Source organism: Gillisia marina, from assembly GCF_000258765.1.
In the GTDB taxonomy this organism is placed as follows: Bacteria; Bacteroidota; Bacteroidia; order Flavobacteriales; family Flavobacteriaceae; genus Gillisia; species Gillisia marina.
This window is the reverse complement of sequence record NZ_AJLT01000002.1, coordinates 57,672-102,725: the sequence shown is the minus strand read 5'-3', so window position 1 is coordinate 102,725 and position 45,054 is coordinate 57,672. Positions and strand designations below refer to the sequence as shown.

Here is a 45,054-nt window from a genome sequence, read left to right as displayed (position 1 = left end):
CTTTATTCAGGACGAGTCAGACTTAGTAATTACGGGAATCCGCAATCAAATAATGCAGATATCATTTAAATTTGTAGCGATTTAGAGAAGAAACACATTGGTAAAGCGCCAAAATTTGAAGGAACTTATACTTGTAGGGAAGTATAAGTTCGGAAAAACGATGGCGCTTTTTATATCTAAATTGCAGGGAGGGATTGTTTGATAGTATAAACCTAAATAAAGGCTTTATAATTGTAAATTTATTTAAAAGAATTTCTCAATTTAAACGCATACACCGAATTTCAAGTATTTCAACTTGTAATTACACATTTAAATGAATAGTGAATTTTAACCTGTAACCTTTAGCATAATAAAAAACACTACGGCTAGACTGCTAATTAGGAAAAAAAAATTCGGCAATACGTATTAAACTATCATCTCTCATAGTATGAATTTTAGTAAATAGGTTAGAGTGAAAATGTATGTGAGGGTAGGATTGTCTTAACAAGAATAAAGTTGAATCGAATTAATTAAATATAATATGGGGATTTACCCCATATTTGACATCAACTAAAAAGTTCTTCTTTTATAGATTAAAAAGATCGATTTTATGTTGTGGATGATTATTTTTTTTATAATTTTGCCGTCCACTAGCTCGAGTGGCGGAATTGGTAGACGCGCTGGATTCAAAATCCAGTTCTTTCGGGAGTGCGGGTTCGATTCCCGCCTCGAGTACTTTTAACATATCAAATTAAACTAAAACCCTATAAACTTCACTGTTTATAGGGTTTTTCATTTTCTATATATTCATTTGATATCAAATAAGTGTCTCCGAATGGTGTCTAATTAGGTGACCTATTTCAGTTTTAAAAAGAGGTCACCGAATGCACTCAAACCTCTTGATTCATAATGTGTTACGTGATTTTTGTTTAAATTATTTTATTACTTTTATGATGATAAAATTTAGATATTATGCAAGATTTACTATCAATTTTGTTTTTCATTAAAAGGAATAAGGTGGATAAAAAGGGATTAGTTCCTATTTATATGAGAATAACTTATAGTGGAAAGCGAGTGGAAATAAGCACTATGAGAAAAATAGAACCTTCTAGATGGTCTACAGATGGCAACCAAGTAAGAGGTAGTTCCGCTGAAGCGAAAATGATTAATCGAAACCTAGATATAATGAAAAATAAAATTTATGATATTTTTCAAAGAATATTAGATTCTGGAGATGATATAACATCTGAAATCCTCAAAAACGTCTATTTAGGGAATGATGAACTTAAAAAAGATATTATAGAAATGTTCGACGAACATAATTCTAGAATGAAAAAATTAGTTGGTAAGGATTATTCATTTAGAACCCTACAGCGATATAATACCACTAAAAAGCATATTTCATCTTTTATCCTATTCAATTTTAAAAGGAAGGATTATCCAGTTATGGACATTGATACTAAATTCATACATAGTTTTATCTATTATTTAAAAACAGAACTAGATCTTTCACACAACTCTTCATTAAAGTATCTCTCTTACCTTAAAAAGATTGTACGAGTCGCATATGCAAATGGTTGGATAGAAAAAGATCCTTTTTATAATTTCAAACTTAAACTTCAGGTTATAGAACGCGAATTTTTAACCAAAGAGGAGATCATTACACTAATGGAAAAACAATTCACAATTCCGCGAATTGAACACGTGAGGGATGTTTTTCTTTTTTCATGTTATACAGGGCTTGCTTATAGCGATGTATTTAAACTTACCTCAGATGATATTGTAAAAGGAATTGATGGTAGCCAATGGATTAAAATAAAAAGAACCAAGACTAAAACCTTGAGCAGTATTCCTATACTTCCAGTGGCTGAAAAAATTATAGAAAAATATGAACACCTTGATAGTCCAACAGGAAAACTCCTTCCAGTTTACTCAAACCAAAGAGTGAATAGTTATTTAAAGGAAATAGCCGATCGCTGCGAATTAAAAAAGAATTTGACTTTTCATATGGCTAGGCATACGTTTGCTACCACTGTTACTCTTTCCAATGGTGTGCCCATAGAATCAGTAAGTAAAATGCTTGGACATCGATCCCTGAAAATAACACAACATTATGCTAAGATCTTGGATGCGAAATTGAGTGAGGATATGAATTTACTAAAGAAAAGGATTGCCATAGAAGATGGTAAAAGAATGAAAACCTTTCAAGGCTAGAAAAAATTATTTTCTAGATGCGCTATAAAGTAGAAGAGTAATTTGCGCAAAGATGTTTCAGAATTCTGGGTTCGATACTAAAGAGCTCTCCTATTAACTATTCCTTTAATGAGTATACTTTTTCTCCGACCGCATAAGATAACCTGTGGTAACTAAGACAGCTCCAGCTAAAACCCCAAGGACTGGTTTACTAGTAATGTATTGTTTGAATTTTGATGGTTTGTTAATCTGCTCAATATATTTTCTAAAGCCCAGTACTTGAGCCTTATTGAAATTAAGATCGGGCAGGTATTTTTCATCACCTTTTTTAATAATATTATATTGAAGTAATTCCTTATACGCCGCTTCAAATTCAGACGGATATTCAATAATATCCTCAATCTCACCTTCATATTTCATGATGAGTAAAATCACTTCGGCAGTTTGATAAATATCCTTTTTTTCTTCTTCCATTTTATGAAAAATTATTGATACAAAGATAATTCATTAGGTCTTCAATAGAAATGGGAAAATATAAAGTTGTATTAAATTTACACTGTTTGATTAGAGCAATATATCTGCTTATTTGGTATTATTTCAGTTGGGTTTTAATTCGGTTTAGCCCCAAAAAAAAAGTTTTTGGTAATTCACCAAACTTTAAAAAGAGATTATCATACCTAAATAGTTTTGCAAATAATTATAACTACAAGTTATTAAAGAGAGAGGGACCTCAAATGTTTTTCAAACCGCTAGAACTAATAAAAATTTAGGCTGTAGTTTTAGAGAATTTAGTCCAGACTTTAGTTAAAAGTTTAATTATCAATAAGACGACAATACCAATAACCAATCCCACCATAAATTCAATTATTATACCAGGGATGTTTTCGGCAAAGCGTGAAAATAAGGTGTGTTATGCACAAAAATTCCCCCAGAAACGAGTAGAAGTGCTATAGTACCAATTACAGAAAGACTCTTAATAACCAATGGTAACGCATTTACCAGAAACCTTCCTATAATATCCGAAAGGCTATCATTCCTTTCATTTAATGATATAAGTTTTGCCCCAAAATTATCCATTCTTATAATTAATGCAACAATACCATAAACTCCTACCGTAGCTACTAAGGCAATCATAGAAACAACAAGGATTTGAAGGGACAACGATTCTGCGGCAACGGTACCCAGAGCGATAATAACTATTTCGACAGAAAGTATAAAATCTGTTATTACTGCAGATTTTATTTTTTCTTTCTCCAAACTTAAAGCTTCTTCTTCAGTGATTTCTCTGAGTTCTGGTTTTACTGTTTTATGATGGTGAGGAAATACCCATTCATAAATTTTTTCAACACCTTCATACGCCAGGTACAAACCTCCTAGTACTAAAATTATTATAATAGCTGATGGTAATAACCAACTTAATAAGAAAGCCAGTGGTAGGATAATTAGTTTATTCAGGAGAGAGCCTTTTGTAATAGCCCATAATACTGGTATTTCCCGAGAAGATATGAACCCCGAAGCTTTTTCCGCATTAACGGCCAGATCATCTCCCAATATGCCGGCGGTTTTTTTACCAGCTAACTTACCCATTACTGCAACATCGTCCATAAGCGCTGCAACATCATCTAGAAGTGCAAAAAAGCCTGAAGCCATAAGTTGTGTTTAAATTTCGAACAAGATACATGGAAGTTGATAATTTTTTTTATTTGCTTAACATACTTTTTCATAGAAATAGTCAATCTAAATAATTATGAGCGTTTTTTGATGATTGAACTTAATGCCTCTTATGGGGTCTCTTTAAATAAAACGGGTGATATTGTCTTTAGATAAAATTGAATTCTCCAGGAAATTAATCGAACATTAGATTTTTTATAATGTTTCTCTGAATCTCTTCAAAAACATCAAAAGTTCAAAATCTTACATTTAAACACATCTTCTATGGGTAAATGTAGAAAGTTAGATTTTGAGGTTATAAATTGCATTATTCGCAATCAAATATTATTATTGATAACATTTTTTTAATTAAAATCAATTTTTACTATCTTTAAGTGATGATTTGTCAGTACAAATTCACTTCTAATTAAAGACTAGATTTAATTTGAAGGAACCGTATAAAGCTGATGACATCCTAGATTTATATGAAAGTTAAAAATTTATATATACGGGTAGGGGTCAGTTATTACAAAATAGTTGAAGCCCCAACTATTGGTGGGCAGATAAATGAGATACTGGTATCTTGGAACATTGAAACCATTAGACAAGACCACGGTAAAACATTTCTAGCTAGTATTCCAAAATTCGATGGCTTTACCTGTATTCCAGACCACCTAAACTTCAAATCCACCTACAACAACTTTTACAACACCTATTCCCCACTGAGTCATAGTGTCTCAAAAGGAACTTGTAGCAAATCTTTAGAATTTGTAAAACATATTTTTGGGGATCACTTCGAACTAGGCCTTGATTATCTTCACCTTTTATATACCAAACCCATTCAGATACTTCCTATTCTTTGCTTGGTATCCCGGGAACGCTCCACGGGTAAAAGCACCTTTTTGAAATGGCTAAAGCAGATTTTTGAAAGCAATCTTACTTATCTCACCAACGATAGCTTTAGCAGTCAATTCAATGCAGATTGGGCGAATAAATTGCTAATCTGTATTGATGAAGTGCTGTTCAATAAAGAAGAGCTCACCGAGCGGATCAAATATTTAAGCACGACCAATTTTAATAAACTCGAAGCCAAAGGAAAGGACAAGCGTGAAGTAGAATTCTTTGGAAAGTTTATTCTCTGTAGTAACAACGAAGAGAATTTTATTAAAATAGATCACCATGAAACCCGTTTCTGGGTGTTGAAAGTTCCTTCGGTCAAAAAGGAACATACTGGATTCTTAGAAACCTTAGAAAAGGAGATTCCTGCATTTCTCTATTTCCTTCAGAATCGATCACTACATAGCCCCCATCAAACCCGGATGTGGTTTACCCCCAAACAAATTGAAACACCTGCTCTCACAAAACTGGTTCAGAACAATAGAAACCGTGTAGAGAAAGAGTTGGCTAGCATTCTCCTTATGGTAATGGAAAATCACGATCTCGAAGAAATCAAGTTTTGTCCATTGGATGTTTTAAATGCCTTAAGCAAGACAAGACTGAGAACGGATTTGACCCAGATCCGTAAAATTCTAAAGAAAGATTGGAAGCTTGAAAATATAACGAATTCGAACCGTTACCAAAAATTCACACTGTGGGGAGATGGTAGTACGAACCTTTCAGATGCCAAAGGACGCTATTTTACTATAAATAAAAGTTACCTCTTGGAGAATTTTGAAGATCAGAAATCGAACTGAATTTATAGGGATATAGACGAAAACGATGAATCGATGACAAAGTGATGACACGGAAACCTTTGGTTTTAGAGGGGGTTTGGTGGGTTGTCATCGTTTCATCAAAATGAACCCAGTTTTTCAGGAAAAACCCCTCTTAATTCTTCATTTTTTTGGTGAATGATGACAGAATCTTGTTAGACCAGTAATAGTAGGAGGTAAGGCCGTCATCGTTTTGTCATCAAACTGTCATCAAAAATAAAAGTGATGACAAAAAGTTGAGAACATGGAAACTATCAAAGAGGCATAATTGCAATTAAATAAAATGCTGATGAAAGAAAAAAGATTAACCTGTGAAAGAGCCCGTAGTATTTGCATCGTTGAAACACTCGCAAAACTAGCGCACTTTCCAAACAGGACAACGGAGAAAGAAGCTTGGTTTCTGAGTCCCCTGCGGTCAGAAACCCAAGCCTCTTTCAAAGTTTCTTTAAAACTGAATCGATGGTATGATTTCGGAATGGGCAAAGGTGGAAATGTGATTGATCTGTTATGCCTGATATCCAATTGTTCGGTGAGTGAGGCGCTTCGATATCTATCTAATGAGAAACCTGTTTTTTCATTTCAACAGCCGTCTAATATCATAGAGAATAATATCGACAAAAACATTGTTCTCGAGGTCAGAACGATCACTCAAGGCCTTTTAAGGAAGTATCTGCACACAAGGGGCATATCGCTACAAGTAGCACAGAAATATTGCAAGGAGGTATGGTATACTTGTAAAGGAAGGAAATATTATGCCCTTGGAGTTCAAAATAATGAAGGCGGTTGGGAACTTAGGAACTCTTATTCCAAAACTTCCACTTCACCGAAAACCTATACCTATTTAAAAATTCATTCAGATAGTCTCATTCTAGTAGAAGGAATTTTCGACCTATTGTCCCTCGCTGAATTATTCCCTAGCAAATTAAAGAACTCAGATATAGTTGTACTGAACTCGCTTTCCTTTTTAGAACAAGTAAGCCTGCTTTTTAAGAAATATAAAAGGGTTGAGCTGTATCTGGATAATGATCAATCGGGAAATAACTATTCGAAGGAGCTAATGCAAAAGGATAAGAACATCATAGATAAAAGTCACCTTTTTGAATATTATAAAGATCTTAATGAGAAACTGATTTCAATTAAAAAAGAAAAGAAGTTCATTGATGAAGTATAATATGGCCGAGTAAATTCCACTGGGGAGAATTTCATATTGAGTAGCAAAGCAAGATGTGTCATTGTCATGACAATCTTGCTTTGCTCCCGGAGGTTGCAAAGATTTAAAAGAAAAAATGAAACGGGAATACATCCAAATACGCTGCTCGATCTACGAGAAAAAGCTACTCAAAAAAAGAGCGGCAAGGGCAGGTATTTCCCTTTCAGAATATTTGCGTTCTACGGCTTTTGAAAGAAATATTGTAGAGCGGATTACTCCGGAACAGTTGGAATGTTACCAGCTTCTGATTCAATATAAAAACAACTTTAGTCGAATCGGTAATATGTTTAAAAAAAAGCAATCCCCAGTTGACTAGGGAAGTAATGCAATTGGCAGAAGAGATTAGAGGGCATTTAAAAAATTTCAGAAAATGATCGGGAAAGGACATTCCATAGCAAGGACGGGAGCATCTATTGATTATGGGTGGAACCAAGAAAAAGATGCTGAAGTGGTTTTCAAAGAGCACCTAGCTGGTGACTCCCCAAAGGAGATCACCGAAGAGTTTAAGATCATTCAGTCGCAAAATGAGCGATGTGTCAATAATACCCTCAGTTTTATTCTAAGTCCTACCGTAGAAGACGGACATCAGATGAGCAAATCACAACTTCAAGAGATCACCAGGCTATTCCTGAAGGAAATGGAACTAAAAAATAGACAAGCCATTGCTTTTGTACATCGGGATAAGGCGCATACCCATGTACATGTATATGTCAATAGGATTGGTTTTGATGGAAAAGCCTATAACGATAGTTTTAATGGTAAACGAAGTCAGCTAGCCGCAGATAATGTTGCAAAACAACTCGGACTCACAAGAGTCCGGGAAGTGCAGCAGGAAAAGCTACTTGAATTAAAAGGGCAGCGAATGGCCATCAAACATATCAATGACCGAGTTCTAGAAACCAGACCAAAATCTATAGATGAATATATCAGCAAGATGAAAGTGCATCAGGTAAAGGTGATTCCCAGTATCAATAAGTCAAATCAATTACAAGGCTTTCGGTTTGAATACAAAGGAGTGAATTTGAAGGGAAGTGATGTTCACCGATCTATGACGGGAGGTAAACTCATTGGGGAGATCACTCAAAATTCAGGAATATCAAGAATGAAAGAAGTTCCTAGCAGTTTAAAGCTCCTGGATAAAACAGTGCAAATAAGTACTAATATGGCAACAAGCATAGCCAAAGGTTTAGTGAAACAAGTAATTAAGAAAAGTTTAGATGTGGGAATAGGGTTTTAAAGAATTAAAACAATGAAAAAGCTAGACGAAATTATGGAGCTCATGACTGATGAGATGGCGGATTTTAAAGCTTCTATTATAAAACTTGAGGAGCTTTCAAAACAACTATCCACTTTAAGTATTCCCATTAGCACCGAGGCATTCGAAAAGAATTTAAATATTTTCTTAGGGCAACAGCAAAAGGAAAATAATTTAAAGGATCAAGTGCTTAAAGAGATAGATAAGAAATTAAAATATGCACGGATAATTCCTAATTACCTACTTATCCTTGTTTGTTCACTGGGTATTGTTTTATTAAGTCTCTTGGGTTATTTTGGATATTCCTTGCAAGAAAGACAGAACGAAAAGTTTGAACTTTATAAGATCCTCATGGAAACTAACAAGGAAAGATATCAAGAATATTTCTCAGAAAAACCAGAAGTTCAAGATGATTTTAAGCAGTGGTTAGAGGAGAAAAAATAAGAGCTGTCATAACAAATCGCTTTGCCGCAAATCGTCCTAATTTCACAGTTAATGGTTTTTTTCTACTATTGCAGAATAACATAAAAATTTGCAATAGCGATTATAATATTGCAAGTAAGTCAGATTATTTGCAAAATGAACAGAACTTATTGCAATTTATCACCCCTAACTATGCTCTTTTTTCCTGTTCTAAAAAGCTTTACACAACATAACTATTCCATATTCGAATTTAGAATATGAAGGCAAAGTAAACTACTTTACCTTCATTGGGCATTCCTTATTTATGTAAAATTACCAAGCAATGGAAACTGAAAGGTCAAAGTTTTATTCCCCTCTAACTTGATGTTGTAATTGCAGCACAAAATTATGCTGAGTTATATAATATGATTTTCATAATAGATGGTATACAGTGTTTTAATGTATATGTCTTGGAAATATTAATGAAATGGTAATTTTTACTGTAAAATTAATCACAAGTATGATGCGCCCTCTGCTGTTTTTACTTTATGCTTAACTTCCCGTACGCTATAAAAACAGCACAGGAACCACGCGCAGATTAGTTATGGTAGATTTGGGGCATTTGTTTTTATGATTTTTTCTAAGATTTTATCTTAACTGTTGTATGCTAAAAAAAATATTAACTTAATACACCTAAATTAAATCTTGTTCTATTTCGAACCAATAATAAAAGGGATTTAATGAAAAAAATCCCAGAAATCCCGGAATTTTACTTGCAGATTCATTCCAGATTATGCTGTTCTTATCAGCCGAAAACCGTTCCCATCATCTGCTAGGTGTTAGCCGTTACTTAACCGCAATCTTCAACTAAACATTAAAAATATTAAATTCTCGTTTAAATTAGAGATCGAAATTTATCCAATGTATAATTAGTTTAAAACGAAGCTTATCATGCCTGTCAGAATAGAATTAACCAGAGAAGAATTATATCAATTAGTTTGGGAGAAACCTATTACCTATTTCACCGAAAATTACATGGTTTCTTATAGTAGTTTTAAGGATATATGCACTATAAATAAAATTCCTTTGCCGCCTAACGGTTACTGGATGAAAAGAAAATTTGGTAAAAAGATTAACAAACCACTATTACCACAAACAAAATCCAAGAGTGAAATTGAATTGTTAATTCGCACCGGAGAAAACTCAGTGAATTCTAATTCTTCAGGAAAAAACCTTACTATAAATGATGTTCATATGGTTTCTGATTGGGAGGTTCCTAAACGACTTCCTAAAAATCCTGATCCAATTATCATGGAAATGCTGTCGGATAATCCTAAAAATCATCCGATTGTAAATAATTGCAGGGATTATACTAAAAGATATAATTATGGGAGAATTTCAGTCAGTGCTTCTGGAAAGCCCTATAAGAGAGCCTTATGTTTTCTGAACACTTTTATAAAGGTGATGAAGGCTAGAGGGCATTATTTTCTATTTTGTTATGAACGATCTTACGTTGTTATAGAAGGAACAGAAATAGGTATCCGGATGAGGGAAAGGTCAAAAAGGGTTTATGAGACGGAAAAACCAGGATATAGAAGAAGTGAATTAATTTCTATCGGACTTTTGAGTTTTCTTGCTGGAGAATTTACTGAAAAGGAATGGCAGGAAACTTCTACTAAAACTCTCGCAGAAAAACTACTAACCATCATCACCTTTTTAGAGCAAATGGCAAAGGAGAAACGCAAATGGAAAGTTGAAAATGAAAAGCGTTTAAAGAAACAGGCCATTGAAATGAAGAAGCAGGATGAAAGAGAAAAATCACAAAAGGAGGAAATCGAAAAGCTACGTTTCATCAAACAAAAGTCTGATCTCTGGCATGAGGCCAATAAGCTAAGAGTTTTTCTGAACGCATGTGATGAGAATAAAGATCTAACTGAGGAAATGAAAGAGCTTGTATTATTTGGTTATCAAAAAGTTAACTGGTTGGATCCACTCACTGCTAGCAACGATGAGCTTTTTATTAATATAGATCCTTATAAATTGCTTGAAGAGATTAAATGAAGTATCCTATTTAATTTAAAAAGGGAGGGGTTTTGATGGCTTTTGTCTTCGCATCCCCATTTTTTAATAAATCTATTTATACAAACCAAAAGAGACTTAGAGTTTTGTTTTTATATGCAATACAGTATTCATTAACATTTAGATTAAGATCCTCATCAGCTATGTAATTAAAGAGATCAACTGCCCAAATTTTTTCTGTTTTATAGGTTTCATTATGTTTTCCGTTAAAGTACTCTCCCATTACTGTATTTTCAGGCACTCTCTTTTCATAAAGTAAAAATTTATATTTAAAATCTTTACTGCTGTATTTCCATATTACAGTATTATTTTCAGAATAAACAATCATAATTGGATGGTTTCCTATATCGGCAAAGCGAAAGGCACATGCCGTTCTACTTACATTGAACTTAATGCATAAATGGTCCAATAAATCCGGACTAAACTTTTTTCTATAGAAAGCTTCTTGAAACCTGGACTCTGGCATAAGCAGATTAGATGCGAAATAGTCGGCTTCTCTTTCAATACGCGAGAAATGCTTATAATTCAGAGTTGACGGATGAGGAGCCAAAATGCCTTCTTTTAAACCTATACGATGAGAGTCTATATAATAATGTCCTAACTCATGAGCTAAAGTGAACCTTCCTCTAGGTGTTTTTGGCTTATTTCCTTGGGTGGTATTAATATGAATAAAGAATTTATTTTTATCATACATAGTCATTCCGTCAAAAGTATTCAGTCCATATCTATCATAAAATACTTGTAATCCCTCTTCTGATACAATTCGTTCTAAATTGGTCTCAGATTCAGGATATTCCATTGCTATTTCTTCCGCAAAACTTTTTATTTGATCATTTTCAATTATCATTCTGTTCCTTATGCTTATTAAGCATTTTATCAATGATATGCTGTGGGATCTTTTCTGCTCCTTTTCTGGCCACCATTCTTAATGATTCAGCTTCTTTTTTTAATTGGATGATTTTGGGTTCAGAATTTTCAAATTTTTCTAAAAACTTATTTCCAATGATAGCCAAAGGATCAATTTTTTCTGACTTTAATTTATAATCAAAATCCTCATATAACTTGTTAAATCTTGCCAATTCAAATTCATTTTGAGGATAAATAAAACCTGCTGAACCGAGCCAGCTATCAAGCTCAGTAAATTTAATTTTCTGTATATTTTTTGGCTTACCCATTATTTAAAAAATTAAGATAAGTTTGAATATGCTTTTCAGCTTGATTCTTATAAGTGTTGATTGATTTTTGAGTTAAGTCTAATGAATTTCTAAGTTTTTCTAAAAGTGTTCTTGGTAATTTTTTATTATCACGCTCATAAGCTCTATAAGTCAAATATATTATTTGATGTTTGGTACTTAACCCTTCTAGAGTTCTTTCAACTGTATCTAATTTAGTTTTCAATTCTCTTTTACTTTCTAAATCGGTAATACCATGCGCTTTAATTAATTGATCTACGGTTTCTATTATTTCAAGGTCTTCTTCCTCCTCCTCCTCGCATTTATTCTCCGCTCCAAATTTAATTACCTGTCTAAATATGATGGGATACATCCATAGGAGAATTGCTTTTTCTGGATTAGTTGATTTGGCTTTTTCTTTTTTAAAAGTAGGGTATTTCCAGACCCTCCTTAAAGTACAGTTAGCTACTCGTAGGGCCGTAACTTCATTATAATTATATTTAGAACAATAAATCTCGGCTTTTTGAAGAATATCTCTTTCAAATCTCGAACAGAACTCTACAAAGCTTGTGTCGCTTCTTCGGGAAAATCTTCTTTCATTGCTATATAATCTAACAACTCAAAACTTTTTATTTCTGCGAAATCAATTTCAGATTCTTTTGTAGGTTTCATTTATATACCAAAAAGGATATATCAGTATAAGTATATAGATGAGGAAACACCTCAATTTACTACAAATGATACTGATCTAATTTATAATTGGTAGGGTCTATTTGTAAATAAAGTCAAAATATTTTAAAAAAAAAAAGTATGGCACAAGATTCAAATGGGAGAAAGTTTAATAGAATTCCCGGGCACAAAAGAAAAGTAAATGGAAAGACCATTGAAGTCAAACCACATGTAAGGAGTAATCGAAAGGATAGTAAAGGCAACAAATAAAATAAAACCTGATGGAAAAATTTAAAAAAAAGAACACTTAATAGTGACGAGTTCAAGAAAGGAGATAATGGAATTGGGGTAGACAAGCTCCTAACCTTAATTTACGATAGTGAATATCTAGAAGAGATTAAATTATATTTTGATATTTCAAATCTGAAAGATCGATTTATATCTATAAAAGGATCTTCCACGCTTTACACAATCCTTAAATCAATGGATTCTCGTTATAAAAAGATAGATTTAAGAAGTAATCTAAAAGATATTCAATTTAATTATGAGAAGGAATTTGGATTGGTCTTTAATAATTTAAGTGAGTCCGAATATTTTAATGGATCAGGAAAAGAAGAAATTAAAGCCATTCCTATTCATTCAGGAGAAAGAGACTTCTTTCAAAACTTATACAATATTGATAAATATGCTTCAAGTCTACTTAAAAAAGGATATAGAGATATTCTCAACCAGAATTTAGAAAGTCTAAAATCTAAAGCGGAGCATGTGAGAAGATACAGGCTCATTCATGATACTAAAGAAGATGAATTCTATTTACGTGCAATTATTTCAGAAGATAGATATTTCAACTATAATAACAATATAGCTTTTGTATTAGCTCTACTTAAGCTCCATTTTGAAAGTTTAAATTCCGATACGGAATACGAAATAGCTTTTAGTGAATTTAATGAGTCGGCAATTAGGATATTCTTTAAAACTACTGAATTGAAAAGCATTGAAGGAGTAGGTCATCTTCAAAACACGATTCAGGTTTCTAATGATGAAATAAAAAAGGAAGCTCTAAAATTTTCGACAGTTGCTTCTATTCTATATAAAGACAAGAATAACGAAGAAAAGAATTTATATATTAAACCTAAGGATATTAAGTCTAAAGTTTTAAGTATCACACATGGTACAGGTCCTAAAAAAGCATTCGATAACCTTAATGATTTTACGAAATCATCTGAAATTTTCGAAAATTTGTTTCAGGAAGTACAGAAGATATCCAAAATTAAAAATCATGGCCAAATACTTCATCTAGTAAGGATTAAAATTGAAAACTCCACAACTGAAGAAATTAAAAGGCATAAGGAGGGTATGAAAAAATTCCTTTTAGTTGAAATTAAAACTACTACTCAATTGCTTGAAACTTTCAATAAGCTCATAATGTTAGAAGGTCTTGAGATTGAAGGCAAGGAATATTTAAGATATTTGGTTTATGAGGCATTAATTGACAGGAAATAGGATTAAGTGCTAAATTATTATTTAAATGATATTTATGGAAAATTACCATTACAGAAAAATATTTGTTGAAAAGCATCTTATTTTTGAGGAATTCAATTTGAGATATTGTGTAGATTTTGGACTTCCTCTATAATATTTCGCAATAATATATAAAGTAGCAGCAGAACTTCAAGAAAATTATAATGAGTATAGGTTATTTTTGAGTCAACGTCAAATTCATTTTTATTAAAATGTTGGATTTAGGCCTAAATCAGGTATTCCAGTAAAAATATGAGGCACTGATAACCTTGCACCGTTACCATAAATAAAAATTGTAGGCTTTTTAGAAAATTTTACCGTAGCTCTGTCTTATTTACTTCATGTCTTCAAAAATTTAGGTATTTCAAAATAAGGGAGCTCACGCGTTGTATATGCTATGTGCATTTAGTGAGTGTGATTATCGACCTCACCTTGTGGGTGTACAAGCACCCTCGTAATTAAATTCTCAATCGATGATAAGTTCAATACCTGCTTTCTCTGCCTTGTATTTTATTTTAGTCATTAACTCATAATAGCTCCAGTTTCTTAATACAAATTCCTCCTCTTTAGCGATCCCGATCTTGTCCTCCTGATTTAATAAAATGAGCGTTCCAGCTTGGTGTTTAATGCAGAAATTGATTAGCCTTCTGCTGTATACGTGTATACGATAGTGCACATAATTACTTTCAGCATTTCGGAACTTTTGTACCGCTTTTAATTTTCTTTGCACCCCTTTGCCTGATTTGGAATAGGTAGCCCCAACCTGTGCCCTTTTATGGGCTGCTTGTATAGCTAACCTTCTGTATAGAAACTCTTCCTTGGTACCAATAGTAAGTTTAGTATTACCGGTTTTCACTACAATAGGATATTCTAGGGATAGAGAAGCCTCTGCTATCACTTCTGGTTTTAGGATATGCTTTTCTTTTTCAATTTCGAATACAGGAAGAAAGAATATTTTGCCATCCTTTAATTTCATATGAGATGTACAAAGCTTAATATTTCCTTTTATGACTCGCTCCAGTAATTTTCGTTTATCGGTATAATCCTTGCCTAAATAGGTGCGAAAAGGAATTTTATTTAAACTGAAACAAAAAGCTTTTTTATCCTCATTAAAATGTAATCCAATAATCAATTCTATATCAAATGGAAAAGCCATATCCCTTCTGAAATTCATTAGTGACCGTTCACCTTTCCAATATTCCGGCCTGTCTTTATTGAAGGAAGTGATTAAATTTTTATTTAGGTTAGATAATATATTTGTAGGGATTTCACCTTTAAAGCGATTAGATACTACCCTGTAGGTAGTATTAATACGGGAGCGTTGCAGGATTCCATATTTATCTTTCTTTTCATCAGCCAATTTATACTTTATCCCTTCTGATAGATAAAAGAATTCCTTGATCATTTCCTGTACATAGAGGTGGGTAACGATGAGATTAGCTGCTCTAAAACATCTGTTCTGCCACCCATAAAGTTTATCCAAGGCTTCCTTTCTTTCTTCTTTAGTTGGAAGGTCCACCAATAGCTGGATCTTTCTAGTCAGTTTAATAGTTGACTTTTCCATATTAAGCCGTTTTTAATTGCTGTTGGTGCTTCTTCTTTATAAACTTATAAGCAGTCATAAATTCCTTGTGGACTTCCTTTTGAGACAGGTTAAGTTCTTTTGCAATGGAAGCAAAAGAATATTTTTTTTCACATCTTAGTTGCAATACTTTTTCCTGCTCTTCGGTCATTACCACTTGAATTATCCTTTCATTAACTGGGTTTTGTTTGGTTTCATGCGTGCATTTTATATTGATAATATTTTTAATATCCTCAATAGCCAACTTAACCTCATTACTGGTTTCGGTAATACCTGTTCCAATTACTTTTGAAATAGCTTTATATTGAAAGCCATATTCTAAACAGAGTTCAATCAAATGTTTTCTTTCTGGACTTAAAAGCGGCAAGACTTTTTTAATTTGGTCAAAGGTTTTTTGTGTCTCTTCTTGATTCTTTAATATTTCCTCATCTTTTATAGGATCATATCCTGCTAAATAGTCTTGATATTTCTCATAATTATCCAACGAATTAACTCTTCTGAAAAACTGTGTTTTTGGAGTTGTATAGTATGAATAGCATTCTCTTTTCATAACCATTCGTAAAAAATAGAAAATATGCTTAGGTGATTCTATACGATCCCTGTGGATCCATAATTTTAAAAAGGAATCCTGTACCAGAGATTCTACCACAAAATTATCCTCAAGAATTTGGCGGCCTATCCAAAAGATACTTCGACTGTACCTAGCATGAATGTGTGCCAATATAATTGGATCTCCTTTTTTTAATAAATCGAAATTATTATCAATAGAATTTCTCATCAAATTACTATTAGTAAGTAATAATTTATTAAATGTAAACAATTATACTGAAAATACAAATTTTAATTTATTATGAGTATATTAATCAGTACCATAAATGAATTAGTTGTCATTTTAGGGTTAAGAAAGCACCCCATGACAAAAGACGACCACCATAAAGACCCAACACTTCTTTCCATCGGATCAATGTTTGAGACGGGTAGAATTAAGAAGATGTATACGCTTGCTGAATTATATCCAACCAAAATTGCTAATTCGCTAGGGATAAATTACGGTAGATATATGGCTAAATTAAGTCATCCAGATAAATTTACACTTGGAGAGATTGTGAGGCTTGCTAAGCTATTAAACATAGAGCCTGATATGATAACAAAAGTTATTTATTGTGAAATTAAATAGTGGTTTTGTCATCTTAGAGAGTTTGACCAATCCAAAATAAAAGAAGGAACTGCAAGTGGTTGGAAGAGAAAAAAAAAATTTATAATGACAATAAACCCTGACGAATGAAGTCTAGTATTAGTAAATACTTGAAAATCTAAGTAATATGGTAAAAATATTACTGTAATTCTCATTCCATATGTCAGATGTGACACCTACTTTTTTTAGTTTAAGCTTAACTTCACGTACGCTATAAAAATAACCCAGTACCAAGCGCATGGTTAGGTGTAGTAAAATTTGTGCAAGAAATAAATTATTAAACTATACCCAAAATGATATAATTTAATAATTATTAAATATAATATACCTATTCAGGTATAAAATACAATAATTTTATTATATTGCACCCGTAAAGGTATATTTATGGAAAAATGGAATCGTAGCAATCCTATTGCCGAATATGTGCGAAAACAAAGGAAAGCGAATAAAATGACTCAAACAGAGTTGTCCGACCTGACGGGAGTGGGGTTACGTTTTGTTCGTGATCTGGAACAAGGTAAGCCCAATTTAATGACCGATAAAGTAAATCAGGTATTGCTTTTCTTTGGCACTACTTTGAAACCTCAGCCTATATCAAATGAGACAAGCTAAAATTTTTGTTGATGATATTCTTGCCGGATTACTATCCGAGAACGAGGAAGGATATCTTTTTCAATATGAAGAAATTTATTTGGAAAGTATGGTTAAGAAACCTGTTAGTTTGACATTACCACTCCAAAAAGAGCCTTTTAAAGCCGAGTTTCTATTTCCGTTTTTTGATGGGTTAATACCAGAGGGCTGGTTATTAAATATCGCTCAAAAAAACTGGAAATTGGATCCGCGTGATCGTATGGGATTACTGATGGCCACCTGTAAAGATTGTATAGGTAATATAAGTGTGACACCGTTATGAAAAATTGTTTAGCATGTTTACAACCATTAGGAAAGGATGAAATACTCTATCATCCTAAATGTCTTGCAGATTTCTGGCAGAACGATACTCCAGTACTGAAATTAGCCTACTCAATATCAGAACTGGAAACATTAGCAAAAGAAAACATCACACAACGTATCACGGTGCCCGGTGTTCAGCCTAAACTTTCATTAGGGTTTACAGACCAAGAAGAAAATAGAAGATTAACAATAGTGGGAGCTTTGGATGGTAAATATATTTTAAAACCACCTTATTCACAATATCCACAAATGCCGGAAATAGAGGCATTATCGATGTTAATGGCTCAGGTTTGTGGAATTGCAACAGTTCCTTTCCTACTAATTCCTTTGAAAGGTGGTGAGCTGGCATATCTAACACGTAGAATAGATAGGGATCAGAAAAACAATAAATTTGCCATGGAGGATGCCTGTCAATTTACTGAACGGCTTACCGAACATAAATATCGTGGCTCTTATGAACAAATTGCCAGAGCTATTTTAAAGTATAATGGAAATCGACTGATGGACGTTGTACATTTTTATGAGCAGGTTATTGTGTCTTACCTAATTGGTAATAATGATATGCACTTAAAGAACTTTTCATTAATATCCACAAAATCCAATTTATATCAATTGGCACCGGCTTATGACATGCTTGCCGTAAAACTGCTAATGCCGGAGGATAATGAAGACCTAGCGCTAACACTTAACGGTAAAAAGCGAAAATTAAAGCAGAATGATTTTAATGAAGCCATGCTAAAAGCACATATCCCAGAAAAGGCAATTGAAAATCTCTGGAAGCGTATTGAAAAAGGTATCCTGGAATGGTCAGAATTGATAGATCGCAGTTTTCTTTCTCAAGAACGAAAAGAGAAATTTAAAGAATTGATAAATAATAAAATGGTTTAAGTAAAGATCGAAGTTGCTAAAATTTGATTCTACTGTATAGTAACAGGATAATTTGGAATTGCTTTAAGAAATTTTAGAGTCAAATTTTTAGTTCACTATATTTATATTCTAACTAAGAAAGACCATTAATTATTTTTTGTGAACGAAAAACAAACAAGAAAACAAATTATTGATAAGAGCCTGCTTAGCGCTGGCTGGAATATCAATGACCAAACTCAAGTCATAATTGAATCTAGTTTAGGTTCAAGATCAGTAGCAAATGAACCTGAATCTAGCTATTCAAATCAATTCAGTGATTATGTGCTTTTAGGTAAAAACGGAAAAGCATTAGCTGTCGTTGAAGCTAAAAAAACTTCCAAAGATGCTGAATTAGGTAGAGAGCAAGCAAAACAATACTGTTTAAATATTCAAAATGAATCTGATGGCGAATTACCTTTTTGTTTTTATACGAATGGCTATGATATTTTCTTTTGGGATTTAGGAAACTATCCGCCAAAAAAAGTAATTGGTTTTCCAAGGCGTGACGATTTAGAGCGCTATTTATACATTAGAAAAAATAGAAAGCCGTTAGCAACTGAATTAATAAATGTAGGCATTGCCGGTCGCGATTATCAAATTCAAGCTATTCGTTCAGTGATGGAAGGAATCGAAAGAAAACGTCAAATGTTTCTTTTGGTTATGGCTACAGGAACAGGGAAAACTAGAACATGTGTTGCATTAGTCGATACCCTTATGAGGTCTGGATGGGCAGAGCGTGTATTGTTTTTAGTAGATAGAATTGCGTTGCGAGATCAAGCTTTAGAGGCTTTTAAAGAATTTTTGCCTAACGAACCTTGTTGGCCAAAACTCGGAGAAAAAAATATTGCTACAGATAGACGAATATATATCTCAACTTATCCAACAATGCTAAACATTGTTAGAGATGATCGAAACACATTATCGCCACATTTTTTTTGATTTAATCGTTGTGGATGAAAGTCATCGCTCTATTTATAGCACCTACCAAGAGATTTTAGATTATTTCAATACAACTACGTTGGGTTTAACTGCAACGCCAACAGATGTTATAGATCATAACACCTTCCAATTATTTGAGTGTGAAGATGGTTTGCCTACGTTTGCCTATTCTTATGAAGAAGCGGTAAATAACATTCCACCCTATCTGAGTAATTTTCAAGTCATGAAAATTCAAACAAAGTTTCAACAGGAAGGAATTAGCAAAAGAACTATAAGTTTAGAAGACCAAAAGAAACTTATTTTACAAGGAAAAGAAGTCGCAGAAATAAATTTTGAAGGAACAGATCTTGAAAAAGCAGTAATTAACAAGGGAACTAATGTTACCATTGTTAAGGAGTTTATGGAAGAGTCTATTAAAGACCCAAATGGTGTGCTTCCTGGCAAGACTATTTTCTTTTGTGCAACAATAGCGCATGCAAGACGTATTGAAAAGATTTTTGATGCATTGTATCCGGAATACACAGGCGATTTAGCAAAAGTTATGGTGTCCGATGATCCTAGAGTATATGGCAAAGGAGGTTTATTGCATCAGTTTACTAATAACGATATGCCCAGAATAGCCATAAGCGTAGATATGTTAGATACAGGAATTGATGTTAGAGAATTGGTAAATCTCGTATTCGCAAAACCTGTGTATTCCTATACTAAGTTTTGGCAAATGATTGGTCGTGGGACAAGACTGCTCGAGCCTGCCAAAATAAAACCTTGGTGTCCAGAAAAAGACAACTTTTTAATTTTAGATTGTTGGGATAACTTTGAATATTTCAAATTAAACCCAAAGGGAAAAGAATCGAAAACACAAATACCTTTGCCTGTTAGATTGTTTGGGTTACGCTTAGATAAAATCGAACTCGCTCTAGAACTAGATGAAAGAGATATTGCTCTTAAGGAGATAAATAAACTTAGAGAACAGATTCTAGATTTACCCACTAGATCTGTTGTTATACAAGAGGCAAAATCAGTTTTAGCTTTGGTAGAAAATACTGATTTCTGGAAAAATCTAAACAACGAAAGTTTTACCTATTTAAGACAAACCATCAAACCACTATTTAGAGCTGTTTCGCAAGTTAATTTTAAAGCCATGCGTTTTGAAAAAGATGTATTAGAAATTTCCATTTCGCATCTTGCGGAAGAAACAGATCAATTTAATACGCTTAAAGAAAACATCATAAACATTGTAAGCGAATTACCTTTAACTATTAATAGTGTAGCAAAGCATAAAACCTATATAAATCAAGTGCTTAAAAATCATTTTTGGAATACAATTACTGATGCTGGTTTCGATGTTTTAGCCAAAACTATTTCTCCTTTAATTCATTTTAGAGAACCAACAACACTACCTTTGGGAGCAACCAGATTAAACTTAGAGGATGTTTTAAAAACCAAAGAGATGGTAGAATTTGGTCCACAAAACGAAGCAGTAAGTATTACTAAATATAGAGAAATGGTTGAGGCTAAGGTTGAAGAACTCACTAAGCGCAACCCAATCTTACAAAAACTAAAAGAAGGTCAGTCTATTACTGAAGATGATGCACAAACATTAGCAGAAGAATTACACGAAACAGACCCACACATTACCGAAGCTTTATTACGTAAAGTTTACAATCATCAAAATGCTAAATTAATACAGTTTATAAAACATATCCTGGGTATTGAAATTTTGGAACGTTTTGATGACCAAGTTAGTAAAGCAGTCAGCCAATTTATAACAGAACACACCTATTTGTCTTCTAGACAAATAGAGTTTTTAAACTTGTTGAAGAATTATATTATTGAACGTGGCTCTATTAAAAAAAGAGATTTAATAAATGCACCCTTTACTATAATTCATCCAAAAGGGGTTCGAGGTATATTTTCACCTAAAGAAATAATAGACATACTAACATTAACCGACAAATTTGTAGCCTAATATGAGCTTAATCAATAGCAATCCTCAAATTGCATCAAAAATAAATGACCTCTGGAATAAATTCTGGTCTGGTGGTATCTCGAATCCCCTAACAGCTATAGAGCAAATTACCTACTTGCTATTTATGAAAAAACTGGATGAGAATGATTTAAAGAACCAGTCTGATGCAGAATTTACTGGAGATGCATATACTTCAAAATTTGATGGTGTTTTTTACTCTACAAAACAAGACGAAGAAAACAAACAAAACGGAATAGACACACAAGAATTGCGTTGGAGCAACTATAAACGTTTGCCTGCAGAAGAAATGCTACAACATGTACAACGTTATGTGTTTCCTTTTATTAAACAATTAGATACTGCGGAATCTCCATTTGTAAAACACATGAGAAATGCTGTGTTCATTATTCCAAAACCATCGTTGTTATTAGAAGCTGTTAAGAGTATTGATGAGATTTTTGACCTTATGGAGCAAGATGCTACAGAAAACGGTCAGGATTTCCAAGATATTCAAGGAGATGTGTATGAAATGTTGTTAAGCGAAATTGCTTCCGCAGGAAAAAACGGACAGTTTAGAACGCCAAGACATATCATCAAATTGCTTGCTGAAATGGTCAACCCAAAATTAGGGCAACGTATTGCAGATCCTGCGTGCGGAACAGGAGGATTTTTATTAGGTGCTTATCAATATATGGTGACACAATTAGATAAAGAAAAAGATAAGCAGGAACCAGACGAAGATGGTTTTATTCGCAGTAGCCGAAATGCTTTATTAACCGAAGAAGTAAAAGATATTTTAGGTAGTAGTTTACAAGGCTACGATATAGACCAAACAATGGTTCGCTTGGGCTTAATGAACTTAATGATGCATGGTATAGAAAGCCCTCAAATAGATTATAAAGATACTTTAAGCAAAAGCTACTATGAAACTTCAGAATACGATGTAGTGTTGGCAAATCCGCCTTTTACAGGAAGTATAGATAAAGGAGATATAAATGAGGAGTTACAGCTAAAAACGACTAAAACTGAACTTCTATTTATAGAGCGTATCTACAACATGCTAAAAATGGGAGGAACTGCTGGAATTGTTATTCCGCAAGGAGTTTTATTCAGTTCTAGTAAAGCATTTCAAGATGCTCGAAAATTAATGATTGAAAACTCCCAATTGAAAGCTGTTGTTAGTATGCCTAGTGGTGTTTTTAAACCCTATGCAGGTGTAAGTACAGCATTACTCATTTTCACAAAAGGCGGAGAAACTGAAAATGTTTGGTTTTATGACATGCAATCGGATGGCTACAGTTTGGATGATAAACGTTCAAAAAACGAAAACGGTCATGGAGACCTGCAAGACATTGTTAAAGAATTTCAAAACCCCTTTGATCCAGAAAAAAATGACAGAACTGGGAAAATGAAATTTTTCTATGTCTCGAAAGCCGAAATTGTAGAAGAAGACTATGATTTGAGTTACAATAAATACAAAGAAGAAATATTTGAAGAAATTGTTTATGAAAATCCAAATGTCATATTAGAAAAACTAATTGGTGAAAATGGATTAGAACATCAGATAATTAAGGGGTTAAACGAATTGAAAGAGCTTATTTAATGAAGAAAATTACGTTAAATAAGATTTGTGCCATCCGGAATGGTTATGCTTTTAAAAGCTCAGAATTCGTAGAAAATGGTCTTCCTATTGTTCGAATTGGTGAAATTAAAAATGGTAAAGTTGATCTTTCCAAACCAAAATATATTTTACCAAATGATAAATTTGAGTCCTACATAATTAGAAGAGACGACATTCTAATTGCAATGTCAGGAGCCACCATTGGAAAAATTGGTAAATACAACTTAGACATTCCTGCGTATCAAAATCAACGAGTTGGCTGTTTCTTACCGGACAAATCAAAATTATACAATGATTATTTATATCAATACTTATCTTTTATAAGCGCTAAAATTATTCAAAATGCTTATGGTGGTGCTCAACCAAACATTTCTTCAAAAGAACTTGGAAAAACATTAATTCCTATACCTTCTCTGGAAAATCAAAAACGGATTGCCAAAGTTCTTTCCAATTGCGAAAATCTAATTAAAAAAAAGAAACGAAAGTATTAAGCTTTTAGATGAGTTTTTAAAATCTACTTTTTTGGAGATATTTGGGGATCCTATTAGAAATGAAAAGGAATTTGAGATGCTTTCAGGAGGTGAATATTTGCAGAAGCTTTCTGTAGGAGTTGTTATCAAACCTGCATCTCATTACGTTAAAGATGGAGTTTTAGCGCTAAGATCGTTAAATATTAAGCCTAATAGAATTGATTTAACGGATGTAGTTTATTTTTCAGAAGAGTCAAATCAAAAATTATTAGCAAAATCTATTTTAAAAGAGGGAGATGTAGTATTTGTAAGAACTGGAAATACTGGGACAGCAGCGATAATCCCAAAAGAATTAGAGGGTAGTAATTGTATTGACCTGATCATTTCTAGACCAAATCATGAGATCATGAATCCGCAATATCTAGTTTATTTCTTTAATTCTGAAATAGGTAAAAGAATTGTTACATCTAAAGAGGTTGGTGGTATTCACAAGCACTTTAATGTTGGAGCCCTAAAAAAATTAAGGATACCTATCCCTCCCCTTCCACTTCAAAATGAATTTGCTAGAATACTTGCCCATACTGAATCTGTTAAATACAACCTAGAATTTAGTTTGAGGGAAATTACTAACCTATATGATAGTCTTAGCCAGAAAGCTTTTAAAGGAGAGTTGGATTTGAGTAAGGTAAATATTTCTCAATTTGAAGAGGAAAGTAATTCGGGAAAAACTTTAGGTAAAAAAGGATTTAAACCTACTTATGTATCATTAACAATCGAGAAGCTAGAGCAAATAATTAAAAGTCAATTTGGGTACCAAGAATTCACAATAGCACAAATTGAAGATATTTTAAACAAAAAAGAGATAGATTTTAATAATTCAATGGTAAAAGGTATTGTAAAGAATCTTTTGTCCGAAGAAAAAATCAGAACTGAATATAGCGGGTTAACTCAACAAGTAATTTTTAAATACAATAAATGAAATTAAAGCGGATTAAATTATTATCGCCATTTCGCGGATTGCCCTCAGATTACGAAATTAATTTCAATCGCTCTTTGATACCAAATGACCAAATAGAACCGATTTGCTTTGTTGGTCTAAATGGTTCAGGAAAATCTAATGCATTAGAAGCAGTGGCGGAAATGTTCTACTATCTAGAGAACTTTAATCGGTCATCTAAAAAAGATTTAGACAATTTTAAAACGGGTTTTGGTTTTGAACTAGATTACTATCTTCCAAAGCTTACACTCGCTGGCGCTGGTTTTACATGGGACGAATTAGGAGACCTTAACTACAATGATCTAGATCATAACCAACTTGTAATTGTTTCTAAATTACCGAATGAACTACCAATTGTCAATCTTTTATTTAATGATATAGAAATTGTGGTAAAAGATTTTTATAATTACGGATTAAGCAAGGTACTCCCAAATCATATTATTGGCTATTCCTCAGGTTTAAACGAACTAATTAGTAATCCTTTTGTAAAGTTGAATTTTGAATACTATGAAGATTTAAAGAATAAGAAAAATAAACCGGTCGAATCCAAGTTAGAAATGAACCGTTTTCAATTTTTAGATTACAATATTTCAAAATTAATAACTGTCTCTAATTTTATTTTCGATAAGGATCTCTCCATTTTGGGAGAAACTAAAAGTTTATCCATTTTAAAAAAAGAAATTGAAATAAATGAATTAAATGAGTTTTCTATTAAGTTGTCATTAAAAAAGCCTAAGACTTTTGCGAAGTTTCTTCCAGATGAATTAGAAGATGCAATTGAAAACTTGAAGGCAATTGACGCACTATATAATGAGGAAGTTAGTTCTACAGCTCGTCATGATTTCACAAAATTATCGTTTAATTTCAAAATGAATCAAGCAACTTTGACCGGTTTTAGACAAAAGTTTAATTCTGCCGATAAGTTATTCAGGATGTTATATTTTTTCCAAAGCCTCAATTTCGAGAAGATTAGCAGGAATATTAGTAAAGTTGTTAAATCGGCTAAGGCAGGAACTAGTGAAAATCTTTCGGACTTAATTCCAAAATATGAAATTGCAAAACAAATTTTCCATTTAGGTAATATTTCGTTTAATAAAGAAGGTGCCAACGAACCAATATATTACAAACATTTGTCAGATGGTGAACACCAATTGTTGCAGATTTTAGGAAGTATTATTCTTTTGGATAGCACAAGCACCTTATTCCTACTAGATGAACCAGAAACACACTTTAATCCTGAATGGAGATCTAAGTTTATTTGGTTAATAAATGAATGCATGATAGCCAATTCTACAGAAAATGTTCGTGAACAAGAAATTATACTAACTACTCATTCTCCTTTTATGATTTCTGATTCAAAAAAGAGTAATGTAGTTTGGCTAAAAGCAGATAAGAAAGATGGCCCCGAAGAAGTAACGATAAACACATATGGAACATCTGTTCAAAATCTAATTAAAGAGTTCTTTGGGAAACAAAAACAAATAGCCGAATTATCATGGAATGAAATGCTTGAGGATGTCCAGTCTAATGACATAAATGAATTAAATGAGTCTTTATCAAAATATGGTGAATCTCATGAGAAATCTATGATTCTTCAAAAATTAAATAAGCTTATAATAGAAAAAGGTGTTCAAGAATGATATACACATTAAAGTATCCTTCCCATCCAATTGAGCGCGTAAATCAGGTGGTTTTTGATTTTATCAAAAATTCAATCCCAGATTGCACCTATTCAAGAGCTCTATTTCCTGATTGGTTTCGTGAGGTAATGGCAAATGCAAGAGCGAAATTTGAAAATAAAAATTTTGAAGATAAATTTAAGGATTTACATGCAGAGATTCAACAACTAACAATAGCATTGAGACAACAACTTTTTGATGAGTTTCAAGATGGTCTTGACATTAAAAGCTTATGCTATGATAAAACTAAAAATGTAGTATTATCCGAGAGCTATGGACAAAACTTACATGAAACACTGAAAATTTTGTTGAAAGATCATTTTTTTGGGATAGCTCTACGTTCAAATAAAACTATTCAAAAAAACCTTGGAACAACTTTTTATGATCATTATGTAGCTTTTAAAAGTCACAACAATACAGGAAGAGTTTGCCCCTTTTGTGGACTTCATGAGTATTCTTTGGTAGAAGGTGAAGCCAAAGATGATTATGACCATTGGCTATTTAAATCCAAATATCCCATTTATGCTATAAATTTTTCAAATTTGGTTCCAATGTGTCACAAATGTAATCAGGGTGGAGTTAAAGGTATAGTTGATGTCCTGCATGATTCAGATGGTATTAGAAGGGAGTCGTTCTATCCATACGAGCAAAATAAAGGTGTCAATATTTCAGTTAATAGTTTTACAGAATTTGGCGCCCTAAATGACGACCAAAAAGTTAAATTCCCAAATGGTTATTTTGAATTAGATGTTACTCATAATGACGTTTTAGATGCAGAAAAGGTTGAAACCTGGAATTCGGTATTCAAAATTGATATTCGATTTAATAGTTATCTAAGCGAGTATCATTTTCATGTAAAAGAAGATTTCCATGAGGATTATTTACCTGACCATCCAGAGTATATTTTAAATTATGATACAATCAATTTGAGAATGATAGTTACCGCATTTAAAAATCAAATAGGAAACCCTAAACGCAAAACAGGAGTAGAAATTCATAAAGCATATTTGAACTTTATTTGTTTGCCAGAAAATGAGCATATGCTTTTTACTTTTTGTAATATAAACTTAGCACAGGCGATATGACATCACAAGTAGACCTATAATCATGAAGGTTTTTTGCCAGATGTCTCACCAAAAGTATTTGTGAAACAGAAGTAACCGATAAGTAAAACGTATTACGAAAATTTAACATGCAAGAAAACCTAAAGTTTTTAACGGAAGATCTGGTAGATCAGGCCATCAAACAAATCGATTTAGAATCAATTCCTAAGAAAAGAAGAGCACGAGATTATGCTGTAGTAATAAATAATAATAATTATCCTTTCAAACTAATAATTACAGAAGCGGCAAAAATTGCTAAAATAAATATTACAAGTGATGATTTTAGCAGTATTGAATCGAATAGAAAAGGCTTTACAGAATTAACCGGGTATCCAATTATTAATTTAATTAAAAAAATAGCCTTCAGAAATTTAAGGGAGTTAGTACATATTATTAATAAAGATTTAGGTGGCTTTTGTTTCGAGTTTCAGAAAAAGAAGAAAGAGTTATTCAACAAAAAAAAGAATGAACTCTCGAAACAAATTATTTATACTAGCAGAGGATAATAGAGATTGGTCAATAAATGAAGGTGGAGGGATAGAGCTACAATATCACTTATTTTTTAGAAATAACATGGTAGGATATGGTTTAGGATTTAATACTCAATATGTTCCTTTTGCAAATGAGTTTTCTTCAATTGAGTATATGAAGCCTTTTGCAAACTCATATTTAGCCCAAAAAGAAGTGCAACTAGAATTATACAACAATTCATTTCATTTTATATTTGGAAACATAAAAGACTTAGAAACACTTGTTGATGATAATTACATCTTAATTGGTAAACAAACAGAAATCACTCCAGAAAATGACTTATTCAATTTAGATTATACATTTTATTCAGAAATGCTAAATGATATTAAAGGAATATTATTTGAATCATATATAAAAATTGTAGAAGAAAGAAATCAACATTTAAACTTTTCATTTAGTATGCAACATCATATAGAATTATTAAAGCACAAGAAACAAATCATTTTACAAGGCCCTCCTGGAACTGGAAAAACCAGATTAGCAAAACAAATTGCTCAACAACTATGTGGTAACAGAGAAGGTGGAAACAAAATAGAATTCATGTCTAATGATTATATTATTAATGCATTAAAAGGGATTTCATCCATTCCAAGTTCTAAAGGAAAAACTAATTACTTGATTTCAGAATTGAAACCTGATAGATGTAAAGTCACTTTAGAAAGCGATTCTAATTACGAAATCCCATACAAAGGGATTAAAGATGCATATAAAAATAAACTTTGGGAAAGTGGTCAAAAAAATGGTTTTGATCCATACAATGCAGCAATAGCTAAATATTTATTCCAAAATTTAGATAAAGCGGAGAATAATCAAACAATTAGTTCTGATTATAAAATCATACAATTTCACCCGTCTTATACTTATGAAGATTTTGTAAGAGGAATAACCGTAGAAAATAACGAAGCTGGAAACATTGAATACAAAACAAAAAATAGAGTTTTGGCAGAGTATACATCCAAAGCGTTAAAGAATTACAATGATTTTTATAAAAATGAAACAACTTATTCCAACGAAATTTTATTGGATGAATATTTTAACTTGTTTTTAGATCAAATAAATGACCATATTGAAAATAATGATGGTTTTTATAAATTAACAAAAAGTGTCGGAATTACATTTTCAGAAGAAGATGCATTTAGATATAAGAGTAAAGCGCAAGGTTGGAACCAGAATGGTAATAGAATGCTTTTTAAAGATATTAAGCAAGCTTTTCTCGATGGAAATAAACAAAGACAAGACTTAAAACGTAATGACAATATTTCTGGCCTAGCGCGGCATCATGCAAGCTATTTTGTAAGAGTTCTTAATTTATTTCAAAAGTTTTTAAAAGATAAAAATTTAACTTTTGATAATAAAAACATAAAAAGAGAACCATTAAAAAACTACGTATTAATCATAGATGAAATTAACAGAGCAAATTTATCTAGTGTTTTGGGTGAATTAATATATGCATTAGAATACAGAGGAGAAGCCGTAGATAGTATGTATGAAATTGATGGAAACAGAAAAATAACCTTGCCACCTAATCTTTTTATTATAGGCACAATGAATACCGCGGATAGAAGTGTTGGACAAATAGACTACGCCATAAGAAGACGTTTCGCTTTTGTAGATGTATTACCCGAAATTTTATTGGAGACCGATTTAAATTCTGATAGAAAAGATAACGAGCCTAAACTATATTTTAAAGAAGATGTTTTCTTAAAAGTAAAGGAATTGTTTATAAACGATAATGATGAAAATTCTGAACATTTATCGGAAGAATTCGAAGCCAAAGATGTGCAATTAGGGCATAGTTATTTTATTTATTCTGAAAATAATTTTAAATATAATTTAGATTATGAAATAAAGCCAATTTTAAGAGAATATGTTGCCGATGGTATTTTAAAAACGAGCGCACTAACCATTATTCAAGAATTGTAGGATGATTGTCGTAAACGAGCATCATGGTTATATAAAAGAAAATTCTTTACTTGATTTGAGTGAAGAACAAATGGCTTCATTAGAACAAGGTAATTTCACTCAATACTTTAAGCGATCAAATAATGACAGCGAGCTTTGTTTTGATATTCAGTTTAATGAAAATGACGAAGCTTACAGACTAAATTCAAGTTATATCGTTGGTGTTAACTGGATTGTAAAAGACAAACTACCTATCTACATCAAGCCGAAATTAAATAATGATACTTCTGAGGTAGATTATTTATCAATGCTTTTTGAGGCCTTAAAAGAAACCGAGAATATAAACCATTTAGATAATCTATACATCATTGATTTTAATGCTCCTTTAATCGAAATAGAGCAACAACAGGATATATTAAGTCCATTATTAATTATAGAGTTTTTAACCATCTTAAAAAAGATTGTAAGAAAAGGACTTAAAAAGTCTTATTACGATGTTACTCAAAACTTAAATACAAGAGTAAAGGGTAAAGTTTTAGTGAATGCTTCTGTAAAAAAGAATCATACAAAAAGTAAAATGCATTTTAACTACTGTAAGTATCAAGAATTTGGCTACAATTCTATTGAAAACAGACTTTTAAAAAGAACTTTAGAGTTTGCTCAAGCTGTAATTTCAAATCATAAATCTTTATCCTCTGAAAGTACAAAACAACTTTTCAATTATATAAGTCCGGCATTTTATAGTGTTTCATCAGATATTAGTTTAAAAGAAGTAAATAATTTAAAACACAATCCGTTTTTCAAAGAGTATAAATATGCAGTTCAAATTGCCAAAATAATTTTGAAACGTTTCTCTAACAACATTTCACAAGTAAGCGAGACAAAATATAGAACGCCTCCTTTTTGGATAGATATGCCAAAGCTCTTTGAACTTTATCTATTCAAGAAATTAAAAGAGGTTTTCCCATTAAGAAACGAAGTGATTTATCATGAAAAATTTAATTCTTTAGAACCTGATATTTTGTTGAATTCTAAAGACATTATGTTCAAAGTTATTATTGATGCAAAATACAAGCCGAGATATGAAAATGGAAGTATTTCTCATCAAGATGCTGCACAAATAAGTGGGTATGGACGATTAAAATCTATTCGTAAAGAACTTAAAATTGAAGATACTAACCTATTGGCAGATACCTTAATAATCTATACTAGTAACAATTCCGAAAATAAAGATATTATAAAAGAAAATTTATTATCTCAAGAAGACAAAAGATATACTAAACTGTATAAGTATTCGATACAAATACCAATAATAAATCAATTTTGATATCACAAATACATTATATAGTGGCATTTTAAATATCTACTTTCAACTACATGCAAATTCTCCCATTACGCAAAAAAAAATACTAAATTCACTCGATAGTAAGAGATTCCAGTTTTGTTTACTACTAAATATATTCATTTCGCACCAACCTATCGGAAAACTTGCAATTACTTAAAACAGGATTTTTTGTACCAGGACAGGCAACTGAATAGCAGAGAAGAAAGAAATCTTTTTTAAAAAAAGATGTGAAGAATTGGAAATAACAACTGTTTATTTCCAAAATCTTGATTGACGACAAACTTAAATAAAAAGGAAAAGTTATTTCAGACTAAATCTTTTAAGAGTTGGTCAAGTGTGAGAGAAGGAATTGGTTTTTAAATATCTAAAAAATTTTTTTTGGATGGAGAATGAGATTATCAATATTAGAGCTGTCTCATATTGTGCCTGAAATATTTCATTGTAAATTCCATTAAAGAGATTTCTTTAATAATAACGTGAGATAATCAGAGAAATTTACATATTAAAGAAATTACCGTTAAAATCACAAAGGACTAAATATTGGGTGATATTTTTTTCTATTACACCTCATATTCTCTTAGATCCAGTATTTTTCGGAAGTGGAAACTTCTGTACTTGAAAGAAATTAAAAATAGGCGCTGATTTTATTGGTTATAAAAGGTTTTTAAACCGAGAAGAATCATTCCATAAAACTAATTCTCCTCTAATATCGTAATGAATAAAACCATTATATAATCCTATTCCGCCTTCCCGGATTTTGCCTTTTTCAATGAGGCTTAAAATAATAATGCCCATTTCCTTAGAGGAATAATTTTTAGAAACTAAATCAGCTGCCAAACCTTTAAGATGATACGAATTTGGTTTTCCTTTTACTTTTTTTATTATGAGTTACGCTTCTGTATCCACTGGAAATGAAAATTGGTTCTTCTATCGCTTCACGTATCGATTGGAGATTTGAAGCTAATAATCTAATATTGGTCAATATCTTTTCTGGCATAGATGATCCATCGCGGCAATCGAATTCTTCCTTGTAAAAATTTTCAGTTAGTTGCATTTATTTAGCTATTTAAATCTGATCTACACTAAGTTTTAACCATTCTATATTTTTTTAGGATCCTCTCAATCCAACTAAAAACACTTCAAATTAAATTTAATTAACTATAAGCTAACTATTTAGGGGGTTTTCCCCCTTTTTATGAATTAGAATATTTTATAATTTTAGAAAACACCAATTACTTTTTATCCTTTAAATAAATTCAAATGCCAGATTTAAAAATTTTATCGATTGATGGTGGAGGAACACGGGGTGTAATTCCAGCTACCATTCTTAATCTAATTTTTAAGGAGACTAATAAACATCCCAGAGAGATTTTTGATCTGCTAGCAGGAACTTCTACAGGAGGTATATTGTGTACAGGCTACTCCTTTGGAATTTCTACTGAAGAAATGCTTTCCCTTTATCTGGAAAAGTCATCCGAAATTTTTTATGATTCGGGATGGGATGATCTTAGAGATGGTTTTGGGAAAAACCTTGGAGCTGATTATTCTAATAAAAAATTTAAAAAAATATTAGAAGAAATATTCGGAACAAAAACATTAGGTGATGTAAGAGAACAAAATTCTAATGGTAAAGCAAGGTTAATGGTATGTAGTTTTGATCTCAATCCAGAAGAGAAAAATTCAGAGACTGATAAAAAGCCCAGACCAATTAATTTCCGACCCAAGGTATTTCACAGTGATTTTTTACGTGATCAGGAGGTTAGCCTTGTAGACCTATGCTTAATGACATCAGCAGGTCCTACCTATTTTCCCATTTATAAGGACCATGTTGACGGAGGGGTATCCTTAAATAATCCCGCAATGGCAGCCCTGGCTTATGCAATAAATAAAAGGGATGACGGCATAAAAGAATATAGACATCCTGATGGAAAAGAAAAAGGTCTAGGTAAAGAGATTAAAGATTTACAGATTTTTTCACTTGGTTGTGGAAGCTCCAATAAAAACTATATTCCTCCTGCAACTATTAAGAGAAAAAAGAATGGAGATTGGGGTAATCTACAATGGGTTAAATACCTCCCTGATATGCTTACGGAAACAAATATTCAAGCATCAGATTATTATGTTAACCAACTTCTAGGACCGGAACAATTTAAAAGAATTCAGCTTTATTTTGATACCCCAGATGCTCCAAAGCTTATTCGAGGAAAATCTTTGGGTTTAGATGTTAAGCGGAAAGATTTATTAAAGGCAATGGTTGAGTATGCTACAATTTTTTACGAAAAAGAAAAAAATAGCATTTTAGATTTTCTAGAAGTTTAGATGTGTGAAATACTTTTATTGTAAGATTATTTAACCCTATTAATTAAATACTGCAGAAAATCTAGATGTGCATTTAAAAATATGAATCTATGAAATTAATAAATACGATTTCGCTGTTATTCTGTGGTCTTTCAATCGGCTGGTTAATAGGTTTGTCCGCATCAGCAGTTATTCAAACAGTAATTAGTTCAATTTTAGTAATAATTACAAGTGTGGTAACCTTATTATTCAGTTTTGAGAACGGATTAGTCAAAGATCAATTGAATGATAGAATTGGAGTAATAAATATTTTACCTCTGACACTTTTTTTGGTAGGGCTTTCTATTTCTGCAACAATAGGTTTGTACGCAAGAACAAATGATTGGTTTGGTGTTAATCCCAAAAATTTTAAAAATAAATGGGAACTAAAAGATAAAGATTCAAGTGGAATAATAAATAATCTCTACAATTCTCTGCATAATCAAAAAGACGAAAAAAAACAATATAAATCGAGGTGTTCTATTCAGTAATTCTGAATTATGCAATGATTTATTAGAAGTTGAGGATACTGAAACTTTAATATCGGCAATACAATTATTAGGTCCCGAATGGCAAATATTTGTTGATTCCGTTAAAAATAATGTCTCTCAACAGGAGCAAATTTTGGTTTTAAAGAAAAAAATTAAATTAGGTTGCAAATAGTCATATTATGTATTTTAAAATTATACAATTACTGTTTTTACTTCTTTTTTATATAACTGCTTATAGTCAAGATTGGTCCGATTTAAATAAATCAGTTGTAAAAGTTGTCTATTCATGTCAAGATATTGGAAAAGCCAAATCTGGAACAGGATTTGTCTGGAAAAAAAATAATCAAATTATTACGTCTTTACATTTAGTAACTGGAAATTGTACAAATGGTAATATTTATATTTTCATTCCCAAGAATGATTCTTATACAGAAGGTGATTTCTACAGTGCCAAAATTATTAAAATATTAAAATCAGCAGATTTGGCAATGCTTCAAGTTAATATACCAGAGCTTATACCTTTAAGTTTAATTAGCTCCAATTTGTTTGTCAAACAAAAAGTAGATGTTATTGGTTATCCACTAGGTGCACCAAGTAAAAGAAGTATTGAATTAATAATCCCGTTTAATGAGAGTAAGACACTCAGACCAAATATTCCTTCAAGCATTGTTTCAGAACTAAACAAAATGAACTTCAATTCTAACCTAGAAGTTGTCCACTTCCAAGGATCTCTTTTACCTGGCCTCTCAGGAGCTCCTATTTTTAATAATCAAGGACAGGTAATTGCAGTTGGTAATGGGGGTCTCAATAGGGGGCAAGTCGACATTTCTTGGGGGATACCTTCTTCAAAAATTATAGATCTTGAAAACTCAACTGAAGATCTCAGTAGCATTGACAATATCTTTAAAATAAGTTCTGAAATTGCATTTTCTTTTGAGATTTCAATGGATATTAATAATCTCGGTGATGATTTCTTAAAGCAAGAAAAAAAAAATATTACAGAAGGATATGTTTCAAATCCAAGATCTTGAATTCTACAAAGTGGCAAATAAATCATTTTCAGAAATTTTGAAATATTCCAATGATCAAGCGGCAATAGTTCATTTGATAAATATTTTTCAAAAGACTGATCTAACAAATACAGAATTTGATATCTATAGAAATTTTGAGACAGGGGCCACTTTTGTACTACCTAAAGATTACAAAGTTGTTGGAAGGGGAAATGCAATTGAGTTTCAAACCTCGAATGAAGATCTAAGCATAAAATTAAATTATCACAAGCTAGTGAAAAGTTACGATATGATGGACGAGCTATGTAAAAATGGCAGACTCAATCGACCTATAGATTCCACTTCTTTCTGGCAAAAAAAACTCAAATTATAGTTACACTAATCCCATAACAACTTATGACGGTCAGTTTATTAATCGAGAAGCCTTTGCAAGGAATACTTTTGCAAATAATTCAAACAATATTGAACAGTTATCCTTTCAATTTATTACGACTGCAAAAAAAAATAATGACCTATTTTTTCTTTCATTAACAGATGAGAATGGTAATACTGAATATTCTCAAAATTTGTCCCTTTGTTTTCAAGATCCTAGTGGCTCTAATTGTTTAGAGGTTTTTAAAAAATGGAGTGAAATAGCTAAATTGGTTATGTGTCAATATTTATTCTCATTTTCAACTTAAATTAAAAATTTATTGAATATAGAGCGGATATTTCCACCAAAGCTTGTAAATAATTCTTGAATCTTCTTAAAATTTTACGGAATTTTAAGCTTATTTTTATTCAAAACACTATTTAAATTCAGCTTAATGGAAAATCTTAAATGGGTTAATGCTATAGAAAAAATAAAAATATTGATCTTTCTTTATGTTTGTAAAATGAATATTTTACTATTTTAATTTGAACTAATACAATAAAGTGAATTCACGAAAGAAAAAATCATGAATAAAAAGGAGTAATTTTTATGGCTATTTTTTGTGTTAGTTTCTTGTACCATTTTTGTACCTCGGCGTACAACCCATTAATAGCAAGGATTTAATATTTCTGTATTGGGTGAAATAAAACAATGCCCAAAAACTTACGGCCATCTATTCGAAGAAAACTCTTAACTTCCCGGGAACCTTAGTCTTGAGCCCGCAAGTCTTCTTCTATACGTCCTCAACCCGCCAGACTACAAGCTTTAGCTACAAGTATTTCACGGAAATATATCACTTACGATGCCCGGAACACCCAGAAAATATATAAAAGAGCCTTAAGAATATTACAAGAAAAACAAGACTTAAAGCCAAAGGGATGCCTAAGTTGTTGAAGTTGTTTTTTAAAAATCTGCTTTTATTATTTCCTCTATGGGGATTCTCACAGCAAAACGACAACCTTGTCGAACCTTTTATTCCTTTAGAAAAGACCGGGCTCCTAAAAAATATAAATATCAATTGATTGCCTATTATGAATACATGGCCTTGTTATCTTATAATTTCATAAAGATAGAAAGATTAGGGAAAAAGAAAGAAAATCCCTATCAAGGACCTTGGGATCCATACGTCAGAGATATTGATCCAACAATACTAATTAGTGAAACAGGAGTTATGATGATGAGCCGCAACAAGAATTCTGGTGAGTTAATAACAAAATTCTTAACTGGAATTCTACAAACGAAAACTGGGTAAGTGATTCAGATGTCTTACATAATAGGGAAGATATTATTCAGATAAAAGATGATAAAGGTGAAGAGTGGTTAGTTTTGGAAGGTTACCCCTCTTGGTCAGAACCAAAAAAAAATCGGTGAAGAAAAATGGGATCAACTGAAAAAGAGCTTTGGTTTCATATTAGAAGTTATCTTGTTAAAGATAAAGATGTTGAATTCAATTCATTTAAAGATTGGACTAATGAACAGGAATTTATGGGACGTTGGATACCTGAAAGTGGTGGTAGATATGAAATGTTCAGCAGAGAATATTATTGTTCGCCTGCGCAGGACTATTTTATGTCTGAATATTACGGAGGAAGTGAATGGACAAAAGTTTACGACAAGAAATCAGGGAAGTAAGTAGCAGAGGTTAATGTAACTGCACAAGGCTTTTTATGGGAAGAAGAATTTGACAAATCGAAAGAAAAAACTATTAGCTTTTTAAAACCAAGTACTGTTATTTATAAGGGTATATATTTAAAATACAGCCAAAGAGAAGGAGAATTTATTGACAGCTCTAAAGTGGCACAGTGTTTTGCACCAAATGTTTATCATAATTAGAAATCTTACTTGCTTGTTCGAAAACATTCTTTTTTGAAATTTAGAAATGAGAACAATTTAAATATTGTTTGGACAGTATTGGGAGAAAAACAAATAATTGGCGGTCGATTATTCGGAACTAATTACCTAGAGCAATTGGAATTAAGCGGAGCGTACTATTTTGACAATGAAGAATTGAAAGGAGCGATTAATACAACAAACACCTAACTCAAGCATTCATACACATTGGCAAGTCGCTAGAGACAACTTTACAACAAAAACTTATCAGACAGTATGGTTTCTCCAACGCTGAAAATCGAGATAAAAATAAAAAAACGCTATACAACATGAATATAAAAAAATAGTGTTTTGGTGATTAAATCCACTATTTGTCAAATACATGACCGTTTTACGCAAGCTTGACTCCTCCTTAAATAGGTGGAACAAAAATTAAGAATATTTTTTGGATGAAAAACAAGATAATGATATAAGAGCTGTCTCACAGCAACCCTTAATCGTTAAAACTATGTTAAAGGTGTCTAATTCGGGGACACTCCTATATTCAATGCTTGGATAGCCCAATGTTAAAGGCGTAAGCAAATTTCCAAACACTCCCGCCTCGAGTACTTAAAAACCCCTTCATATTTTGAAGGGGTTTTTTGTTTTTAATTATAGATGTACCCAAACTTATTTTTCAGTTGGATTACTCAAACTCTCATAGCTTTTTACTAGTCGGATAAATTCAGCTCTGTAGCCATCTTTATCTTCTCCTCTTCCTTTTTCTGCAAGTTCTAATACCGAGAATATTTGTTTTCCATTGGTGAATTCAGATTCACTAAGATTCATTCCAAACAAAGCAACGGCTGATATAAAATTGAAATCTGTAGAAGGAGATTTTTCTGAGGATAATTTTACAACGCTTTCTATTAATTTGCTTTTCTTTCCATCAGGTTCCTTGTACCTAAATTTTACCGTAAGTAACTCTTCAGAATTATTTCCTTTAGACACTTGTCGGGTATATTTATAATCATCGATACCTTTTAGATATTCACTTTTAGTACCAGGTGGAATTATTTCGTAAACAGCTGTTACATTATGTCCGCTACCTAATTCTCCAGCATCTTTTTTATCATCTTTAAAATCCTCATCATTTAATAATCTATTTTCATAACCTATCAAACGAAAGGCTTCAACATTTTCTGGATTAAACTCAACTTGAATTTTCACATCTTTAGCTATGGTATAAATGGTTCCACCAAACTCGGTTCCCAAAACTCTTTGAGCTTCTTGCATAGAATCTATATAGGCATGATTTCCATTTCCGGCTTGAGCCAAGGTTTCCAGTTTAGAGTCCTTATAATTTCCCATTCCGAAGCCAAGGGCGGTTAAAAAAACTCCACTTTCTCTTTGCTCCTCTATTAAATCTTTCATTGCGCGATCGCTTTGAAGTCCTACATTGAAATCACCATCAGTGGCAAGAATAACGCGATTATTACCATTTTTGATAAAATTATCACGTGCTATCTGGTAAGCTAGCTCAATGCCTTGCCCGCCAGCAGTAGAGCCGCCGGCATTCAAGTTATTTAAGGCCTCTTTAATCTTATTTTTTTGATCTCCCGAGGTTGGTTCCAATACAACCCCAGCGGCACCGGCGTAAACCACAATGGAAATTTTATCTTGCTCTCTTAACTGGTTAGTTAATAGGCTAAATGCAGACTGTAACAATGGAAGCTTATTTGGTTGACCCATAGATCCTGATACATCTAGAAGAAAAACAAGATTAGATGGAGGAACATTATCTAATGGAATCCTTTTACCTTGTATTCCAATTTTTACAAGCTTGGTAACACTGTTCCATGGAGTCTGTATAAGCTCGGTCTGAATTGAAAACGGAACATGGCCCGTTGGCTGCTTATAATCATAATTGAAATAATTCACCATTTCTTCAATTTTCACAGCATCTTTTGGAATCTTAATACCGTTATTGATCATTCTTCGAATGTTGCTATAACCTGCTTTATCTACATCTATCGAAAAGGTGGAAAGCGGTGATGCCTTTACTAGTTTGAATTTGTTTTCCTCAATTTCTTTATAGGATTCATTTGCTGTGATTGGGCGATTAGTATTGGATTGACCTCGGATTCTTATACTTTTCCCGTAACCGGTGACTATTACTTCTTCCAAACTAGAATTGTCGCTTTCTAGTTGCAAATTGATCACATCTTTAGTTTTTATAGTAACTAGTTTCGCTTTAAAGCCTATATAGCTAAAGACCAGAACATCACCTTTTTCGGCGTCTATAGAGTAGTTTCCATCAAAATCAGTTTGAACCCCGTTGGAGGACCCCTTAATTATAATATTTACGCCCGGTAATGGTAAACCTTGGCTATCAGTGACTTTTCCTGTAATTGTTTTTGCCTGAAAATTAAGACTGATGAAGAAAACTAAAAAGTAAATTAATTTCATAGTAGAAAGTTTAATTAATATTTTCAGCTGTAAGGGAGACTGAGGATTAGAATTATTTACATATTCTTACAATTTTTAAGCCGAAACCACTTAATTGTTATTTAATATTGAATATTATTTAATAAAACTATTATTAGATGTAAAATAATTAAAATATTCAATATTAAGTCATTTTAATTTAGACAGAATTGAGATAAATAATTATTATATTACTTCACGATTGGTAGATGCAGAATAACTTATCCTAACCTTCACACTTTACTTTAATTATTCTTAAACCTCAAAACCCCTTCATCCTTTGAAGGGGTTTTTTGTTTCCTATTTTTTTTCTCAATACTAGTCCATAATCACCTTAAATCTAGATGTATTAGTGGGTTTAGGGCTAGTGTTTTAACAGCTAAAAAAATTAAAAACATTCTAAGGGTTCCTTTAGTAATGGCAGGGAATAAATTTATAAATTTGGGGCACGCAACAAAACCATAGTTTAACCCTATAAAACACAACACCACATGCCAAATGTAATTCCCGATGCCAAAATTTTTAATTGCACCCAAAGTAGAGCACTAGCTGAAAAAATTGCTGCAGCCTACGGAGCACCACTGGGAAATGTTATAACGAGTACTTATAGCGATGGTGAATTCCAGCCTTCTTTCGAAGAGTCAGTTCGAGGTTCTCGCGTCTTTATCATTGGATCTACGCATCCCGGAGCAGATCACCTTATGGAAATGTTATTGATGTTGGATGCAGCTAAAAGAGCTTCAGCAAGACATATTACTGCGGTGCTTCCTTATTTTGGATGGGCTAGACAGGATAGAAAGGACAAACCTCGAGTTCCTATAGCTGCAAAAATGGTGGCTAGTATTTTGGAAACTGCCGGTGCCACGAGGATTATTACTATGGATCTGCATGCAGATCAAATTCAAGGATTTTTTGAGAAACCAGTAGATCATTTATTTGCATCTACCGTGTTCTTACCATATTTAAGAAGTTTAAATCTCGAGAATCTTACAATCGCTTCTCCAGATATGGGAGGTTCTAAGAGAGCTTACGCGTATTCTAAAGCTATGGAAAGCGATGTGGTAATTTGTTATAAGCAGCGCGCTAAGGCTAATGTGATTTCTCATATGGAACTCATTGGAGATGTATCGGGGAAAAATGTGGTTTTAGTAGACGATATGGTAGATACTGCCGGTACGCTTACAAAGGCTGCAGATGTAATGATGGAAAAAGGAGCTTTGAGTGTACGTGCTATTTGTACCCATCCAATACTTTCGGGACAGGCCTATAATAGAATTGAGAACTCACAATTACTGGAGCTAATTGTAACCGATTCTATCCCATTAAAGCAAAAATGTGATAAAATTAGAGTTGTTAGTTGTGCCGATCTTTTTGCAGATGTTATGTCTCGGGTACATCACAATAAATCCATCAGTTCTAAATTTATAATGTAAACATAGGAATTGAAACTAAGTCCTGCTTTTTGCGAAATTTGCAAGGCATTTAAATAATTCCATTTCAGTATTTTATACTAGCGAAAAAAAGTCGCACCTTTGCACACTAAAATTTTTTATAATGAAATCAATCACGATCAACGGATCTAAAAGAGAAAGCGTAGGTAAAAAGGAAACTAAAGCCTTACGTAATGCTGGAAAGGTTCCTTGCGTAGTATACGGAGGAGGCGAACCATTACATTTTTCAGCAGATGAAATTGCCTTCAAAGACCTTGTATACACAGCCGATGTGCATACAGTGGTAATTGCTTTGGAAGGTGGGGATAAAATTGACGCTGTTCTTCAAGACATCCAATTTCACCCGGTAACCGATGCTATCCTACACATGGATTTCTATCAAATATATGACGACAAGGAAATCACTATGGAAATTCCTGTGCATACTAAAGGTACTGCGCGTGGAGTTAAAAATGGTGGAGTTTTACGTTACAACTTACGTCGTTTAAAAGTGAGAGGTCTTCCTGGAAATCTTCCAGATTTTATCGAGGCAGATGTTACTCCACTTAAAATTGGAAACAAATTGTATGTTACAGCGGTAGCTAGTGACGATTATACAATCAATCACCCAGATAACACTGTGATTTGTCAAGTTAAGACATCTCGTAACATTGTTGCTGAGGATGAAGAAGATGAAGATGCAGTTGCTGCAGACGAAGTTCCAGCTACTGAGGTAGATGATTCTGCTGCTGTAAAAGAGTAATCTTTCATTTAGCATAAAATTTTAAAGCATTCCTATTCCGATTCGTTCGGGACTCGGAATGCTTTTTCATTTATAAATAATTCATGCCTAAGTTTCATGTTTTTTCTGAAGCTTTCGAAAGACTTTATTAAATGTTTCATCCAAAATTGGTGAGGCGAAGAATATTATTAATTTTATCTTTACCAAAACAAATTCCATGTTGGCATTCTTCGGAAGAATTTTTAGTAAAAAACCAAAAGAGGAAGAAGTAGACCCTATGAAGAAATTCTTGATTGTTGGACTAGGAAATATTGGTCCTAAATACCATAATACCAGACATAATATTGGTTTTAAAGTAGTAGATTATTTAGCTGAAAAAGAAGGTGTTTCCTTTACAACAGAAAAACTTGGAGATATTGCAAGCTTCCGGTTTAAAGGAAGAACTTTTATATTGCTGAAGCCAAGCACGTATATGAATCTTAGTGGGAAAGCGGTAAATTATTGGCTAACAAAAGAGAAAATTCCTTTGGAGAACCTACTGGTAGTTACAGATGATTTAAATCTAAATTTTGGAGCCATGAGGCTTAAAACCAAAGGTAGTGATGGCGGACATAATGGATTAAAAGACATTCAGCTTCAGTTAAATACAACAGCATATAATAGATTTAGGTTTGGAATAAGTGACGAATTCTCTAAAGGTCGTCAAGTAGATTATGTATTAGGAGAGTGGTCTTCAGAAGAAGAAAAAGATCTTCCAGAGCGCTTGGAAAAGGCAGCCGAACTCATAAAATCTTTTGGTACAGCGGGAATAAGCATTACAATGAATACTTTTAACGGTAAATAAGAGTCACTTGAAAGAACATTTAGGAGCATATACTTTTAAAAGTGAATATCCAACGGTAATCACCATCGGTACTTTCGATGGAGTACATGCCGGACATCAAAAAATTATAGAAAAATTAGTAAACACTGCCAAACTCAGCAATATGGAGTCGGCAATACTTACTTTTTTTCCGCATCCTAGAATGATTTTGCAGAAGGAAAGCGATATAAAGCTTATTAACACGATAGATGAACGCAAAAAAAATACTTTCCAATTCCGGGATAGATCATTTAATTATTCACCCTTTTACACATCAGTTTTCCAGACTTACTGCCCAAGAATTTGTTCGGGATATTTTGGTGAATAAACTTAATGCGAAAAAGATTATTATTGGATACGATCATAGATTTGGGAGAAATAGAACAGCAGATATCAATACCTTAAAAGAATTCGGGAAGGAATACGATTTCGAAGTAGAGGAAATTGGGAAACAAGAGATAGAAGATGTTGCGGTAAGTTCTACTAAAATCAGAAAAGCGCTGATGGAAGGAAAGGTCGAAAAAGCGAATCGATACCTTCAACAACCTTTTATGCTTACGGGAACTGTGGTAAGAGGAAAAGGTTTAGGGAAAGATTTTGGATATCCAACAGCGAATTTAAAAATTGAAGAAAAATATAAATTAATACCGAAAAACGGGGTGTATGTGGCGCGTGCAATTATAGATGAAATCCCATATTTTGGAATGATGAATATTGGCACCAATCCTACTGTAGGTGGAACAGAGCAAACTATTGAAACTTATTTTTTTCTATTAGATCAAGATCTTTACGATCAAAAACTTGAGATTCAATTACTTGCCAGAATTCGAGATGAAAAGAATTTCGAGTCTATAGATTCTTTAAAAAGAGCAATGAAGCAAGACGAAGCATTTAGTTCGCAGTTTATCAAAGATAACTATGTTGAATAAATTCCTTTTCACCCGTATAGATAATTCTGCACTGGTGGTTTTCCGCGTATTTTTTGGGTTGCTAATAGCTTTAGAGGCTTTTGGAAGTATCGCGACCGGTTGGATTAAGCGAACTCTTATAGAGCCACAGGAAACTTTCAATTTTATAGGTTTCGAATTTCTACAACCGCTGCCAGGGAACGGAATGCTTTATTATTATGGATTAATGGGTGTATTTGGTTTACTTGTAATGGTAGGTTATAAATACAGATTTAGCATATTTTGTTATGGTATTATGTGGGCCTCCGTCTACCTGATGCAAAAATCTTCATATAACAACCACTATTATTTATTGATGCTTCTGTGTGGGATTATGTTCTTTTTACCGGCTCATAAAAATGTTTCTATAGATGCCTGGAGAAATAAATCCTTAAGAGAAATATCCATGCCTCGTTGGGTTTGGCTGTTTATTGTGTTTCAAATGTGGATCGTTTATACCTATGCATCGGTAGCAAAATTATACCCAGACTGGTTTAACGGGGAGTTTCCAAGAATTTTAATGAAATCTAAAGCAGATTATTGGTTAGTGGGAGATTTGCTTCAGCAGGGATGGGCACATATGAGTATTTCTTGGTTTGGATTTTTATTCGATTTATTAATAATTCCTTTGTTACTTTATAGAAAAACTAGAGTTCCAATATTTATTGCTGCTATATTTTTTCATCTTTTTAATAGTTTCATATTTCATATTGGGATCTTCCCATATCTCTCCCTTGCATTTATGTTGTTCTTTTTTCCTTCTGAAAAAATAAATAAATGGTTCCTAAGAGGAAAAAAGAAGTATTACGATGAGAAGGAAGTTATTGTGCCGAAGTACCGAAATGCATTTATAGCAGTGCTTTCAATTTGGTTTATTTTTCAGCTTGGCTTACCATTAAGACATTGGTTTTATGAAGATGATGTTTTATGGACAGAGGAAGGCCACCGACTTTCATGGAGAATGATGCTACGCAGCAAAAGCGGAAGAAGTGCTTTTAAAGTGGTAGATAAGGATACCAAAAAAAGTGGAATATATAGATAAAAAGAAATACTTGTCTATAAAGCAATTACGCGCCATAAGCTCGAAGCCAGATATGATTTGGCAATTTTCACAACGTCTCAAACGGGAATATGCTAAGAAAGGGCAAGATGTACAGGTATTTGTAGACTCTAAAGTCAGTGTGAACGGTAGGCCATATCAGCAATTTATAGATCCAAAAGTAGATCTTGCAAATGAGAAATGGCAACATTTTAAGCACCACGACTGGATTTTACCTTCTAAATTAGACTGATATTTTTACTTGCTTTTGCTACATTTGCTGCTTACTAAAAATTAGTTGGCCTTATGTTACAAGTAAGCAATATTAGAGCGCATAAAGAGGGATATATTAAAGCCCTTAAAAAAAGGAGTTTCCCTGCTGATGATGTCTTTGAAGAGATCTTAACTTTAGATGAATCCCGCCGCTCCACACAAACGCAATTAGATGAAACT

General features: G+C 32.6%; 41 protein-coding genes, 1 tRNA gene and 4 pseudogenes (1 of these 46 cut by a window edge). 36 read left to right on the top strand and 10 right to left on the bottom strand.

Annotation, left to right across the window (positions count from 1 at the left end; all coding sequences use genetic code 11):
- The first annotated feature begins 632 nt into the window (after window positions 1–632).
- Window positions 633–714 (top strand) — tRNA-Leu (locus ON07_RS00760).
- Window positions 715–951: 237 nt separating this feature from the next.
- Entirely contained in the window at window positions 952–2,193 is a 1,242-nt protein-coding gene (locus tag ON07_RS00755; protein WP_010227393.1) for a site-specific integrase, read from the top strand.
- A gap of 105 nt (window positions 2,194–2,298) precedes the next feature.
- On the opposite strand, the gene ON07_RS00750 is transcribed toward ON07_RS00755, so the two are convergent.
- Both ON07_RS00750 and ON07_RS14040 read right to left on the bottom strand, forming a co-directional pair.
- Window positions 2,299–2,646 (bottom strand): hypothetical protein, encoded by a 348-nt coding sequence (locus tag ON07_RS00750; protein WP_010227391.1) that lies wholly within the window; start codon window positions 2,644–2,646, stop codon window positions 2,299–2,301.
- A gap of 292 nt (window positions 2,647–2,938) precedes the next feature.
- Window positions 2,939–3,822, bottom strand: a pseudogene (locus tag ON07_RS14040) (DUF808 domain-containing protein).
- Between the two features lie 485 nt (window positions 3,823–4,307).
- Here ON07_RS14040 and ON07_RS00735 point away from each other — a divergent pair.
- The 6 genes from ON07_RS00735 (at window position 4,308) to ON07_RS00710 (ending at window position 10,462) form a co-directional block, all read left to right on the top strand.
- The gene (locus tag ON07_RS00735; RefSeq protein WP_010227387.1) at window positions 4,308–5,516 is read left to right on the top strand and encodes a primase-helicase family protein; all 1,209 of its coding nucleotides are present in this window, start codon (window positions 4,308–4,310) and stop codon (window positions 5,514–5,516) included.
- A 307-nt stretch (window positions 5,517–5,823) separates the two neighbouring features.
- Entirely contained in the window at window positions 5,824–6,705 is an 882-nt protein-coding gene (locus ON07_RS00730; RefSeq protein ID WP_029331276.1) for a toprim domain-containing protein, read from the top strand.
- 115 nt (window positions 6,706–6,820) lie between these two features.
- A complete protein-coding gene (gene mbpA / locus ON07_RS17540) occupies window positions 6,821–7,060 on the top strand; it encodes a mobilization protein MbpA (RefSeq protein ID WP_010227380.1) in 240 nt (79 codons plus the stop codon).
- 54 nt (window positions 7,061–7,114) lie between these two features.
- On the top strand, window positions 7,115–7,981 hold the full coding sequence (locus tag ON07_RS00720; protein ID WP_010227379.1) for a relaxase/mobilization nuclease domain-containing protein: 867 nt from the start codon (window positions 7,115–7,117) through the stop codon (window positions 7,979–7,981).
- A 12-nt stretch (window positions 7,982–7,993) separates the two neighbouring features.
- Window positions 7,994–8,443, top strand: a complete 450-nt coding sequence (locus ON07_RS00715; RefSeq protein WP_010227377.1) for a DUF6730 family protein — start codon at window positions 7,994–7,996, stop codon at window positions 8,441–8,443.
- 909 nt (window positions 8,444–9,352) lie between these two features.
- A complete protein-coding gene (locus ON07_RS00710) occupies window positions 9,353–10,462 on the top strand; it encodes a hypothetical protein (protein WP_010227376.1) in 1,110 nt (369 codons plus the stop codon).
- A gap of 76 nt (window positions 10,463–10,538) precedes the next feature.
- On the opposite strand, the gene ON07_RS00705 is transcribed toward ON07_RS00710, so the two are convergent.
- From ON07_RS00705 to ON07_RS16800, 3 genes are read right to left on the bottom strand one after another with little or no spacing between them, the layout of a single operon-like run.
- Window positions 10,539–11,327, bottom strand: a complete 789-nt coding sequence (locus ON07_RS00705; protein WP_010227375.1) for an ImmA/IrrE family metallo-endopeptidase — start codon at window positions 11,325–11,327, stop codon at window positions 10,539–10,541.
- Window positions 11,317–11,655: a hypothetical protein gene (locus tag ON07_RS00700; protein ID WP_010227374.1), complete on the bottom strand. Its 339-nt coding sequence runs from the start codon at window positions 11,653–11,655 to the stop codon at window positions 11,317–11,319. Before ON07_RS00700 ends, ON07_RS00705 begins: the two co-directional genes overlap by 11 nt.
- A complete protein-coding gene (locus ON07_RS16800; RefSeq protein ID WP_010227373.1) occupies window positions 11,648–12,025 on the bottom strand; it encodes a hypothetical protein in 378 nt (125 codons plus the stop codon). The genes ON07_RS00700 and ON07_RS16800 overlap by 8 nt, the downstream gene beginning before the upstream one ends.
- A 779-nt stretch (window positions 12,026–12,804) precedes the next feature.
- Here ON07_RS16800 and ON07_RS00690 point away from each other — a divergent pair.
- The gene (locus ON07_RS00690; RefSeq protein WP_010227371.1) at window positions 12,805–13,824 is read left to right on the top strand and encodes a hypothetical protein; all 1,020 of its coding nucleotides are present in this window, start codon (window positions 12,805–12,807) and stop codon (window positions 13,822–13,824) included.
- 484 nt (window positions 13,825–14,308) lie between these two features.
- On the opposite strand, the gene ON07_RS00685 is transcribed toward ON07_RS00690, so the two are convergent.
- Both ON07_RS00685 and ON07_RS00680 read right to left on the bottom strand, forming a co-directional pair.
- Complete coding sequence (locus ON07_RS00685) at window positions 14,309–15,406, bottom strand: hypothetical protein (protein ID WP_010227370.1); 1,098 nt, start codon at window positions 15,404–15,406, stop codon at window positions 14,309–14,311.
- Between the two features lies 1 nt (window position 15,407).
- Complete coding sequence (locus ON07_RS00680; protein WP_033444993.1) at window positions 15,408–16,202, bottom strand: RNA polymerase sigma factor; 795 nt, start codon at window positions 16,200–16,202, stop codon at window positions 15,408–15,410.
- Between the two features lie 72 nt (window positions 16,203–16,274).
- Here ON07_RS00680 and ON07_RS00675 point away from each other — a divergent pair, with 72 nt between their 5' ends.
- The 14 genes from ON07_RS00675 (at window position 16,275) to ON07_RS00615 (ending at window position 31,017) form a co-directional block, all read left to right on the top strand.
- On the top strand, window positions 16,275–16,601 hold the full coding sequence (locus tag ON07_RS00675; RefSeq protein WP_010227367.1) for a hypothetical protein: 327 nt from the start codon (window positions 16,275–16,277) through the stop codon (window positions 16,599–16,601).
- A 402-nt stretch (window positions 16,602–17,003) separates the two neighbouring features.
- Window positions 17,004–17,231, top strand: coding sequence for a helix-turn-helix transcriptional regulator (locus tag ON07_RS00670; protein WP_010227365.1), 228 nt, complete (start codon window positions 17,004–17,006; stop codon window positions 17,229–17,231).
- A complete protein-coding gene (locus ON07_RS00665; RefSeq protein ID WP_010227363.1) occupies window positions 17,218–17,532 on the top strand; it encodes a HipA N-terminal domain-containing protein in 315 nt (104 codons plus the stop codon). Before ON07_RS00670 ends, ON07_RS00665 begins: the two co-directional genes overlap by 14 nt.
- Complete coding sequence (locus tag ON07_RS00660) at window positions 17,529–18,461, top strand: HipA domain-containing protein (protein WP_010227361.1); 933 nt, start codon at window positions 17,529–17,531, stop codon at window positions 18,459–18,461. Before ON07_RS00665 ends, ON07_RS00660 begins: the two co-directional genes overlap by 4 nt.
- A 138-nt stretch (window positions 18,462–18,599) precedes the next feature.
- The gene (locus ON07_RS16795; protein WP_010227360.1) at window positions 18,600–19,418 is read left to right on the top strand and encodes a DEAD/DEAH box helicase family protein; all 819 of its coding nucleotides are present in this window, start codon (window positions 18,600–18,602) and stop codon (window positions 19,416–19,418) included.
- Complete coding sequence (locus tag ON07_RS14025; RefSeq protein WP_010227358.1) at window positions 19,384–21,387, top strand: type I restriction-modification enzyme R subunit C-terminal domain-containing protein; 2,004 nt, start codon at window positions 19,384–19,386, stop codon at window positions 21,385–21,387. The genes ON07_RS16795 and ON07_RS14025 overlap by 35 nt, the downstream gene beginning before the upstream one ends.
- A gap of 1 nt (window position 21,388) precedes the next feature.
- Window positions 21,389–22,990 (top strand): class I SAM-dependent DNA methyltransferase, encoded by a 1,602-nt coding sequence (locus tag ON07_RS00650; RefSeq protein ID WP_010227356.1) that lies wholly within the window; start codon window positions 21,389–21,391, stop codon window positions 22,988–22,990.
- Window positions 22,990–23,499, top strand: coding sequence for a restriction endonuclease subunit S (locus ON07_RS00645; protein WP_010227354.1), 510 nt, complete (start codon window positions 22,990–22,992; stop codon window positions 23,497–23,499). Before ON07_RS00650 ends, ON07_RS00645 begins: the two co-directional genes overlap by 1 nt.
- Before the next feature lie 31 nt (window positions 23,500–23,530).
- Window positions 23,531–24,457 carry a restriction endonuclease subunit S gene (locus ON07_RS00640; protein WP_010227352.1) on the top strand — a complete coding sequence of 309 codons (927 nt, stop codon included), beginning with the start codon at window positions 23,531–23,533 and terminating at the stop codon, window positions 24,455–24,457.
- A complete protein-coding gene (locus ON07_RS00635) occupies window positions 24,454–26,115 on the top strand; it encodes a restriction system-associated AAA family ATPase (protein ID WP_010227350.1) in 1,662 nt (553 codons plus the stop codon). The genes ON07_RS00640 and ON07_RS00635 overlap by 4 nt, the downstream gene beginning before the upstream one ends.
- Window positions 26,112–27,239 (top strand): hypothetical protein, encoded by a 1,128-nt coding sequence (locus ON07_RS00630; RefSeq protein ID WP_010227348.1) that lies wholly within the window; start codon window positions 26,112–26,114, stop codon window positions 27,237–27,239. The genes ON07_RS00635 and ON07_RS00630 overlap by 4 nt, the downstream gene beginning before the upstream one ends.
- 107 nt (window positions 27,240–27,346) lie before the next feature.
- Window positions 27,347–27,763: a hypothetical protein gene (locus ON07_RS00625; protein ID WP_010227346.1), complete on the top strand. Its 417-nt coding sequence runs from the start codon at window positions 27,347–27,349 to the stop codon at window positions 27,761–27,763.
- A complete protein-coding gene (locus ON07_RS16730; protein WP_010227344.1) occupies window positions 27,723–29,711 on the top strand; it encodes an AAA family ATPase in 1,989 nt (662 codons plus the stop codon). Before ON07_RS00625 ends, ON07_RS16730 begins: the two co-directional genes overlap by 41 nt.
- A 1-nt stretch (window position 29,712) precedes the next feature.
- Window positions 29,713–31,017 (top strand): 5-methylcytosine restriction system specificity protein McrC, encoded by a 1,305-nt coding sequence (locus ON07_RS00615; RefSeq protein WP_010227342.1) that lies wholly within the window; start codon window positions 29,713–29,715, stop codon window positions 31,015–31,017.
- A gap of 669 nt (window positions 31,018–31,686) precedes the next feature.
- Here the strand turns inward: ON07_RS00615 and ON07_RS16790 are convergent.
- Window positions 31,687–31,917, bottom strand: a complete 231-nt coding sequence (locus ON07_RS16790) for a D-Ala-D-Ala carboxypeptidase family metallohydrolase (RefSeq protein WP_262486209.1) — start codon at window positions 31,915–31,917, stop codon at window positions 31,687–31,689.
- Window positions 31,877–32,089: a D-Ala-D-Ala carboxypeptidase family metallohydrolase gene (locus ON07_RS17885; RefSeq protein ID WP_050915825.1), complete on the bottom strand. Its 213-nt coding sequence runs from the start codon at window positions 32,087–32,089 to the stop codon at window positions 31,877–31,879. The genes ON07_RS16790 and ON07_RS17885 overlap by 41 nt, the downstream gene beginning before the upstream one ends.
- Before the next feature lie 206 nt (window positions 32,090–32,295).
- On the opposite strand from ON07_RS17885, the gene ON07_RS00605 reads away from it, so the two are divergent.
- The 7 genes from ON07_RS00605 to ON07_RS16715 all read left to right on the top strand — a co-directional run bounded on the left by ON07_RS00605 (window position 32,296) and on the right by ON07_RS16715 (window position 37,325).
- On the top strand, window positions 32,296–33,354 hold the full coding sequence (locus ON07_RS00605) for a patatin-like phospholipase family protein (RefSeq protein WP_010227338.1): 1,059 nt from the start codon (window positions 32,296–32,298) through the stop codon (window positions 33,352–33,354).
- An 89-nt stretch (window positions 33,355–33,443) separates the two neighbouring features.
- Entirely contained in the window at window positions 33,444–33,863 is a 420-nt protein-coding gene (locus tag ON07_RS00600) for a hypothetical protein (protein ID WP_010227336.1), read from the top strand.
- 179 nt (window positions 33,864–34,042) lie between these two features.
- Window positions 34,043–34,894 carry a S1 family peptidase gene (locus tag ON07_RS00595; protein WP_010227334.1) on the top strand — a complete coding sequence of 284 codons (852 nt, stop codon included), beginning with the start codon at window positions 34,043–34,045 and terminating at the stop codon, window positions 34,892–34,894.
- Window positions 34,872–35,246: a hypothetical protein gene (locus tag ON07_RS00590; RefSeq protein ID WP_010227332.1), complete on the top strand. Its 375-nt coding sequence runs from the start codon at window positions 34,872–34,874 to the stop codon at window positions 35,244–35,246. Before ON07_RS00595 ends, ON07_RS00590 begins: the two co-directional genes overlap by 23 nt.
- Window positions 35,247–36,216: 970 nt before the next feature.
- On the top strand, window positions 36,217–36,537 hold the full coding sequence (locus ON07_RS16725) for a hypothetical protein (RefSeq protein WP_029331273.1): 321 nt from the start codon (window positions 36,217–36,219) through the stop codon (window positions 36,535–36,537).
- 125 nt (window positions 36,538–36,662) lie between these two features.
- Window positions 36,663–36,917 (top strand): hypothetical protein, encoded by a 255-nt coding sequence (locus ON07_RS16720; protein WP_029331272.1) that lies wholly within the window; start codon window positions 36,663–36,665, stop codon window positions 36,915–36,917.
- A 234-nt stretch (window positions 36,918–37,151) separates the two neighbouring features.
- Entirely contained in the window at window positions 37,152–37,325 is a 174-nt protein-coding gene (locus ON07_RS16715; RefSeq protein ID WP_202799485.1) for a hypothetical protein, read from the top strand.
- Between the two features lie 459 nt (window positions 37,326–37,784).
- Here ON07_RS16715 and ON07_RS00570 read toward each other — a convergent pair whose 3' ends face one another.
- On the bottom strand, window positions 37,785–39,563 hold the full coding sequence (locus ON07_RS00570) for a vWA domain-containing protein (protein WP_010227330.1): 1,779 nt from the start codon (window positions 39,561–39,563) through the stop codon (window positions 37,785–37,787).
- 509 nt (window positions 39,564–40,072) lie between these two features.
- Here ON07_RS00570 and ON07_RS00565 point away from each other — a divergent pair.
- The 6 genes and pseudogenes from ON07_RS00565 to serS form a co-directional block, all read left to right on the top strand.
- Window positions 40,073–41,014 (top strand): ribose-phosphate pyrophosphokinase, encoded by a 942-nt coding sequence (locus tag ON07_RS00565; protein WP_010227328.1) that lies wholly within the window; start codon window positions 40,073–40,075, stop codon window positions 41,012–41,014.
- A gap of 121 nt (window positions 41,015–41,135) precedes the next feature.
- A complete protein-coding gene (locus tag ON07_RS00560) occupies window positions 41,136–41,774 on the top strand; it encodes a 50S ribosomal protein L25/general stress protein Ctc (protein ID WP_010227327.1) in 639 nt (212 codons plus the stop codon).
- A 196-nt stretch (window positions 41,775–41,970) separates the two neighbouring features.
- Window positions 41,971–42,597, top strand: coding sequence for an aminoacyl-tRNA hydrolase (gene pth / locus ON07_RS00555; protein WP_010227326.1), 627 nt, complete (start codon window positions 41,971–41,973; stop codon window positions 42,595–42,597).
- Window positions 42,598–42,604: 7 nt separating this feature from the next.
- Window positions 42,605–43,544 (top strand): annotated as a pseudogene (locus ON07_RS14015) (bifunctional riboflavin kinase/FAD synthetase).
- Window positions 43,534–44,854, top strand: a pseudogene (locus tag ON07_RS14010) (HTTM domain-containing protein). The pseudogenes ON07_RS14015 and ON07_RS14010 overlap by 11 nt, the downstream one beginning before the upstream one ends.
- A 53-nt stretch (window positions 44,855–44,907) precedes the next feature.
- Window positions 44,908–45,054, top strand: a pseudogene (gene serS / locus ON07_RS14005) (serine--tRNA ligase); it runs 1,124 nt beyond the window's last position.

What these genes read in the sequence shown, in the direction of transcription:
- ON07_RS00755 (WP_010227393.1), top strand. Translation starts at nt 952, where the DNA reads ATGCAAGATTTACTATCAATTTTGTTTTTCATTAAAAGGAATAAGGTG.
- ON07_RS00750 (WP_010227391.1), bottom strand. Translation starts at nt 2,646, where the DNA reads ATGGAAGAAGAAAAAAAGGATATTTATCAAACTGCCGAAGTGATTTTA.
- ON07_RS00735 (WP_010227387.1), top strand. Translation starts at nt 4,308, where the DNA reads ATGAAAGTTAAAAATTTATATATACGGGTAGGGGTCAGTTATTACAAA.
- ON07_RS00730 (WP_029331276.1), top strand. Translation starts at nt 5,824, where the DNA reads ATGAAAGAAAAAAGATTAACCTGTGAAAGAGCCCGTAGTATTTGCATC.
- mbpA (WP_010227380.1), top strand. Translation starts at nt 6,821, where the DNA reads ATGAAACGGGAATACATCCAAATACGCTGCTCGATCTACGAGAAAAAG.
- ON07_RS00720 (WP_010227379.1), top strand. Translation starts at nt 7,115, where the DNA reads ATGATCGGGAAAGGACATTCCATAGCAAGGACGGGAGCATCTATTGAT.
- ON07_RS00715 (WP_010227377.1), top strand. Translation starts at nt 7,994, where the DNA reads ATGAAAAAGCTAGACGAAATTATGGAGCTCATGACTGATGAGATGGCG.
- ON07_RS00710 (WP_010227376.1), top strand. Translation starts at nt 9,353, where the DNA reads ATGCCTGTCAGAATAGAATTAACCAGAGAAGAATTATATCAATTAGTT.
- ON07_RS00705 (WP_010227375.1), bottom strand. Translation starts at nt 11,327, where the DNA reads ATGATAATTGAAAATGATCAAATAAAAAGTTTTGCGGAAGAAATAGCA.
- ON07_RS00700 (WP_010227374.1), bottom strand. Translation starts at nt 11,655, where the DNA reads ATGGGTAAGCCAAAAAATATACAGAAAATTAAATTTACTGAGCTTGAT.
- ON07_RS16800 (WP_010227373.1), bottom strand. Translation starts at nt 12,025, where the DNA reads ATGTATCCCATCATATTTAGACAGGTAATTAAATTTGGAGCGGAGAAT.
- ON07_RS00690 (WP_010227371.1), top strand. Translation starts at nt 12,805, where the DNA reads ATGGATTCTCGTTATAAAAAGATAGATTTAAGAAGTAATCTAAAAGAT.
- ON07_RS00685 (WP_010227370.1), bottom strand. Translation starts at nt 15,406, where the DNA reads ATGGAAAAGTCAACTATTAAACTGACTAGAAAGATCCAGCTATTGGTG.
- ON07_RS00680 (WP_033444993.1), bottom strand. Translation starts at nt 16,202, where the DNA reads ATGAGAAATTCTATTGATAATAATTTCGATTTATTAAAAAAAGGAGAT.
- ON07_RS00675 (WP_010227367.1), top strand. Translation starts at nt 16,275, where the DNA reads ATGAGTATATTAATCAGTACCATAAATGAATTAGTTGTCATTTTAGGG.
- ON07_RS00670 (WP_010227365.1), top strand. Translation starts at nt 17,004, where the DNA reads ATGGAAAAATGGAATCGTAGCAATCCTATTGCCGAATATGTGCGAAAA.
- ON07_RS00665 (WP_010227363.1), top strand. Translation starts at nt 17,218, where the DNA reads ATGAGACAAGCTAAAATTTTTGTTGATGATATTCTTGCCGGATTACTA.
- ON07_RS00660 (WP_010227361.1), top strand. Translation starts at nt 17,529, where the DNA reads ATGAAAAATTGTTTAGCATGTTTACAACCATTAGGAAAGGATGAAATA.
- ON07_RS14025 (WP_010227358.1), top strand. Translation starts at nt 19,384, where the DNA reads ATGATCGAAACACATTATCGCCACATTTTTTTTGATTTAATCGTTGTG.
- ON07_RS00650 (WP_010227356.1), top strand. Translation starts at nt 21,389, where the DNA reads ATGAGCTTAATCAATAGCAATCCTCAAATTGCATCAAAAATAAATGAC.
- ON07_RS00645 (WP_010227354.1), top strand. Translation starts at nt 22,990, where the DNA reads ATGAAGAAAATTACGTTAAATAAGATTTGTGCCATCCGGAATGGTTAT.
- ON07_RS00635 (WP_010227350.1), top strand. Translation starts at nt 24,454, where the DNA reads ATGAAATTAAAGCGGATTAAATTATTATCGCCATTTCGCGGATTGCCC.
- ON07_RS00630 (WP_010227348.1), top strand. Translation starts at nt 26,112, where the DNA reads ATGATATACACATTAAAGTATCCTTCCCATCCAATTGAGCGCGTAAAT.
- ON07_RS00625 (WP_010227346.1), top strand. Translation starts at nt 27,347, where the DNA reads ATGCAAGAAAACCTAAAGTTTTTAACGGAAGATCTGGTAGATCAGGCC.
- ON07_RS16730 (WP_010227344.1), top strand. Translation starts at nt 27,723, where the DNA reads ATGAACTCTCGAAACAAATTATTTATACTAGCAGAGGATAATAGAGAT.
- ON07_RS00615 (WP_010227342.1), top strand. Translation starts at nt 29,713, where the DNA reads ATGATTGTCGTAAACGAGCATCATGGTTATATAAAAGAAAATTCTTTA.
- ON07_RS17885 (WP_050915825.1), bottom strand. Translation starts at nt 32,089, where the DNA reads ATGCAACTAACTGAAAATTTTTACAAGGAAGAATTCGATTGCCGCGAT.
- ON07_RS00605 (WP_010227338.1), top strand. Translation starts at nt 32,296, where the DNA reads ATGCCAGATTTAAAAATTTTATCGATTGATGGTGGAGGAACACGGGGT.
- ON07_RS00600 (WP_010227336.1), top strand. Translation starts at nt 33,444, where the DNA reads ATGAAATTAATAAATACGATTTCGCTGTTATTCTGTGGTCTTTCAATC.
- ON07_RS00595 (WP_010227334.1), top strand. Translation starts at nt 34,043, where the DNA reads ATGTATTTTAAAATTATACAATTACTGTTTTTACTTCTTTTTTATATA.
- ON07_RS00590 (WP_010227332.1), top strand. Translation starts at nt 34,872, where the DNA reads ATGTTTCAAATCCAAGATCTTGAATTCTACAAAGTGGCAAATAAATCA.
- ON07_RS16725 (WP_029331273.1), top strand. Translation starts at nt 36,217, where the DNA reads ATGGGGATTCTCACAGCAAAACGACAACCTTGTCGAACCTTTTATTCC.
- ON07_RS16720 (WP_029331272.1), top strand. Translation starts at nt 36,663, where the DNA reads ATGGGATCAACTGAAAAAGAGCTTTGGTTTCATATTAGAAGTTATCTT.
- ON07_RS00570 (WP_010227330.1), bottom strand. Translation starts at nt 39,563, where the DNA reads ATGAAATTAATTTACTTTTTAGTTTTCTTCATCAGTCTTAATTTTCAG.
- ON07_RS00565 (WP_010227328.1), top strand. Translation starts at nt 40,073, where the DNA reads ATGCCAAATGTAATTCCCGATGCCAAAATTTTTAATTGCACCCAAAGT.
- ON07_RS00560 (WP_010227327.1), top strand. Translation starts at nt 41,136, where the DNA reads ATGAAATCAATCACGATCAACGGATCTAAAAGAGAAAGCGTAGGTAAA.
- pth (WP_010227326.1), top strand. Translation starts at nt 41,971, where the DNA reads ATGTTGGCATTCTTCGGAAGAATTTTTAGTAAAAAACCAAAAGAGGAA.